This window comes from Streptomyces sp. NPDC004561, from assembly GCF_053602155.1.
In genome coordinates, this window is the sequence record NZ_JBSGDB010000017.1 from 1 (window position 1) to 43,863 (window position 43,863).

At 68.0% G+C, this 43,863-nt stretch carries 28 protein-coding genes and 2 pseudogenes; 18 read left to right on the top strand and 12 right to left on the bottom strand.

Going from position 1 to position 43,863, the window contains the following annotated elements; all coding sequences use genetic code 11:
• Nucleotides 1–385: helix-turn-helix domain-containing protein (locus ACWEN3_RS04065; protein ID WP_452965374.1), on the bottom strand; the 385-nt coding region annotated here is incomplete at its 3' end.
• Between the two features lie 932 nt (nucleotides 386–1,317).
• Nucleotides 1,318–1,419: pseudogene (locus ACWEN3_RS04070) on the bottom strand (Tn3 family transposase); the annotation flags it as partial.
• A gap of 440 nt (nucleotides 1,420–1,859) precedes the next feature.
• On the opposite strand from ACWEN3_RS04070, the pseudogene ACWEN3_RS04075 reads away from it, so the two are divergent.
• The 4 genes and pseudogenes from ACWEN3_RS04075 to ACWEN3_RS04090 all read left to right on the top strand — a co-directional run.
• A pseudogene (locus tag ACWEN3_RS04075) lies at nucleotides 1,860–2,291 on the top strand (YncE family protein); the annotation flags it as partial.
• Between the two features lie 3 nt (nucleotides 2,292–2,294).
• Nucleotides 2,295–3,692, top strand: a complete 1,398-nt coding sequence (locus ACWEN3_RS04080; protein ID WP_452965435.1) for a hypothetical protein — start codon at nucleotides 2,295–2,297, stop codon at nucleotides 3,690–3,692.
• A 90-nt stretch (nucleotides 3,693–3,782) separates the two neighbouring features.
• Nucleotides 3,783–4,088, top strand: a complete 306-nt coding sequence (locus tag ACWEN3_RS04085; protein ID WP_452965377.1) for a COG4315 family predicted lipoprotein — start codon at nucleotides 3,783–3,785, stop codon at nucleotides 4,086–4,088.
• Nucleotides 4,089–4,258: 170 nt separating this feature from the next.
• A complete protein-coding gene (locus tag ACWEN3_RS04090; RefSeq protein ID WP_452965379.1) occupies nucleotides 4,259–5,380 on the top strand; it encodes an IS630 family transposase in 1,122 nt (373 codons plus the stop codon).
• A 327-nt stretch (nucleotides 5,381–5,707) separates the two neighbouring features.
• Here ACWEN3_RS04090 and ACWEN3_RS04095 read toward each other — a convergent pair whose 3' ends face one another.
• Nucleotides 5,708–6,208 carry a replication-relaxation family protein gene (locus ACWEN3_RS04095; RefSeq protein ID WP_452965437.1) on the bottom strand — a complete coding sequence of 167 codons (501 nt, stop codon included), beginning with the start codon at nucleotides 6,206–6,208 and terminating at the stop codon, nucleotides 5,708–5,710.
• Between the two features lie 542 nt (nucleotides 6,209–6,750).
• On the opposite strand from ACWEN3_RS04095, the gene ACWEN3_RS04100 reads away from it, so the two are divergent.
• On the top strand, nucleotides 6,751–7,314 hold the full coding sequence (locus ACWEN3_RS04100; RefSeq protein WP_452965381.1) for a lamin tail domain-containing protein: 564 nt from the start codon (nucleotides 6,751–6,753) through the stop codon (nucleotides 7,312–7,314).
• 334 nt (nucleotides 7,315–7,648) lie between these two features.
• On the opposite strand, the gene ACWEN3_RS04105 is transcribed toward ACWEN3_RS04100, so the two are convergent.
• From ACWEN3_RS04105 to ACWEN3_RS04115, 3 genes are all read right to left on the bottom strand, one after another.
• A complete protein-coding gene (locus tag ACWEN3_RS04105; RefSeq protein WP_452965383.1) occupies nucleotides 7,649–8,227 on the bottom strand; it encodes a hypothetical protein in 579 nt (192 codons plus the stop codon).
• Nucleotides 8,209–8,514, bottom strand: coding sequence for an ATP-dependent DNA ligase (locus ACWEN3_RS04110; protein WP_452965386.1), 306 nt, complete (start codon nucleotides 8,512–8,514; stop codon nucleotides 8,209–8,211). The genes ACWEN3_RS04105 and ACWEN3_RS04110 overlap by 19 nt, the downstream gene beginning before the upstream one ends.
• A 92-nt stretch (nucleotides 8,515–8,606) precedes the next feature.
• Nucleotides 8,607–9,257 carry a helix-turn-helix domain-containing protein gene (locus tag ACWEN3_RS04115; RefSeq protein ID WP_452965388.1) on the bottom strand — a complete coding sequence of 217 codons (651 nt, stop codon included), beginning with the start codon at nucleotides 9,255–9,257 and terminating at the stop codon, nucleotides 8,607–8,609.
• A gap of 141 nt (nucleotides 9,258–9,398) precedes the next feature.
• Here ACWEN3_RS04115 and ACWEN3_RS04120 point away from each other — a divergent pair, with 141 nt between their 5' ends.
• The gene (locus ACWEN3_RS04120) at nucleotides 9,399–10,388 is read left to right on the top strand and encodes an alpha/beta fold hydrolase (protein WP_452965391.1); all 990 of its coding nucleotides are present in this window, start codon (nucleotides 9,399–9,401) and stop codon (nucleotides 10,386–10,388) included.
• 146 nt (nucleotides 10,389–10,534) lie between these two features.
• Here the strand turns inward: ACWEN3_RS04120 and ACWEN3_RS04125 are convergent, their stop codons facing one another.
• The 4 genes from ACWEN3_RS04125 to ACWEN3_RS04140 all read right to left on the bottom strand — a co-directional run bounded on the left by ACWEN3_RS04125 (nucleotide 10,535) and on the right by ACWEN3_RS04140 (nucleotide 16,767).
• A complete protein-coding gene (locus tag ACWEN3_RS04125; protein WP_452965393.1) occupies nucleotides 10,535–10,723 on the bottom strand; it encodes a hypothetical protein in 189 nt (62 codons plus the stop codon).
• An 877-nt stretch (nucleotides 10,724–11,600) separates the two neighbouring features.
• Nucleotides 11,601–14,273, bottom strand: a complete 2,673-nt coding sequence (locus tag ACWEN3_RS04130; protein WP_452965396.1) for a Helicase associated domain protein — start codon at nucleotides 14,271–14,273, stop codon at nucleotides 11,601–11,603.
• Between the two features lie 401 nt (nucleotides 14,274–14,674).
• Entirely contained in the window at nucleotides 14,675–15,337 is a 663-nt protein-coding gene (locus ACWEN3_RS04135; protein WP_452965399.1) for a hypothetical protein, read from the bottom strand.
• Nucleotides 15,338–15,402: 65 nt separating this feature from the next.
• On the bottom strand, nucleotides 15,403–16,767 hold the full coding sequence (locus ACWEN3_RS04140; protein WP_452965401.1) for an AAA family ATPase: 1,365 nt from the start codon (nucleotides 16,765–16,767) through the stop codon (nucleotides 15,403–15,405).
• 340 nt (nucleotides 16,768–17,107) lie between these two features.
• Between ACWEN3_RS04140 and ACWEN3_RS04145 the strand changes: the two genes are divergently transcribed.
• The 9 genes from ACWEN3_RS04145 to ACWEN3_RS04185 all read left to right on the top strand — a co-directional run bounded on the left by ACWEN3_RS04145 (nucleotide 17,108) and on the right by ACWEN3_RS04185 (nucleotide 25,670).
• Complete coding sequence (locus tag ACWEN3_RS04145) at nucleotides 17,108–17,809, top strand: restriction endonuclease (RefSeq protein ID WP_452965403.1); 702 nt, start codon at nucleotides 17,108–17,110, stop codon at nucleotides 17,807–17,809.
• A 53-nt stretch (nucleotides 17,810–17,862) separates the two neighbouring features.
• Complete coding sequence (locus tag ACWEN3_RS04150; protein ID WP_452965406.1) at nucleotides 17,863–18,066, top strand: hypothetical protein; 204 nt, start codon at nucleotides 17,863–17,865, stop codon at nucleotides 18,064–18,066.
• 45 nt (nucleotides 18,067–18,111) lie between these two features.
• Nucleotides 18,112–18,249, top strand: a complete 138-nt coding sequence (locus tag ACWEN3_RS04155; RefSeq protein ID WP_452965408.1) for a hypothetical protein — start codon at nucleotides 18,112–18,114, stop codon at nucleotides 18,247–18,249.
• Nucleotides 18,250–18,439: 190 nt separating this feature from the next.
• On the top strand, nucleotides 18,440–22,573 hold the full coding sequence (locus ACWEN3_RS04160) for a hypothetical protein (protein WP_452965410.1): 4,134 nt from the start codon (nucleotides 18,440–18,442) through the stop codon (nucleotides 22,571–22,573).
• Nucleotides 22,574–22,606: 33 nt separating this feature from the next.
• Complete coding sequence (locus tag ACWEN3_RS04165) at nucleotides 22,607–22,918, top strand: hypothetical protein (protein ID WP_452965413.1); 312 nt, start codon at nucleotides 22,607–22,609, stop codon at nucleotides 22,916–22,918.
• Nucleotides 22,919–22,936: 18 nt separating this feature from the next.
• Nucleotides 22,937–23,200 carry a hypothetical protein gene (locus ACWEN3_RS04170; protein ID WP_452965416.1) on the top strand — a complete coding sequence of 88 codons (264 nt, stop codon included), beginning with the start codon at nucleotides 22,937–22,939 and terminating at the stop codon, nucleotides 23,198–23,200.
• A gap of 191 nt (nucleotides 23,201–23,391) precedes the next feature.
• On the top strand, nucleotides 23,392–24,768 hold the full coding sequence (locus ACWEN3_RS04175) for a helix-turn-helix domain-containing protein (RefSeq protein ID WP_452965418.1): 1,377 nt from the start codon (nucleotides 23,392–23,394) through the stop codon (nucleotides 24,766–24,768).
• A 53-nt stretch (nucleotides 24,769–24,821) separates the two neighbouring features.
• Nucleotides 24,822–25,322: a hypothetical protein gene (locus ACWEN3_RS04180; protein WP_452965420.1), complete on the top strand. Its 501-nt coding sequence runs from the start codon at nucleotides 24,822–24,824 to the stop codon at nucleotides 25,320–25,322.
• A gap of 48 nt (nucleotides 25,323–25,370) precedes the next feature.
• A complete protein-coding gene (locus ACWEN3_RS04185) occupies nucleotides 25,371–25,670 on the top strand; it encodes a nucleotidyltransferase domain-containing protein (protein WP_452965422.1) in 300 nt (99 codons plus the stop codon).
• Between the two features lie 356 nt (nucleotides 25,671–26,026).
• Here ACWEN3_RS04185 and ACWEN3_RS04190 read toward each other — a convergent pair whose 3' ends face one another.
• Nucleotides 26,027–26,260, bottom strand: a complete 234-nt coding sequence (locus ACWEN3_RS04190; RefSeq protein ID WP_452965424.1) for a helix-turn-helix domain-containing protein — start codon at nucleotides 26,258–26,260, stop codon at nucleotides 26,027–26,029.
• A gap of 1,397 nt (nucleotides 26,261–27,657) precedes the next feature.
• Here ACWEN3_RS04190 and ACWEN3_RS04195 point away from each other — a divergent pair.
• The 3 genes from ACWEN3_RS04195 (at nucleotide 27,658) to ACWEN3_RS04205 (ending at nucleotide 42,009) form a co-directional block, all read left to right on the top strand.
• Nucleotides 27,658–33,654: a DEAD/DEAH box helicase gene (locus tag ACWEN3_RS04195; RefSeq protein ID WP_452965426.1), complete on the top strand. Its 5,997-nt coding sequence runs from the start codon at nucleotides 27,658–27,660 to the stop codon at nucleotides 33,652–33,654.
• The gene (locus ACWEN3_RS04200) at nucleotides 33,651–35,984 is read left to right on the top strand and encodes a hypothetical protein (RefSeq protein ID WP_452965428.1); all 2,334 of its coding nucleotides are present in this window, start codon (nucleotides 33,651–33,653) and stop codon (nucleotides 35,982–35,984) included. Before ACWEN3_RS04195 ends, ACWEN3_RS04200 begins: the two co-directional genes overlap by 4 nt.
• 79 nt (nucleotides 35,985–36,063) lie before the next feature.
• Nucleotides 36,064–42,009 (top strand): hypothetical protein, encoded by a 5,946-nt coding sequence (locus ACWEN3_RS04205; protein WP_452965430.1) that lies wholly within the window; start codon nucleotides 36,064–36,066, stop codon nucleotides 42,007–42,009.
• A 407-nt stretch (nucleotides 42,010–42,416) separates the two neighbouring features.
• Here ACWEN3_RS04205 and ACWEN3_RS04210 read toward each other — a convergent pair whose 3' ends face one another.
• Nucleotides 42,417–43,616 carry an endonuclease domain-containing protein gene (locus tag ACWEN3_RS04210; RefSeq protein ID WP_452965432.1) on the bottom strand — a complete coding sequence of 400 codons (1,200 nt, stop codon included), beginning with the start codon at nucleotides 43,614–43,616 and terminating at the stop codon, nucleotides 42,417–42,419.
• Between the last annotated feature and the right edge of the window lie 247 nt (nucleotides 43,617–43,863).

Genomic DNA, 43,863 nt, shown 5'->3' on the forward strand with positions numbered 1-43,863 from the left:
CCACCCCCTCGGCGACCAGGAAGTCGGCCAGCTTGGCCAGGCTCCAGGTCGAGAACGGCAGGCCGTGCTCGGCCGGCTTCGACTTGGCCATCTTCATGATCTCCCGGCGTTCCGGGAGGGTGAAGGTCTTCGGCCGGCCACCCTTGTACTTGGGATAAAGCGAGTCGAAGCCGTCCGTGTTGAAGTTGTGGAGCACGTCGCGGACCCGGCCCGGGCTGGTGAACGTCACCTCGGCGATCTTCGCCACCGGCATGCCCTGCGCGGATAACAGCACCATCTGAGCCCGCCGCCAGGTCACCACCGAACCAGTGCCTCTGCGGATGATCCGCAGCAACCGCCTGCCCTCGTCGTCATCAATTTCCCGGACCCGCACACGTTCAGCCACGTGATCATTCTGGCCGTCTGGCGCTTCCCGGCGCAGCAACTGGGCGACACATCACGACAGGGCGAACGTAGCTTGATGCGGCACTAGGACCCCGGCGTGGTGCGCGCGCAGCTGCTGCACGCCGCGCAGCGCCTCGCCAGTGACGAGCCGGGGCCACGCAGCTTATCGAGCGCCTGCCGAGGAGGAACCGTCCCAGCACCAGCTTGTACCTGGCGCCGCGTCAAGCGCGCGGGGCACGCGCCGGAGCGCGCTGCTCAGCGAAGAGCCTCGGCTTCACGGCCCGGAGCGGTTTAGGCATTCCAGGTGAGTGACGTCCTCCCGGAGTCATGGCACCCCCGCAGGAAGCCTTGGTGCACTCCTACCGAACGCGTCCGTCTGCCCTGCACGACAGGCAGACGGACGTGTCCAGGCACATCGGGAACCATCACACCGGGAGGACCGAATGAAGGCGCGGAGAAGCTGGACGGCGGCAGGCCGATGGGCGGCAGCCGCCGCAGCGGCGGCGATGCTGGCCGGAACGGCGTCGGCGACGGCGACAGCCGCTCCGGCAGCCCAGGGCTTGCCCACTTATGTGTGCGAGCGGCTTCAGCACATCTCGCTGGGCATGGAGGGATCTGACTGTAGGGCCTTCAACGGGGCGCCGGTTACAGACCAGGCCCGCATCTACGGCACGTTCCGCATCGAGGACACCCATGGCCGAGTCGAGCGCTGCGAGAACGCCCCCTGGTACGGGTACGCCGGCGCCGTGAGATACCTGTACCCCGGCGTCTTGAAAGTCCTCGGACTGAACTGTTCCCGCGAAAGGTAACCGGCTTCTACCGAGCAGCGAGCGGAGCACCACGGCGGCAGCCAAGGGCGTCGTCCGCTCGCCACTCGTCATGCAGACCAGTCAAGCGCCGCTTGACGAAAAGGCCCCCGCTTCACCACCAGGGGTAGAGCTGACCGGCGCGGCCGTGGAAGATCTTCCGGGCGGGCGTGTGGCGGCTTTCCTGCAGGTTGGCCTGGGCCTTGATCTGCCGCCGGTAGGACGGCTCGGCGCAGGATGAGCACAGTCCGGGAAACGACACGGCCGCGTCAGCACACGGCAGTCGGCGGCGGGCCGTGCGCATTTGCGGACAGCCGGGCTGCGCCCGCGTGACCCTGGCGGCGATGGCTGCGCATCACCCGCCGGGCAGCGATTGCGCACCACCCACCCGTCACCGGGTCCCGGCTGCGCAAGCGTCGACGTGATTGTGCAGAGGCTGCGCAACGCTGTGACCTGCTGTGGTCGGGTCTGTGGTCGGGTCTGTGGTCGGGGTGCCGAGGTGCACTCTGGCATCGCTCTTCCGGCACCTCTCTGCTGGCGCGTAAAGGGCCGAAGGGGCCTTTGCGTCTGGTACTAAAGGCGGCCTGGTGCTGGTGCGTTCGAGTGGCCCCGGGGTGGACACATACTGTGACGAATTGTCCCAGGCGGGCAATGTGTCAAGGTCGCGGCATGAGAAGCCTCATCGTCCCCGGTACGCCTATCCCCGTCGGTAAAGGTCTTTGCGGGGTGGCGGTCACCCCGGACGGCAGGACTGCCTACGTCGCCAACTGGGGCGACGATTCGGTGACGCCCGTCGACGTGGCCACTGACAGGCCCGGCGCTCCTATCTCCGTCGGTTCCAGGCCGCTGTGGGTGGCGGTCGCCCCGGATGGGAGGACTGCCTACGTCACCAACTGGGGTGATGACTCGGTGACGCCGATCGACCTGGCTACGAACAGGCCCGGTACTCCCATCCCTGTGAGTAAGGGCCCCTGCGGGGTGGCGGTCGCGCCGGACGGCAGGACCGCTTACGTCACCAACTGGGGTGATGACTCGGTGACGCCGATCGACCTGGCTACGAACAGGCCCGGTACTCCCATCCCTGTGAGTAAGGGCCCCTGCGGGGTGGCGGTCGCCCCGGATGGCAGGACCGCCTACGTCACCAACACCGACGGTGACTCGGTGACGCCCATCGACGTGGCCACCAATAAGCCCGGTTCCCCCATCTCCGTCGGCTTCAGCAGTCCTTTCGGGGTGGCGGTCGCCCCGGATGGCAGGACCGCCTACGTCACCAACACCGACGGTGACTCGGTGACGCCCATCGACCTGGCCACCAATCAGCCAGGTGCCCCCATCCCCGTCGGTTCCAGCCCGCTGGGGGTGGCGGTCACCCCGGACGGCAGGACCGCCTACGTCACCAGCAGTGTCATCGACGGCTCGGTGACGCCCATCGACCTGGCCACCAACCGGCCCGGTTCGCCCATCCGCGTCGGTAAAGGCCCCTTCGGGCTCGCGGTCACCCCGGACGGCAGGACCGCCTACGTCACCAGCAGCGCCATCGACAACTCGCTGACGCCCATCGACGTGGCCACCAACAGGCCCGGTACCCCCATCACCATCGGTGAAGGTCCGGTCGGGGCCGCGGGCACCCCGAATGACATCCCCATCGGCGACGCTGCCTACGCGGTCGCGGTCACCCCGGACGGCAGGACCGCCTACGCGACCAGCGGCCTCGGCCGCGGCTCGGTGACGCCCATCGACGTGGCCACCAACAGGCCCGGCACCCCCATCACCCTCGGCAACGGTGCCAGCGCCATCGCGGTCACCCCGGACGGCAGGACCGCCTACGTCACCAACACCGACGGCAACGCGGTGACGCCCATCGACCTGGCCACCAACAGACCCGGGACCCCCATCCCCGTCGGCCTCCATCCCATGGGGGTCGCGGTCACCCCGGACGGCAGAACCGCCTACGTCACCAACATCGACGGCCACTCGGTGACACCGATCGACGTCGCCACCAACAGGGCGGGTACCCCCATCACCGTCGACCGCTTTCCCAAGGCGGTCGCCATCACTCCGAACGGCAGGACCGCCTACGTCGTCCACAGCGCCCAGGAGGGCTCGGTGACGCCCATCGACGTGGCCACCAACAGGCCCGGCGCCTCCATCCGCGTCGGCTACAGGCCGCAGGCAGTAGCGGTCACCCCGGACGGCAGGACCGCCTACATCGCCGACGGCCTCGACGTGGTCACGCCCATCGACGTGGCCACCAACAGGCCCGGGACCCGCATTGCCGGCGGCAGCCTTCCCAGCGCAGTAGCGGTCACCCCGGACGGCAGGACCGCCTACGTCACCAACGGCGCCTCCGACTCGGTGACGCCCATCGACGTGGCCACCAACAGGCCCGGGACCCGCATTACCGTCGGCGGCTATCCCGTCGGGGTGGCGATCACCCCGGATGGCAGGACCGCCTACATCGCCAACTTCTTCGGCGCCTCGGTGACGCCAGTCAGGCTGTAGCCGGCACCGGGGCGAGGCATCACGTCCGCGGTCTCACGCCGAACAACGGCGGGCCCCCGGCGTCGGATTCGATGTGATGAGGAGATAGGGATGGATATCGCGAGTGTTTCCGACAAGGGTTTCCTGGTCGCTGACAACGGGATGACGCTGTACACGTTCGACAAGGACAGGCCCGGCACCAGCGCGTGTACCGGCCCGTGCGCGGACATCTGGCCGCCGTACAAGGCAAGCGCGACCGACACCCCGCAAGGCCCCTACTCGCTGGTGAAGCGCGACGACGGCACCTCGCAGTGGTGCTACAACGGCAAGCCGCTGTACTTCTTCTCCAAGGACGCCAGCCCGGGGGACAAGAACGGCGACAACTACAGCGGTCTCTGGCACGTGGTCACGCCGTAGGCGCCCGCAAGCCCCGGGGAGGCACACGTGCGTGCCGCCCCGGGGCTGCGCACTCTGGCCAGCGGCCGGGGGGGCTGGTTTTGCTAGTGCTCTGACCGCATAGGTTCGCCGGGTTGGCGGTCATGGCGGTTGGATGTGCGGTGACGTCTGATCCGACTGCTGGAGGTGCGGTGGCCGAGCCCGTCCGTGTTCGCAGACTGACCGACCAGGAGGGGCAGAGGCTGCAGCAGATCGTGCGCCGCGGTAGCACCAGCTCGGTGCGCTACCGGCGCGCGATGATGCTGCTGGCCTCGGCCGGCGGGAACCGGGTGCCGGTGATCGCCCAGCTGGTACAGGCCGACGAGGACACCGTGCGCGATGTGATCCATCGGTTCAACGAGATCGGCCTGGCCTGCCTGGACCCTCGGTGGGCGGGAGGCCGTCCCCGCCTGCTCAGTCGTGACGACGAGGACTTCGTCGTCCAGACGGCCACCACTCGCCCCACCAAGCTCGGCCAGCCCTTCACCCGCTGGTCGCTGCGCAAGCTCGTCGCCTACCTGCGGAAAGTCCACGGTCGGATCATCCACATCGGCCGCGAGGCGTTACGCGGCCTGCTCGCCCGCCGTGGCGTCACCTTCCAGCGCACCAAGACCTGGAAGGAATCCCCTGATCCCGACCGCGACGCCAAGCTCGACCGCATCGAGGAGGTCCTGGACCGCTTCGCGGACCGGGTCTTTGCGTTCGACGAGTTCGGCCCGCTCGGAATCCGGCCCACCGCCGGGTCGGGCTGGGCCGAACAGAAGCACCCCGACCGGCTGCCTGCCACCTACCACCGCACCCACGGCGTGCGGTACTTCCACGGCTGTTACTCGGTCGGCGAGGACACTCTGTGGGGCATCAACCGCCGCAGGAAGGGCGCCGGGAACACTCTGGCCGCGCTGAAGTCGATCCGCGCCGCCCGGCCCGACGGCGCACCGATCTACGTGATCCTGGACAACCTCTCCGCACACAAAGGCGCCGACATCCGCCGCTGGGCGAAGAAGCACAAGGTCGAGCTGTGCTTCACGCCGACCTACGCCTCGTGGGCCAACCCCATCGAGGCACACTTCGGACCGCTGAGGCAGTTCACCATCGCCAACTCCAACCACCCCAACCACACCGTGCAGACCCGGGCCCTGCACGCCTACCTGCGGTGGCGCAACGCCAACGCCCGCCATCGCGACGTCCTGGCCGCCGAACGCAAGGAACGCGCCCGCATCCGAAGCGAGAAGGGCATCCGCTGGGGCGGACGCCCCCTTGCCACCGCAGCCTGAACGACCCGGCGAACCTATGCGGTCAGAGCACTAGCCCCCCGTCAGCACACGGCAGTCGGCGTCGGGCCGTGCGCATTTGAGGACAGCCGGGCTGCGCCCGCGTGGCCGTGGCAGCGGTGGCTGCGCGTCACCCGCCGGGCAGCGATTGCGTACCGCCCACCGGCACCGGGTCCCGGCTGCGCAGTCGTCGACGTGATTGCGCAGGCGGCTGCGCAACGCTGTGACCTGCTGTGGTCGGGGTACCGGGGCTTGTGGTCGGGTTCGTGGTCGGGTGGTGCGCATGGCCGTACGGGCGGTGTGATGGTGCGCAGCGACTGCGCAGGGTGTCTACGGGTGCCGGGTCTGGCTCCAAGGGACGTGCTGGTCGGGGTCTTGGACGGGGCGCCATACGGGTGCGGAGGGGCCGTTGCGGAGCAGGTCGATCAGGGGCGCTGCCAGGACGGGGACGTGGCGCAGGAAGCCGGACAGTGCCGGCTCCGAGGCGGCTGCGCGTAGGGCGCGCATGCCTGTCTGGATGCCGGTGGGGCCGGTGCCGTCCAGGACGAACAGCAGCCGTGGGAACAGCGGGTAGCGGCGCCTCCAGTCCTCTTCCGGTAGTTGCTGCCCAGCGGCCGACCGTGGGCGTCCGGGCGCAGGCGCGGGTATGTAGTCGTGGAAGCGGGCGTAGGAGGTGAGTTTCGCGGCCAGGCGCTCGGGCCCCATGGTGGCCCGGTCGACTTCCACGAAGGCCCGCAGCATCGATCCGCCGTCCTCGCAGGTGCGGTAGTACAACAGGGCGTCCGGGATGACGGCCTCGCCGCTGCCGAGGGAGTGGTGGACCTCCAGAATCCAGTCGTCCCCGCCGACAACCCCGCTGACAACCGTCCGTACTCATCAGGAACTTGACGATGTATTCGCAGGTCATCACCCCTTTCAGGCGTGGTCGGGTAGCTCGACATCCCCCTCTGCACTCCCACAACGGTCCTACCCAAGAAGAATGAGGAAAAGGGGAGGGCGGGCGTGGGGTGGTGGAGCGGTCGGGGGATAGGGCGGCCTGCAGCGGGTGTTGCGCGTCGGCGGGCCCTCCGCGCTCAGCGCCGGGTCGGCCGCGCCAGGAGAACCTGGGAGCCAGCCAGGCAAAGCTCCGGGAGCAGACAGCAGTCGTCCTGGTCCTGGCCGTGCTCGGGCTTCGGTGACGGCGGGCTGCCAGTTGCGCTCGCTGCCGCAGGAGGGCTGGGCCGACCCCGGGGCACGTCGCCAGCTGGCATGACACGGTGAGTGCCCGCCCCAAGATGCTCAGCGCTCGATCGGCTCTGCTCCTGGTGCGTCCTCGGCAGCGGGGTGTTGCGCTGTACAGGTTTTGGGTGTGGACCAGCCCCGAGGGGGATCCTGTGTCCGTTTCTGTTTCTGTGACCGCCCGTCATGTCGCTGCGGCCGCCTTGGTGGGTGCGGTGGCGCTGCCGGCATCGGCCGTCGGCCATGACCACGACCGCGGTCGTGCACAGCGTCAGCATGTGGTGATCAGTGCTGTGCAGTACGACTCCCCGGGACGCGACAACCGCTCCAACCGCTCCCTGAACAAGGAGTGGGTGGACGTCACCAACACCTCCCGCCAGGACGTCAACCTCGAGGGGTGGACGCTGTCGGACGAGGACGGCCACACCTACACCTTCCACCACTACAGGCTGGAAGGCCGCTCCACCGTCCGCATCCACGCCTGCGAGGGCCGCGACAGCGCCCAGACGGTGCGCGGGTACTGCTCGAGGCCGGCACGAGGTTGCGGCAAGGGTTGCGCCTATGTGTTGCGCTGGGTGTTGCGCCAAGGGTTGCGGCTACTGTTGCGCGGCCCGCAGGACCGTTCCCGTGTACACGCAGGTCACCACGCAGATTTTCCGTGGTCGGACTGCTGGCAGCCCCGTTGCGGCTGCTCTGCCCATGTCCCTTGGCTGGTGTGAAGGAGGAAGGGACGGGCGGGATGGGCGGCGCGGCCGCAGCCGGGGATCGTGGCGCGTTCAGCCGGTTGCGCGTCGGCCAGGGCCACCGCGCCGAACCGCCGTCTAGCCCGGCGGCCGGACCGGGCGCCTTCCCACGGGTCCGCGCCGTGCCCGGGGCCGGAGCGGGGGCTCCCTCGTCGGTCGGGCGCGCGTAGCGCTGCCGTTGGGTTCCCGGGAACGACGCAACGCGGCGGTGTTCCGGTAGGACACGGGCTCGGGCGCGCGGCGGACACGGCCCCCGGCCCGAACCCGGGCCCGTATACGGCCTTTCCGGCCGGTCGGCCGCCGCCGTGGCTCAGGAGTAGGTCATCGGGCAGCCGTACCGCAGGGAGTACTGCGCGGCGCGCAGGTAGCGCGCCACGTAGAAGGCCGCGTCCCGGTCCTCGGCCCACGGTCCCGGCCGCACCCGGGCGGTCCGCTCCGCCCCGCCCTCCAGGAACCACAGGCTCAGTGCGAGGTTCTCGCCCGCCGGTATCGCGTCCACGGGCAGTTTGACGGCGCCGGCCAGCCGCTCGGCCAGGGCGAGCACCCGTGGGGCCCCGGCGACCGCTGTCTGTTCGCCGGAGTATGCGGTGCCGACGGGGAGCACGATCTCCTCCTCCAGCGCGAACGGCACCAGCACGCTCCAGTCGAGGAGGGCCGACAGCTCCGCGTCGGTCAGCCGCGTCCTGCACAGCGCCACGAAGCCGTCCATGGACGGGCTGACCTTCTCCTCGAACCATCCCGGCGCCTCCCGTGCGGCCTGCCGCAGCTCGTAAGGGGGCAGCCCGCGCCGCTCCAGCTCGGTGTTCAGCGCGGCGGCGACGTCCCTGTACCCGTCCTCCCCTGGCCGTGACCAGTCCTGCGCGGCGACACTCACCAGATAGACACCCATGATCGCAACGTACCGGCCGCCACCGACAACGTCCCGGCCCCTTGTGACAAACCCCGAACCGACGGCTGGTAGGGATCGTTGAGTCTTTTGAAGACCACTCCCTCCATCCCGACCGATCCTCTTGACAGCCACTCGCGCACGGTGGCCGGGTCGGTGGTCGACGGACACAACGTCCACGGCGCGCAGAGCCGACGGGCGGCGAACACGTAATCCAGAACCGCCCGGCGCCGCTGGTACGGCCACCCGGTCGCGTCCGTCCCGGACAACCTGAGCAGATCGAACGTCATAGCGCGCGAATTCCATGAATCTGGGCGGCCCTTGGACGCGAACCTGCGCGCAAGTCGCGGTTTCGCTGTCTTATCGGAACGGGTTCCGGATCCTACAGCTGCGCTTCGCGGCCGGCCTGGGCGCGATTCGGTTGGCGGTTCCCCCGGCCAACGGCCGCAGAGGTGCGCAGCCGTAGGCGCTCGCCCTGGGGCCCAAACATAATCAGGTACTCAACAGGCCCGCCGGAGCCGGCGTTCACCACCCCGTGCGGGGTGCGGGTGTCGAACTCGGCGACGTCCCCGGGGGTCAGGATGAGGTCTTGGTTGTCGAGCGCGAGCCACAGCCGCCCGTACAGGACGCACAACCACTCGTAGCCCTCGTGGGAGACCTGCCGCGGCCGCGCGGGCGGACCCTCGACAGCGGGCAGGACGTGCTTGTGGGCGTGCAGGCCGCCGACGTACCGGGTCAACGGCAGCACCGCCTTGTCATCCCCGAAGCTCAGCGGTGCCGTAGCGCGCGGCTCGGCCGCGGGGGCGGGCGCGGTGCCGGCCAGTTCGTCCAGGGAGACGCCGTACTCCATCGACAGCTGCAGCAGCACCTCCAGGGTGGGCTTGCGCCGGCCGGTCTCGATCCTGGACAGCGTGCTGGTCGAGATGCCGGTCGCGCAGCTGACACCGGCGAGCGTCGCGCTGTGGTGCTCGCGCGCGGCCCGCAACCGGGGCCCCATCGCGGCCAGCGTGCCGTCCACGTCGTCGACTGCCACTTTTCCCGCTCCTTCTTGCCGCGCCGCTCCACCGCTCTGTGCTGCGAGTTTGCCAGAAGGGCAAGGCTGATCGCGTCGGGCGGGTGCCGCGCCGCATGATCGATGGGTAGCCGCGTCCGCCCGCGAATCGAGGAGAAACCCATGCAGCCCGAGCCGACCGCCGAGCTCCGCCACCGCACCGTCGAAGCCCCGGCCGGGCGCCTGCACCTGGTCGAGCAGGGCACCGGCCCGCTGGTCCTGCTTGTCCACGGCTTCCCCGAGTCCTGGTACTCCTGGCGCCGCCAGCTCCCGGCCCTCGCCGCGGCCGGATACCGGGCGGTCGCGATCGACGTGCGCGGCTACGGCCGTTCCTCCAAGCCGGAGGCGACCGACGCCTACCGGATGCTCGACCTGGTGGAGGACAACGTTGCCGTCGTGCGTGCCCTCGGCGAGGAGAGCGCGGTGGTCGTCGGCCATGACTGGGGCGCCAACATCGCCTCCGCCTCGGCCCTGCTCCGCCCCGAGGTCTTCCGTGCCGTCGGCCTGCTGAGCGTCCCCTACGCGCCGCCCGGCGGCCCGCGCCCGACCGACATCTTCGGCCAGATCGGCGGCCCCGAACAGGAGTTCTACGTCTCCTACTTCCAGAAGCCCGGCCGCGCCGAGGCAGAGATCGAGCCCGACGTTCGAGGCTGGCTCGCCGGCTTCTACGCGGCCCTGTCCGCCGACACCATGCCCGCCCAAGGCGAGCCCGACCCCCACTTCGTTGCCCGCGCCGGCGGCCGGCTGCGCGACCGCTTCCCCACAGGGGTCCTCCCGGCCTGGCTGAGCAAGGACGACCTCGACGTCTACGCGGGGGAGTTCGAGCGCACCGGTTTGACCGGCGCCCTCAACCGATACCGCAACATGGACCGCGACTGGGAAGAACTCGCCCCGCACCGCGGAGCCCCGATCAAGCAGCCGTCCCTGTTCATCGGCGGCGTCCTGGACGCCTCCACCACCTGGATGTCCGACGCCATCGACGCCTACCCCACCACCCTCCCCGGCCTGTCGGCCTCCCACCTCTTGGACGCCTGCGGCCACTGGATCCAGCAGGAGCGCCCCGACGAGGTCAACCGCCTGCTGACCGACTGGCTCGCCACCCTCCAGAACTGAACCAGGCAGGCTACCTGGGCAGCTCGGCGGTTCGTTCGGGGCGGGCGGCGGTGACGTAGCGCATGGCGGTCTGCTCGGTGATGCCGAACAGCCGCATCAGCCTGAGCGGGTCGGCGCTTTCAGCTGCTTCGTTGAGGATGCCGGGGTCAGAACAGGGCGTCCTGGTCCGGCTCCTCACGGGGCAACGGCCCGACGTCCTCACCCCGCCACTTCGCCTCGAGGTGCTTGCGCCAGCCCGTCGGCGGAGGCCAGGGGACACCCCATTCCGCAAGCTGCTTCTTCGACCAGCCGCCGTTGGGGGTCTGCGCGGCGGCGACCTCGTCGGGTGAGGGCACGTGATTGACCATGCGGTGATGCTGCCCCAGCACACCGTCCAGGCGCCATAAGGCCTGTGGACGCCAGACGGGACCGAGCTGGTCCGATGTGCCCCGGCAGAGCCACAGGGTGATCTGTGCGTCGTTCCTCGACGTGCTGAGCGCCGCAGTGCCCGGTGCCGCTGAGCACCATCGCCATACTGGGCGATCGGGGCGCCCTGCGGCCCGACCTGGCGGCCGGCGCGGCCGCCGGCGACACCGACACCGACGCCGCCCAGGCATGAACCGCCTGCGCCCTCGGAACACGCACGCCTGTCTACTGGCGAGCAGCAGGGGGAGACGGCAGCGCCGCCGCGCGGGGATGCCGCTTGTCACCGCTTAGAGGAGCTGCTCATGAAGGAGTGCTGTGACCAGTGGTTGTGCGCTTTGATTGGTTGCTCTGATTCCGTCCGGCGGTGATCCTGAACCGCACGCGCACGGGCGACCGAGGCGGTGGAGGGCGGCTGGGGCGCGGTGCCAGCGTGCGGGGTGGAGCCACCTGCCAGCCAAGTCACGGACGACTCGACGCCCATGTTCCCCACCAGCCCGAGTCCAGCGTGACGTCACGGAGCGCCGCTGAGCTCGTCCTCCCGAGCCCTGCATCCCCATCGGCCGCGGCTTCCCCGAGACGGGAGGCCGGCCGCTCAGCAGCTCTCAGCGGGAGTCGTCTCGTTCAGAGGTTGTCCCAGTAGCTCTCCCGCTCGGAGGAAGGGCAAAACCGCTTGATGGACCAGCAGGTGCAGTTCCCGCCTCCGTACAGCTCCTTGTCACACTCGTCGTGGTGCTCCTGCTTCGGCCGACGCTCCGAGGCCGCGGGAAGGGCGGGCCGCGCCGACGTGGGCTCGATGGCGGGTGGCGGTCACGCCCAGTCGATGCCGAGTTCTCGGAGTGCGGCCTGCTGCTCCGCTGTGAGTTTGTCGCGTCGTTGTCGGGTGTTGGAGATCCACACACCGAGTCGGACCGGCACGGGCTCGGTCAGGCCGTCGACGGCGATCTGGACGATGGTGCTGCGGGGTACGGGCCGACGGCCTTCGCGTTCGACCCATTGCGTGAGGGCTGTCAGGCCCCGCTGGAAGGCTTGCTGCGCCTTGCTGGGGCCCTTCGCTGCACTCTGAGCGGCTGGTGCCGGGGACGGCGTCTCGAGCGGTGTCACGCCCAGCCGGGTGAGCCGTTGCTGTTGCTCGGTGGAGAGTTGCTTCCAGGTGGCTGGCTTGCGCTGCTGCTGAAGCCATCGTCCGAGGTCGTCGCCGTCCATGAGTACGCCGGGTGCGATGTCGGGCAGGTGGCCGTGGGGTTCGTCGGCGGCGAGATCTCGCAGTACGGCGTAATGGCGTTGCCAGTCCAGGGGCCATGGGCTGTTCCAGTCCTCATCGACCGCGGCCAGCTGCTTCGCGCGCTCCGCCGTCCGCTTCGGATCCTTGCCCAAACCGCCCTTACGCCGGAGGTTGGCCATGTGCTGCCCGACCGGCACGGGGCCGCCGCCGGCCGGGTCGTCCCAGACGGCGTCTTGGCGGGGTGCGAGGTGCCCCATGGCGTGCCGGTAGGACCGGAGGAGTGCGAGCTTGTTCTCCCACGCTTCTTCGCCGGGCTCCCACACCATCCCGGCGTCGGGGGCGTCCAGCAGCTCCATGCGGTGGGCGTCGAGTTCTCCGGCCCGCCGCGCCTTGCGCTGCTGGTGCACCCACCTGCCCAGCGGGAACGCCTTCGTCACCCCGACCTCGACCTCGACGTCGTACGGCACGGCGTACAGCCCGGTGATGGCGTTGTCCGCTCGCCAGCGCAGGAGGGCTTGGTAGCCCTCGAGCCAGACCAGTGACTGCGGCCGGTAGACGCGGGTGCGCAGGAACGCGGCGATGGTGGCGGGGTCGCGTGGGCTGGAGAACTGCAGCAGCTCCGACTCGGCCGCGCCGCTCTCGGCCTGCGGCCCTTCCGGGCCGCTGTTGGCGCCAGTAGCGGCGATGATGCGCCCGTCTGCGTCCCGCCGGACGTGTACCTTCCGCATCCCTCGGGTCAGGGCTCGGTTGGCGAGTTGCTCGGTGAGGTGTTCGGAGTGGGAGCGCAGGCCCTGGAGGACGGCGACGAGGGGGGCGTAGGAGGCGCTGGCGATCATGTCGGTGGGGTCTTCGCCGGGATGGAGGAAGACGGGCACGATGATCCGCGCGATCTTGGTGGTGCCGTCGAGGTTGGGGCGCAGTGCCCGGCCGATGTTCTGCACGATCTCGACCTGGGAGCCGCGGGTGTCGGCGAAGCAGACGGCCTCCACACCCCGCTCGCCCCGGATGTCGACTCCTTCTCCGAGGACGCGGCAGCTGGCGAGGAACGCCCGGTGCACCTGTCGGCCCGCGGCGTCGATGCCGTTCGCGAACTGGCGCAGGACCTCACGGCGTTCGGTGACGAGGTGGTCGCCGCACAGCCATGCCGACCACACCCGGTCCGCGGGAACGTGCCGGCCGGCGGCCTCGACGTCCCCGGGCTCGGCACCGAGAGGGGACCGCGGCCTGGCGGCGGCCTCGTCCAGGGCGTGGGCGCTGACCTCGTCCGCATACAGGTCCGCAGCCGTATGAGGCAGGTTGAGGGCGAAGGCCTCGGCTTCCTCGACCCGGCTGTGGAAGGTCATGACCGTCTTGATGTTGCGGGCGCCGGCGTGCTCCAGGAGCGCGGCCTGCAGCAGCGCGAGCCGCCGGCCACGCCGCGCCTCGTCGGACAGGCCGACGGAGTAGTCGGGGTCCTCGATCTCCAGGACGTCGATCTCGAACCCGGCGAGGACGCCCCGCTCGACCGCCTCGGCAAGCCCGAACTCGGCCAGCCACGGCCCGAAAGTGGCGGAGTCCTGGCCCATCGACGCAAGCTCCAACTCACGCCCGTCCTTCCCGCGCTGTGGCCGGGGGGAGGCGAGGATGCGCGGGGTGGCGGTGAGGTAGAGCCGGAAGTCGGCGGAGATCCGCTGGTTGTCGTGGATCGCGGCCCAGGGCCGTCCGAGATCACCGGCGGTTCCGTGGGCCTCGTCCACGATCGCGAGGTCGAAGCCTGCCATTTGCTGCCCGTACAGCCGCTCCCCGCCCGCCAGAGCTGCCTCCAGTGGCCCGCGCACTTTTCCCTGGCCCTCAGGTGCGTCGATGTCCTCGCGGTCCACCAGGGAGGCGTACGTGGCGAACACGACCACCGGCCCGGACCCCGCCCACAAGGCGAGCTGGATCGGGTTCGTGGTGGTGCGCACCCCCAGTTCGCCCAGCACGGGGTCGTTCTCCAGCGAGCACACGGCCACCATCGGGGCCCGGTGGCCCACCAGGCGCCACGCCTGGGCGGTCTGCACGAGCAGGTCCAAGGTCGGCACGGTGACGAGGATCCGCCCGCTGGGGAAGGACTCCAGCGCGCACACGGCCGCTGTGATCGTCTTGCCCGATCCGGTCGCGGACACGATCGTGCCCCGCATCCCCTCCAAGCGTGCAGAAGATCTTGCAGAGAATCCCACCCACTTCCGGAAGGCCAACTTTTGGTCGACCTGATGTTCCCTGAGCGAGATTTCCCGCATCTATGGCTCCCAAATCCGGGACGAGGGTTCATGTTGCGGCTCTCTGGAGGTGAGCAGTCCTTAGAGGGTGACCAGGGCGTTGCTCAGTTCTGAAGTGCGGAGTTCGGTATAAGTTACTAGCAGGTAGCACTGGTGCTGGGTTGGGTGTGTGCCTATACGACTTCATCTGGCCTGCGGTTTTGTGTGATGTCTTCGCGGCCTGCTCAACAGCAGCGTTGACTGCTCAGGGTCTACGAGCCGCCGGTAGTAGCGGTCGAGGAGCGCCAGTGTTGAAGGCTCGCAGTGCGCGCAGGGAAGAGCTCGCCACAAGGCCGTCGATACTGCAGATCAGGCCGGACCCCTTGCCCGGGGGCGGCAGCGGTCCACTTCACCGCCGCGCCCCGGTACGGCCGATCTCCTGATCAGAGCACGGCGGTGTGCCCCGCACCGTACACACTGCGCCAGCGCGCGAGGGCGGGAGCGGTGCGTGAGCCGACCACGGTGTCGGCGAGTGTCGGGCCGAGGCGGGTCATGGCAAGCACGACACCGACGAACGGCGAGTCGAGCAGGGCCTGCGCCACGCGGTCCGCGGCCGGATCGCCGTCCTGGTGCAGAGCGTGCCAGTCCCGCAGGTTCGAACAGGCCAGGCAGAAGGAGTCCCTGCGGCCCCTGACGAGATCGGGCCGGTTGAGGCCGAAGACACGGATGGTGTGTTCGCCCTTGTCGGTGTGATGATGGTACTCACCGCTGTGCAGCATCAGGAACAGGTGCTCGGCGGGGTCCTCGGCGGTCGGATCGACCAGCAGGCAGGCGCCGTTGGCGTCGAGCGGGTACTGGTCCCGTTTGACGTTGCTGTTGCAGAATGAGCAGGCGAGTAGATGGTTGTCCCACACGAAGGCACGCAGAGGCGCCACCTTGAGGGGCTGGAAGTGGTCTATATCGGTGCCGCGGCTGTCGTCGCAGTACATGCACCGCACCGCACCGTGCGCCATCAACTCCAGCAGGTCCTTCACGCGCCGCTTCGGCGCGACGGCCGCACTCCACTCGGCGCGCGCGGCCGCGGGGCTCGCACCTGCGTCCCGCACCCGGCTCGTCCATCGGGTCAGGAGCGTCTGTGTGCGGGCGGGGGCGGGCACGCGCTGGAGCGGGATCACTGCTCCGGCTCCAGCCGCGCGGCGACTTCCGCCACCCTGCTCTGCACGGAACTGGTCAGCAGACGGCTCAGCTCCCGGTACTCGGCCACCTCCGCCTCCGAAGCGGTCCCGGCGTACACCTTGCGTTCCAGTTCCACCAGCCGCCGGCGGTGTTCCTCGGCGCGGCTGGAGTACGGGGTGTCCAGGCCGAACAGTTCGGAGAGCACCGCGTCGTCCGCGCTGCCGAAGACAACCCGCCGGTAGAGATCCCTGTCCACCACGGCGGGCGGCTCGTTCTCGTCCCAGCCGGGCAGACGGATCAGCGTGTCCTCGTCGGCGGCCTGGCAGATGTAGGGGCTGTGGCTGGTGACGATGAACTGGACATTGGGGAAGTGCTCTCGCAGCCAGTCCCCGATCCGCCGCTGCCAGGTCACATGGAGATGGGTGTCGACCTCGTCGATCAACACGACACCCGGCTGCAGGACGGTGACGCGACCGCCCTCACCCTGATACACGTCCAGCCGGCCGTAGGCCTCGTGGATGTGCCGCGTGATGTCCAGGACCAGGGCAGCGACCGTCCGGTACCCGTCACTCATAGCGCGCAGTGGGAAGCCAGTGTCATCTTCGCTGGTCGACACCCACAGCCCGTCGGCTGACACCCCGTTGACCTGAAACTCGTTGGGCATGAGGCCGTCACTGAGCAAGCTCAGCATGATGTTCAGCAGACGCGCGGCGGTACCCGACTGCGTGTCGCCGCGCGTTCGTTCGTCCAGCGACCGGTGATGGAGGTCGATCAACCAGCCCACGCTCTCGCCCAGGGCGGCGTCCTCGTGGAAGAGCGTGGCCAAGTGGCTGGCCACCCGCTCCTCGCGGGCATATCCGCTGGCCAGGCCCCCTGACAGCCGCCGGAATGGCCCGTATCCGGCGCAGAACCATCCTGGGGCGGCAGGCGACCACGGGCCGTTCTCGACGGCCTCGGCATCGCTGAGCCCTGGCGTAAGGATGCTCGTCGGCCGGCGCCCCGACCCACGAGGCTTGGCCAATAGGGCCTTCCACATCAGGGCCAGCCGGAGCTCTTGCGGCGGAATACCGGCCGTCTCCAGGCCAGAAAACTCATCGACCTCCGTGTCGACCCGGACATCCACCACGACCTGTCCGCGTTCCGCATCGCGGGAGACCATGCCCGTCACACCCGCGTTCAGGGCCAGCGTGGTCTCCGGGCCGCACAACGCCAGAGCGATCGCCTGCAGCAGGGTCGACTTGCCGGAGCCGTTGCGGCCGGCCAGGACAATCCAGCTGCCGCGTGCCGGCAACCTCAGGTCCACGCAACGCCTGCCGCTGAAGCCTTTGATGTCCGTGAGTCGTACCCGTGTGACGTACACCCGTGCTCCGTCTTCTTCCCTGTCCCGTACAACGCGCCCGCCCGGCACACACGCACGAGCATGCAAAGGCATCCAGCCGCTCACCCTCTCACGAGGCCGAGGCCTCCAGGGCCGGCGCCGCCCGTCCGTTCGCAGGATGCCGCGCGCTGCAGCATCGTTGCCCGGCGACCTACAGGTATACCGATCTGTCCGAGGGACCAGCCCCTGCTTCAGACTGATCCACGAGGCGGCCGAGAAACTGGCCCCCGGCCTGCAGGCCATCGTCTGCGACCACGTGGCGGGGGGAAGGACCGGCCGCCGCTATGACCGGGAGCGGCGGCGGGGTTGAGAGGATGCCCAGGTGACGGAGCGCATCGAGCAGATCTACGACCAGGCGATCGCCGAAGAGAAACTGAAGGGCGGCACCAAGTACGAACGCCTGACCGCCATTGTCTTCAAAATCCTCGACGACAGCGGCCTCGTGGTCCACGACGTGAAGCTGAGCGGTGACGGCAAGGAGGCATCCCACCAGATCGACGTCAGTGCCGGTTACCACCAGGTGCAGCAGCGTGTGTTGGTGGAGTGCAAGGACTACGGCAGCGAAAGCGTCGGGATCGACATCATCCGGGACTTCAACGGTGCTCTGGTCCAGCTCCAGCCGGTCCAGGGCATCGTGGTGACGACCACACGGTTCACGTCCGGGGCATGCGCATACGCCCGTGACGAAGGCATCGCGCTCGTGCAGCTGAGGCCTTTCACCGACCACGACTGGAACGGACGGGTCAGAGCCGTCCACATCGCGGCTACCGGATACACCCTGGGTGAGCCACACACAACGTGGGAGGCCACCGGCCAGGTCAGACCGGCGCCTGACGGAGCAGACGACAGCACCGGCAGGGTTTCTGTGCACGACGTCGCCTACTATGACGCGTCGGGAGCAAGGCAAGGACCGCTGTATTCGCTCCTGGCCCCTGGCACGCCGAGCTGTCCCGTGCCACGCCATCGGACGGCTCCACGGACACGGTCACAGGACACCACCAACTCGAGCATCCGGTCTGGCTGAGGCAAGGGCATCACCTCGTCGAGGTCACCGGCTTCGTCTGGACCGCGCCCGTCGTGCCCATCGACCTCGATCTTCACGTCACCGCCGGCCGTATCGCCGATCTCATCGCCCATGCAGTCCAACTGCCCGCCGCGATGACCCTGACGGAATCCCTTGCCACTGCCCTCGGATCACCCGGCACCGTGATCTTTCATGACCAGCTTGCACGCTGGAACGTGGACGACGACGGCGTCATCACACCGCGGCCGCTGACCTGAACACACGCAAACCGGCCCCGGACCGCTCGTGCTCCGCGAGACGAGATGGCCCATGATCTGGGTGACCGGAGGGAACGGGCGATCGAGGCACTGGCGCGTGATGCCGGCGCGGCGCGGGACGCGATGGACGATTTCGCTGCGATCAGGCAGGTGTCCAGTGGCCGCATCGATTCGGTGACGTGAACTGCTCCGAAGACACACAGCCTCAAGCCCATGCACGGCAAGCACGAGCACCTGCGGCGGCCGCCGAGGGCGACGTAAGGCTCACGTTCCGCCACGAGTTCGAAGTTCGACCAAGCCACGGGGGGCGTGCCCGGGGCCTGGGGGCGCTGCAAGGCGCGGCGCCGGAATCAGAGCGGGGGAGAATAGGCCAATGCGATATGAGTGGCGACGGTCCCTGCGCCCCCTCGCCGTCCGCCTGGACAGCGAGCCTGATCCGCTCGACGCCCGTCTCGAAGCCGATCGTACGGTGGGTCTGGACGAACTTCGGGACGTGCCGGTCGTCGTGGTGCTGGGGGAGCGCGGCGCAGGCAAGTCCGTGGCCCTGGAACAGGAACACGCCCTGCTCCGCGAGGAGGGCGTACAAGCCGCACCCCTTCTGCACTTGGGCCAGGACGTCTTCGACCCGCCGTCCGCGCGCACCGCTTTCGACCAGCGCCTGCACCAGTCGAAAGGGCAGGTGCGGCATGTGCTGCTGGACGGGCTGGACGAGGGCATGAGCGACATCCCCGGTCTCGATAAAGTCCTCCTGCGCCAGCTGCGGGATATGGAGCCGTGGCAGCGTGAGGGTCTGCGGCTGCGGATGACCTGCCGTACCAGCCGCTGGTCCGAGATTCTGGAGGGCGGACTGCGGGAGCTGTGGCCCCAGCCCGGCCAGGTGGTGTTGATGACGCTCGCTCCGCTCAGCCGGCACGACATGCACCGTGCGGCCGAGCAACGGGGCCTGGACGCGTCCGCCTTCGTCGGGCAGATTACCGGCCGCGGCCTGCAGGCTCTGGCTCAGCAGCCGGTCACCCTGCACCCCCTGCTGGAGGCCCAGGCACGAGGGGAAAAGCTCCCCGAGACAGTGGCCGAAGCCTACGACCAGGCGTGCCGCACGCTGTGCACGGAGACCTGGTCCCAGGACTTTGCCCGGCGTCAGACACGGCTGGCGGTGGACCACCTGCTGGAGGTGGCCCGCTGGACTGCCGCCGCCCTCCAGTTCAGCCGCAGTCCGGCCCTGACGGACGGCGAGCCGACGGCGGGGGAGGAACTGCACCTCGACAGTCTGTCCGGTCCAGGCGTTCCCGGCCTTGTCCTCGAACCGGTGTGCCACCGCCACGAACTGCTGCACCTGACCGAGTCCGCTCTACTAGCGCCTGTGGGCAGACGCCGCTGGGTTTTCGCCCACCGCAGCTATCAGGAACACCTGGCGGCGCAGTACCTCCACGCCCGGATCGCTCCCGCCGTACGGGCCCAGTTGCTGTGGACGGGCAGCGGCTCCGCACGCCATGTACTGCCGGAGCACCAGGAGATCGCCGCGCGTCTCGCGGTCATCGACGAGGATCTCTTCGAAGACCTGCTTGCCCATGAGCCTGTGGTGCTGCTGCTCGCCGATCTTCCTGTCCTGCCGGATGCACAGCGTCAGCGGGTCGCCCAAGCCCTTCTCGACGAGGTCGTCCGCGACGGCTTCGAGCGCCTCGACTACGCGCTGCTGCAGAAACTGGATCATCCCGCTCTCGCCGAACAGCTCAGGCCCTTCCTCGCACCGGGGACACACCCCGAACAGATGTACCTGGCTTTGTGGATCGCCACGCAGTGCCACCCGGCGGGTTTGGCACCCGATCTGCTCTCGGTGGCGCAGGACACCGCATTGCCCGTGCGGCTCAGGTCCTTCGCCCTGCACGCGCTGGACGAGGAGTACCCGAAGGACGACGAGACGGTCGCACGGCTGCGCCTGCTGGCCGTCGACGCGAAACCAGACATCGTCGAGGCAGCGTTGGAGCAGCTATGGCCACAGCATCTGACGATCAACGAGTACGCCGACCTCTTGCCCGTCCGGCAGACGCTGACCTACAAGCTGCGGTTCACGCACATCGAGATGCTCACCGACAACAATCTCGAAGACGCCCTGACCTGGTCGGTCACGACCCTTAGCGAACGCCGCCCCAAAGCACTGATCGCTCTGATCCTGCTGGCCCAGGGCATTTACTTCCTCGGCCAGGCGCAGACACAAAGCCCGAGCCCGGATTCCCGCGAGGCGCTGGCGGGCCAGGCGCTGGCCGCCGTGGCGAAACAGCCCGAGCTGTCCCACCCTGTCGAAGCCCGCACCGCCTTCGAGTACCTGCACAACGCTTTGGACAGCGCCCCCGCTCTGCGCCGCCGACTCGCCGAGCACGTCCTGCACCACAGCAGCCCAGACCACGTCCTGCACCTCCTCTTCACCACCCCTGACGTGGGCTTGTTCCCGGACGAGGACCTGCAGTACTGGGCGGAGCGGTGGCTGGATCTCCCGCCAGAGGTACGGCGCACCGCCCAGCCGCTCTTCAGCCGCCGCCCCCGGCACGAGAACGAGCCGCTGAAAACAGCCGTCGAAACAGCCCGGCAGGCGGATCAAGAACTCCGCGATGCCACCGCATGGTGGGACGCCCCGCCTCCTGAGTGGCAATTGCGAAGGCAGAAAGAGGAAGAAGAACGGCAACGTAACAACACCTTCGACGAGGGCCGGTTCATCGCCGCCCTCGATGCGGTACAGGCGGCCGGCCCGGACACCGTGCGCGTGGCCTGGCTCGCCGTCCTCCTGGACCACCTCCAACGGACCAGCGACGGCCGGCCGGCTGAAGAGACTGCACCGCTGGGCATGGTCGCCGCAGCACCGACACGCCCGCTGGCGGACAGCACCCTAAGCAAGAAGCTGACCGCGGCCGCCCGGCACGTTCTGGCGACAGCACCCGCGTACACAGCGCGTCACGTCACTGCCTGGGGCACCGAGTGGGGCCATGTCCCGGAACTGTCCGCGGCCGCGTTCCTGCCGGCCGGCGAATGGGAGGCGGCCGCGGGCACGGACGCCGGCCGGTGGGCGGGCTGGGCACTGGCCCTGGCCACCATGCAGCCGCCTGAACAGGACCGGGCCCTGCACAGCAGGCTGTTCGAACAATCCGCCCGCCACGCGGGAGCCGCGTTCACGGCCGAGCTCATGGCGTGCCTGGAGCGCTTGGAGACCTACCGGCTCGCTGAACTGGTCCAGTTCCTGCACGCACACCAGGCGCGCGATGCCGTCGGCCTTGTGCGGGACTGGGCCACGGCGCCCGGCCGTGCAGACGCAGCCTGGGCCGCTGTGGTGGTCACGCTCGTCGGCCTCGGTGACGACACCGCCCAGAGCCTGCTCAAGAGCACGGTGGAGACCGGCCCGCCCCGCGACAAGCCGATGGCAGATCCCCAACGGTGGATCACCGCGGTTTACACCCTCCTGCCACGGACGGACCTGCACGAGCACTGGCCCCACATCCGCCGGGCATTCGACGATCTCCCGCTCTTCCACGCCCTGACCGACCGCATCGCCTCCCTCGGCACAGGCCACTGGCCCGCAGGCGTGGAAGGACTCGACGAAGCAGATCTTTGCGACCTGTACGAGCGCCTGTGCGCGAGAGAAGAACTCAGCCAGCCCCGACCCGAGTACGAGCCGGGTGTCGCCTACCGAATCACCAGGCGAGACACCCTTCACGACCTCGCCGACGCCCTGCCCCAGCTGATCGCCAGCAAAGGCACCGCCCGAGCCGCCGACCACCTCACCCGACTCGCCGCGTCAACCTCCCGCCACCCTGCCCGGCTAGGACGCCTGGCACGCCGCGCCGCCCGCCAGGCAGCCCAACGTCACAGCCGCCCGCTGTCTGTGCACGAGCTGAGGAAACTCGCAGCCGATCACAGCCTGCGCGTGGTCGCCGACGAGGTGCACCTCCTCGACGTCGTCATGGAGGCCCTGGACCGGGTCCAGCAGGCGCTGTCGGGCCCCAACGGAATGGCCATCCTGTTGTGGAACCGTGCTGCCGCGGCGGGCGATGCCGTGATGTGGCCGATGTGGGAGGAGGACTTCAGCGATCTCGTCATGGGCTTGCTGAAGATCCACCTCGGCGGGCAGCGTGTCATCCTCAACCGTGAAGTCCAAGTCGACCGCCCCGGCACCGGGGGAGGGCGCACCGACATCCACATCCAGGCAGCAGACCCCTCCCGCCACACCGAGCCCTTCACCGTGATCATCGAATCCAAGGGCTGCTGGAACCAGGAGCTGCCTACGGCACTCTCCGATCAGCTGGTAGCCCGCTACCTGCGCCGACCCCGTACCGCAGGGATCTTCCTGGTCGGCTTCTTCGACTGCGACCAGTGGAGCTCATCGGCACGGCGGCGCTGCTCACCCCGCCATACCCGGCAGCAGATCACGCACGAGCAAGAGCAACTGGCCGCCTGGCACGACGTCGCGGTCCTCGCCAAAGTCCTCGACTGCAGGCCCCCTGGCGTCCAGACAGACTGACAGGACAGGCTGCACAGCCAGTGGACCGGCCTTGTGGCTGTGATCGCGGCAGGGGTGATCGCTCTCTTGGTGGCGGTGGTCCACTGGCTGCTCGTGGCAGCTGCCGTCACCGTACCGGCCGGCGTCGTCTGGTGTCGCCGGAGGGCGGAGCACATGCGCTGGGAACAGGCCCGGGCGCACGCCCTTCGTTACGGCCTGGCCCAGCTGGGCGCCCTCTCCCGCCAGCAGTTCGAATTCGTCGTGCGTGACCTGATGCGCCGGACGGCTGCACGGACGCCGTCCAGGTCGGCGGGCAGGGGGGATCTGGGCGCGGACGTAAGTGACCCGCTGGGGCGTCGATGGTGATCCAGTGCAAGCACCGCAGTGGCGGCAAACGGGGTGCCGCCACCGTGGGGTACCCCGGAACTGCAGGTCCTCAACGGCACGGGCCGGACGGTCCACAGGGCTGACGTGGTGGTGATGCTGACCAACGGCAGGATCATCCAGCCCGGCCGCGACTTCGCCCGCCAGCAGCGCCTCCACCTCGTCGGCCGCCAACTGCTGGGAGCCTGGGCGTCACAGGGCCGGTCCCTGTGGGAACTGCTGTCCGCGCTTCCCGCGCCCCACAGGCCGTCCTCCCTCTCCTGAGCGGATCTACTGAAGGCGCCGCCACCGCATGCCGCAGGCCCTCCAGGGAGCAATCCCCTCCGTATGACACTAAGTTGGGCAGCCCAGCAGATTGCGGGCCGGATGTCCGAGCCCTGGTGCAGGATGGGGGCACTGCGCTCCGCCTCCGCGCGGGGAGCCAGGGTCGGCTGCTGCGTCATTGGGGGGCGTTCGTGTTCCAGCGTCATCTTCATCGTCACGATGACGTCAATCTGGTGATGTCCGCGCTGGGGGACGATCCCAAGTGCCTGCCGGTCCTGATCGCATTGGGTGCGACGCTACGCCAGGACGTGGCTTCGGCGTTGCGGGAGGTCATCGCGACCGGGGCGTGGCAGGGCGACTTCCGTGTCCGCAGCGCCGCGGCCCACTGGCGTGACGAACCCCGCTTCCACGTCTTCCTCGACCACGGCCTCGAAAAGCGGCGCAACCGCGGTCCCAAATATGAGCACCTGAACGCCGCTCTGCTGACGTTTCCTGAGACCCGTGCCGCCCTGTACCGGGTGAGCGCGGCGGAATGCCCGCAGCACTGCCGCACGGAGACCGGCACCTTTGCCGAGGACCGGCATGTGGATGACTACCGTCAGGCACTGTTCGGCTGGTACGCCGCCATCCAGCACGCGCACGCCTGCGTCGTGAGGGCGGCGCGCTGGTTCGCGAACGCACAACCGCCCGAGACCCGCCGGCCTGAGGCCTTCACCGACTGGATGAGCGGAACCCGGCGCCGACGCATCAGCGGTACCGTCCAGGAGACGGAGCCGGCCGCCCAGCGCGCCTTGCAGGAAATCATCCTGATGATGCACGCCTGGAGCCCGCACACCTTCGAAGCTATCGACGTGGCCTTTCAGAAGGCGGAAGGAGAAGACGCATCTCACGCTTGGGGCGGCAGCTTCGAGCCCGCTGGCCGGCCCGAAGCCCAGGCGGCCGCGGAGGCACTCGCGAGCGTGCTTTCCCCGCAGGAACGCCAGCATGTCCGGGATGTCATTGACGGCATCGAGACCGACGACGAGTTCCGCGACATGGACCTCGCGAAGGACGGCACGCTGCCCTGCACCAGCGACCGGCACCGCACCTACGGTGCTGGCCCCGGTGAGCGCGAGGACTGCGCCACGGCCCGAGGCCGCGTGTACGAAGAGGCCTCCCAGCCCTGGAGTGAGGGCGTCGACCGCGAGGCCGACGCTGCCCGGCTGGCCCGGTTCCTGCTCGGACCCCGTACCGACCGAATCCAGGCCGCCCTTGCCACGGCCCGGGCCGCCGTTGCCCGGGAGACCGCCGAGAGGGTGCCGCAGGTCTGGCACGACAACACCGAAACGCTCCGGGAAACCCGCGAAGCCGCAGGACTCGATCTCAACGACGCCGCCGGCCACCTGGGCATCAAGCCCGCCACACTCCAGCGCTTCGAACAGGCAACCGGCAAGCTCCCCGGACGGCCGGTCTCCCTCGGCTACCTCCAACTCATCACCCTGACCTGCACCCAGGCGGGCCGCACCGCTCCCGCCTGCATCCCGCAGGCCATCTCCCAGCCGGTGATCTCACTGCCGACCACCCTGTAAGACGCCACCGCCTCACACCCCTGCCGCCACTCCACCACTAGTGAGGAACCCCCGTGTTCGAAGAGGTACATCACCGGCCCTGCGGGCGCCCCACCAAGTCCGGCACTCCCTGCCGTGCGCAGTTCTCAGGTCCAGGCTTCGCCTGCAAACTGCACACCACCGACCACGAAAAGGCCCTCGTGGAGGCATACCGGCAGGGCCTTGAGACCGGCCGGGCGCAGCAAAGAGAGTGGAGACAACGCGCAGAGGCCGCACAGGTCGAACACCTTGAGCGCCAGATACGAACCCTGCGGGAAGAACTCGACGCCAAGAACCGCCGCTTCGAGGTCGATGGCGACCAGGCCGTCACCGTCGACGGCTACGGATACCGCTGGAGCGGCCCCGGCACGCTCGAAGTCGGTGACCGTGTGCTCCTGCCCGAGAACTACGTCAGCGCCCTGCGCCACGGCCCAGGCCCCTTCCCCGGGACCGTGACCGAACTGGGCACCACCTACACCGGGACCCTCAGCACGATCATCTCCCTAGCTCCCGCCATCCCACGGCAGACCGGCTGAAACCACCAGCCCAAGGCGCCAATCCGAATCGACCAGCGGAGGTCTTCCGTGAAACGCGAGCGCGCCACCACGCTCCTGAACGACATGCTCGACCGGCTGGAGGAGGGAGGCTGGCCGCTGGACCTCGTCGACGAGATCCTCGTCTTCGGCTCCTACGCACGCGGCGCACTGACCCCCTCGGACGTCGACCTGGTCGTGGAGCACCGCAGGGACGATCGTCTCGCCTCCGAGTTCCTTCACGCCCTGTCCTACGGCCGCAACCCCTCCGCCTCGATGAAGGGCATAGCCGCGGCCTGCAGATCCACTTCGGAGAACGCAAGACCCTCGAAGCGGAAGGATTCGGACTGACCCCGCTGTGGACCCGGGACGAACCCGTTGCCGCTGCCCGCGTCCGGCTCGCCGCCATCACCCCCGACCCCGCGGCAGGCCGGGCCCCACGCGACCACATGATCGAAGCCTTCGACGGCATCGACCGCTGGGTCCCGCGCCCCGTCCGCATCACCCTTACGGAACTCGTCGACCGCAAAGCCGCCACCATCCGCCAAGTCCAGCTCCCCGACGTCCAACCCGCCCGCTCCGCAGCCCACGAGGGGAGCGACACCAGCCCGCTGCGCTGCGCCGCCGCAGCCGTCCTCGCCCATTTCGAAGCCATGCGCAGGTCCGCAGTTGCCCAGTTAGCCCCAGGTCACAGGGTTGATGATCGATCACGGCTTGCCGGACAGCCTGCTGCTCAACCGTATGGAGAACCTCAGTTCACCCATCCGGCGCCCGCGCGGCTGGGCCACGAGTGCTTCATGCCCGTCTGCCAGCCATCTCGCCCACCAGTTGTCGACGGTCTTGAGCGAGACCTGGAACACCGCGGCAACATCCTCGCGAGCCCTGCCCGCCGCCAGCGCAGCCGCGTGCTGTCGAAGGGTTTCTTGCGTCGAAGGCGACAACTGCCGCGTGCCCCCACCCGTTCACTCGCAGAGGGATCGACGACTCAAAGAACACCCGCCGTCTCGGATCAATGTAGGTACTTTTGCCTACCGGGCAAGATCACAGTTGTGCCACGGGTGTCGATTGCGTGTAGTGAGCATGGATAATCTGTGCCAGTCGCCTCGGTTCCTGCCGTTCTGGGTGATGGGGGAGCCGCTTCGGGGACTCTCTCCGCATTCTGTGCCGCGCGTGTGCACGATCTAGCTGGGCTGAGGTGATCGGTGAGGAAGCTCAAGCGCGGGCATTGGCATCAATGTCAGTGCTCATGGGGTGTGCGGCGAGAGGCGCGTCGATGGAGTGGTCAATCGGTCGTTGATCAGCGCCTGTTGGGCGAAGCTGAAGAGTGTTTTCGCGATGGGTCCCCCGAGGTTCCGGTCTGCTGCGGTCGTGTCCGACCGACCACAGAAGAGGTGCCCCGTCCAATTTGTGATCTTCGTCGGCAGCTGCAGGGCTGAACCTCACTCTAGGTAAGAGGCTCCGGGCTGGCGCAATGTGAAGGTTTAGTGATTAAGTAGTGTCGACTTCGAGAACGTGTCTGAACACTTAGTGTTCGCAGGCTTGTTCCCCGGTCATGGCTGTGGCGGAGCCAGCAGGATGGCGGAAAGGCGTGGTGAACGTTGGCGATGGCAGCCCATACGCCGGCATCTCCAGCGAAGCCGGCGCCCAAGTCTGCCCCCCTCAAGGTCCAGCGGTGGCGTCAGATCCGCATTTCACCGTTGGAGCGGGACTCGCTTGGCCGAATCAAGCGGCTCATGCCTCCGATAGAGCGAGCCTGGGTAGCGTTCTCCTTTCCCGCTTCCTCCAGCCAGGTCAACGCGTGTGACCGGTCCAACGCGGTGACTCGTGGCCTGTATGTGGTCGAGGCGAGAGCGCACCCTGGTCGCCCGGTCAACAACGGGAGCACCTGGTCCTTCCGCGGAAGTGACAAGGTCCGCACACTTTCTAACCCGCTTCACCTGACGGATCTGAGGTTCAAGGAGCTCAAGGTGCCGGTGGAGTGGGCGGCCTGCAAGCTCTACGCACGGTTGCGGATCCCACGCATCGGGCCAGGTCTGGCCAGTGAGCTCGACGAGGTTCAGCGTATCCGCGTCTATGGGCGCGACGGTGGTGCCAGCAACCTGTCCGGCATCTGGTGGGGACTTTTGGGTGCCTCCTGGCGACATACGCGAATGATGCGGAGGAGGAGGCTCGTTGACGGGCGGTTTCTCACTTCCGTTGAATTGCGTGGTGTTTCGCGTCTTCTCGAAGAACCCCTAGATATAGGGGTTGTGCCTTGGTTGTCCAAGCGAGGCAGTTGAGGTCGCAGGGTGGTCCGGCCAAGTGCGGAGCCGCGCATACACGTAGGGGAGGGGGCGCCATGACCGACACGCAGCGGGTGTCTGTTGCAGCGCGGAAGATCGCGGACCTGGTCCGCGCCTTCCCGTCCGGAATATCCGGGCGGGATCTTGTAGTGGAGGCGGCCGGGCAGTTTACGAGGCTGCCGGAGCAGCGGCTGGTCAAGCTGGTCGCCGAGGCTGTTGAGGAAGGTCTGCTGGTCGAGTCAGGTGGACTTCTCATGGCTGCCGCTTCCTCGGGAGAAGCTACCTCGGAACAGGCGTTGTCGAGTGTATCGAAGCCGCTCGACAGCGCAGTGCTGCCCAGGACGCCCGTTCTGCGAGCCGTCGCGCTTGATGTCGAAAGTGTCGTACGTACGACGGCGACCACGCCCTATGTGGAGCGTCACGTCTACGACGTGGCAGCTGTCAGGTTTGGTGCCGATCCGCAATGGGTGGCAGCGGCGCCTCGCTGGCAGCGGTACCTCAGATTCCCGGACGATAGCCAAGAGTTGCACGACAGCGGTGTACGGGACGCTGTGCTGGACCAAGGAATCCCCCAGGAGCAGGCTTGGACGGAGCTGCGCGCCTTCCTCGCGAATACCGATGTCGTCGTCGCCTACAACGGGACAGGTCTGGACTTCTCTGTCATCAGCGAGGCGGCGAAGAGCACCGGTACAGGCGACCCACTCGCTGTCGTACGCCCCGTTGACGCTTTGTACCTGACGCATGCCCTGTGGCCGACAGCCCCGTCCTACCGGCTTCAGGACCTGGTGCAACAGCTCGGCGTGCCGCGTGCGGGCCTGAGTGCCCACACCGCGGAAGGTGACGCGGTCCTGCTCGTCCGTCTCTTGGAGCGGGCTGCCGCCGAATTCGCCAGTAGGACGGCCGACTTGCGTGATCTTGTCGCTGACGTCTGTCCCGACTCCGACGCTTGGCGACTCCTGCGGGAACTAGCCGGGGGCAAGAACGCCGCCGAGCGGGAGCCGCTCGTGTGGGAGCAGGCTCACGTGACCCGTTTGCTGGGTGCGGAGTTCGCGCAGCATCCACGGCGCCGGACCCCTGACGGTAGGTCACCTGGCCGTGGTGCCATCAACGTTCCAGACGAGCTGCGTGGTGCCGACGGACGGATTGATCCGACCGCTCTGGCCCGAGTCGTGCATGGCCCCCGTATCGAACCCCGGCTCGCCCAGCAGCGGATGACAGCGACACTGCACAACTGGACTGACCGCGGTATCAGCGGGCTGTTGGAAGCACCCACCGGGACCGGAAAGAGCTATGCGGTGCTGGCCGCCGCGCTCGACTGGCTCGCCGGCGGTGACGACCGTACGGCGGTCATCGCTACGTACACCAAGCAGTTGCAGAACCAGCTTGCGAAAGACATCGAGGGCCTGGAGCAGGCCCTGCCCGGCATTCTCGGGGTCGCCGACCTGGTCAAGGGCAAGTCCAACCGGCTCTCCCTCGCGGCCCTCACGAAGGTCCTCGCCGAAGCCACGCACCAGCGGCGCTCCAAAGGTGCGGCGCGCGCCCGCTTCTCCCAGCGGCTTCGCTTCCGTGAACTCGCCGTCTTCCTTGCGATGCGCCTGCTCGACTCCAAAGAGCCCCCGCAGTCCTGGGTAGCGAGATCCGTCGATCCGGTCGACGTGCCCGCGTTCTTCACCGACTACATGGGCCGCAGCCTGCCGCTCTGGCTGGAGTCGCTATCCCAGCGCGACGGCGATTACAGCCCTGGTGCGAGCAATCCCCTCACTGTGCACACCGACACCGTTCGGGAGGCCATCGGCAGCCATCGCCTCATCCTTGCCAACCACGCGCTCGTCCTCTCCCACCTGGACGATCTGCACCTCGTCGGACCCGATGTACTCCTCGTGATCGACGAGGCGCACGAGTTGGAGAATGCTGCCACGTCCGCGCTGACAGTGGCCGTCGACTATCAGGACCTGGAAGCCCTGCTGCCGGAGTACCAAGCCTGGATCGCAGACGCGCACCCGGGTATGGCACAGGACCAGGCCGCTTCCGCGATCGCCGAACTCGAACGGTTGCTCGACGACGAGCGACTTCCCCGGCTCGCGGCGCAGGCCTTCGACGCACAGGCCAAGGGAGTGGGCGTACGCATCGGCAGTCGGGCGACCACGCTCGCCAGCCCCTACACCGGCACCTCCGGAACCCGGAACACGCGGCAGCTCTCGCTGTCGCTGGAACGCATCGCCAAGGCACTTGCGACCTGCCGCATCACACTCGAACGGTACGGCGCCCAGCACGCCGCCCGGATCGACCCGCTGCTCCAAGAACGGCTGACCGCGCTCGCGGAGCACACCGGCTCCCTCACCACGGCCCTCGACCGCATCACGTCCGATATCCGTGCCTTCCTCGACCCTGCCGGCAGGCTGGACGACGCACTCCCCTCCCGTGTGATCCACTTGGAAGAACTGGCCGAGCCAAAAGCGGAGTTGCGTTTCTACCGCTTCCGCATAGCCACCAGCCCCATCGACCTGCCCGCCGATCTGGAGTGGCGGCGCTACCTGGAGTCCTTCGACCGCGTCCACTATGTCTCCGCCACCCTGCGCGTCGCAGGTGAGTGGGAGTTCGTACGGAGCCGGCTGGGCCTGCCGGCGGACCTGCCGGCGCTGGCTCTGCCCTCCCCGTTTGACCTGTGCAACCAGGCCGAGGTCGTGTGCTTTTCCGATTTCCCGTCCTGGGCCGAGCAGGAGGAGGGCGCACTGCGGACCGTCGCCCACCAGGTGGCCGGATTTGCTACCGAGTTGACCCGTGCCCGCGCCGACGGCAACGGGTTCGAGGGCGGTGGCATGATTCTCACCACCGCGCGCTCGACCGCCGCGGGCATCGGCTTCCACCTAGTGGAGGAACTGCGCTCCCGCGCCTTGGACACTCCGGTCGTCGAGGCTCTGACCCTCGGCAACGGCCGGGCTTACCAGGCCTTCACCGACCGGCGGGACGGCGGGGGTTTCCTCGTCGGCACCAAGGGACTGTGGCAGGGAGTCGACGTCTCCGACGCCGAGCGGCTGCGTCTCGTCTGGATCAACAAACTCCCCTTTGCGCCGTTCGCCGCTCCGATCGTGGAAGCCCGTCGCGCGGCCGTCGCAGAACGTGCCGAGCTCGCCGGACACCCAGATCCGGACGGCGCCGCCACCGAGCACTACTACCTGCCACTTGCCGCGCTCCAGCTCCGCCAGGCGGTCGGCCGGCTCATCCGGTCCGACCGGCACCGCGGCGTCATCGTCATCAGCGACCGCAAACTCGCGGGAGCGAGCAGTTTGCGCCGCTCCTACCGGCACGCCTTCCTCGGTAGTCTCGACGACGGGCTGGAACGCTCCGACCCGGACACCGGCGACCTCGGCGGCGGCAATGTCACCACCATGGCCGAAGGATGGCGTCGCATCTGGGAGTTCATGGCGGCCCAGGGAATCCTGGATCCTGCCCGGGCTGCTGAGCTGTGTACCGACGAAGCCCTCGAACGGCACACCCTGCTGCCGTATACCCGACGCATCCGCGAGCTGACGCTGACCGCCGAGGAGACCGGGAAGCTGCAGGAACAGGGCCTCCTAACCGAGGAGGTTAGGGAACGTTGCGCCCGGATCGGTGGCCTGTTGCGGCTTGACGACGAACCCGTGGCTCTCAAACCCGCCCAGCGGGCTGTCATCACGGCCGTGGCCGAGGGCCGCAATGTACTTGGACTGCTGCCTACCGGTTTTGGCAAGAGTTTCACCTTCCAGTTGCCTGCGCTGGTCCTGCCCGGCGTCACCGTGGTCGTCAGCCCGCTCGTCGCCCTCATGCACGACCAGGCTCTTGAACTCAACCGCTCCATCGGCGGGGCGGTTCGCGCCCTGATCTCTCCGTTGCGCGAGTCCAGCAGCAGAGCCGGTAAAACGGAAGTGACAGACCAGCTCCTCGGCCGTGCCGACCACGGTATCCGCTTGGTCTACGTCAGCCCGGAACGCCTGTGCCAGCGGCGCTTCCGCGAAACTGTACGGGCAGCCGCCGCGGCGGGCCGGGTGACCCGGATCGCCGTCGACGAGGCGCACACACTGGCACAGTGGGAGGACTTCCGGCCCAGCATGCGCCGGGTCAGCCGGTTCTTGGACGAGCTGCGCCGGGACCATGGGGTGGCGGTCACCGCGGTCACGGCCACCGCCAACCGGGTCGTGCACGAGGCACTGCGCGAGGGACTGTTCGGTCTGCCTGCCAACGTGCCGGAGCCCGGCTCGCCCGAGCTGAACACCGAAACGGAACGTCCCGGCGTCGTCGGCGGCCTCGTGACGGTGCGCGAGAACCCGATCCGACCCGAACTCGCCGTCTTCCGCCGCTCCCTCGACCGGCTAGGGGCGGGCGGAGTGGCGGGGCTGGTGGAGCGCGTCGTCGACGCGCTGAATGGTCACGCCATCCTGTACTGCCTCACCGTCAAGGAGGTCAACACCCTCTACACGCACCTGCGCGAGTACGTCGGTGACGCCGGCCTACGCGTGCTGCGGTTCCACGGCCGTTTGACGGAGGCGGAGAAGGCGGCCGTCATGACGGAGTTTCGGGAGGCGCCTCGCGAGGGCGACGACGGCTTCATGCCAGTCGTGGTCGTCGCCACCTCTGCGTTCGGGCTCGGCGTCAACCGACCCGACGTACGCACCGTGATGTGTGTGTCGCCGCCTACCGACCTGGCCGCGCTCTACCAGCAGCTCGGGCGGGCTGGACGCGACAGCGCCGGCCGGGGTACGGCCGGCGAGGGCCCCGTCAACAGCGGTCTCGCGCTCGCCACGAGCCGGGGCTTGCGCATGGTCCGCTTTATGACTGGCCAGGAATTGCCGGCCTCGCTGCTGCGCCGCATGGGCGCCCTCGTCGTCGCCCAGCGCGACGACACGCTCGACCCGGTTCGGCTGGCCGACGTCCTCATGGCCGAGGACGCCGCGACCGGCGCGCTAAGCGAGGACGAGCTGGAAGACCGGTACATCCAGGAGCGCTACCAGGGCGGGGTCATGCGGACCTTCAGCGCGCTCGCCGACCTCGGCGCCGTCGAGGACCTCGGTGACCACCCGCCGTACTGCGCCGTCAAGCCCGGCGACCTGCGGCTGGCACACCATGGCACAGGACAGACCGGCACCGCCGTAGAAGGAAACGGAGAGAAGCATGCAGGGGCAGAAGAGCGCGCCGAACTCGCGCGGATCGAGCAGACCGTCATCGGCATCGCTCTGTCCTGGGATACCCCGCGGCGCGTCGATGTCCGACTCCTCGACCGGGAACTCGTCGACCGGTGCCCCGACTACCGTTCGGTTGCCGACGGACCTGCGGCGACCTGGGAGTTGCTCGCCGACCTGCATGACCGCGGCCTCCTGGACGTCTCGGCGGCACCCAGCCGTCGTCTGGTCACCGGACTGACCGTCCGCACCGGCACCCTGCCCGACGGCTTCCTACCGCTGCTTGGCCGACGCGGCCGCCGAACCGCTGAGGAACTGGCCAGGCTGCGGGACTTCTTTGAAACGAGCATGGTCTGCGCCCAGCGCCTCTTCGCCGACTACTTCGGCGTCACTGACCTTCCCGAGGGCTGCTGCACCACGGCTCGCTGCCGCTGTTCCGCCTGCTGGGACACTGGCCGCTGGCCTGTGGAGGAACGGCGCCCCGCTGTTGCCGAGGCCTTCCACAGCCCACGTCCCCGCGACGGCGGCCGCACCGACACCGCGTTGCGTGACCAGCGAGTCGACCTTCAGGTTCACCGGCTGCTGCAGCTCCAGCCTCAGGGCGCGCACCCGCGCCGGATCTGGCACGCGCTGCGCGGCGACGAATCCTCTTACAACCCGAGGAGCCGAAAGATGATCCCCCTGCCGAAAGCGATCCGGGACAGCCGCTACTTCGGGGGCCGCGCCGACCTTCCCTATCCGGCAGTCGGTGCGAGCCTGGAGCGGCTGGCCACTGGCGGAGCCGCAGTCGAGGGACCGGATGGCCTCTGGCGCGCGATCCGCCCGGCATGGCACACGGGGCTTCGCCCGGCATGGCACACGGGGAGCGGACCGGAACAGAAGGACGGCGGGGCATGACCACAATGACCACAGCCGGAACGGACGTCTGGCAGCCGTACGACGGTGAGCCCGTGCTCATTCCCGCCATGACCGGAGGACACCGGGCCACCTCTTCCGAGGACCTGGACCGGCTGCGCCGCTACCTGGAGGCGGTCGTCGTCGACCGCGCCTGTCCGGTGCACTCGGCGGTCGCTTTCAATGCTGCCTATTTCGGCTATGAACTCGGTGGCGAAGGCTACGGGAATGGCCCCTTCAACCTCGATGCCTTCCCCTCCCTGACACTGGGTGACGAGGTACAGGCTCTTCCCGTCGGAGCACTCGTTCGGATCGAAACAGGCTCCGACCCGCTGTACGCCGAGATCGTCTACAAGGAAGGTCGTCACCTCCTTATCGAGGACGACGTGGACGTACCAGCCTGGGTGTCCGGGGCACCGGCCGGCGCACAAGGGCCGGTGAAGCACCAGGAGACGTCGCCCCCCGTGCGCCGTGAACTCCTGGTCCCCGACCTCACGGCCTTCGGCCCTGCGCTCCAGCTTGACGAGGCCAAGCTCAAGCGATTCCGGAATCGCCAGAAATGGCTCAATAAGGACGGACATGTTGTCGTTGACGCCCGCTACGGCTCCGCGCCGCAGGCCAGGCTCGACGACACGGCCGCCTTCGCGCACCACCTGCTCACCCACCAGCGAGAAGCACTCCTGAGTCCTCTCGTTCCCGTGTCTGTTGCCCACCTGATCGGTGACAGCCGGGAGGAGCGTCTTCAGGAGGCGCTCATTGGGCTCCTGGACACGGTCAGTCACGTATTGCGCACCAGTGACAGCCTGCGGAACTGGGGCCACTATGCGTTGACCCGAACGCGCATCGGCGCCGGCTTGTGCCACAAGGGCCCGCTGGGCGGAGCGGATTTGAGGTCCCTTGCCAGCTCCTTGGAACGTGGTGCCGCCCCGACCAGTCGTCGGCGCCACGTCCTGAACGACTCCCGAACCGTGTACACGGCGATCCGCCCCTGGCTGTGCGGCGTGGACGGCGCCGAACCGCTGCTGACCGGGGTGGAATATGCGGTGTCGGTATGCCGCGCCAACCTCGCGGTCGCCGACTTCATCCGTGGGGACACAGACAACGGCTGGTGCGCCGAAAGCGACGTACGCATCACCCTGGACGACAACTTCGAAAGCGGCGGCATCTGGCGGTCCCACCACCCAGGCTCAGAGGAGGCGGACGACAGCGACCCGCTGCACCCTGCGGGACGTGGTTGGCACGACACGCTGCATCCGCCAGCGCCCCGGACCGCTGAGATTATCCGCCAGAGCGTTCCCGAGGACGAGCCGCTGGAGGAGCAGCCGCAGGAGCCATACGTCGATGCCTCACCCGCGGACACCCCCCTCGTGGATGGCGAACAGATCGGCCTCCCTAACTACCTAAAGATCAACGACAGCGAAGTCTGCTGGCGACTCCCACTGCGCCTTGCCCACCTCATGGAGGACAGACTGCCGCTGAGCGGAATAGTCCGTGACGGACTGGCCCACCTCGCCATGGACCCCTCCTCCGTACGGCTAGAACTCAGCCATCCTGGCGGCGAGCTCGACGCGTCCGAGGAGGTGCAGGAGGTCGCTTTGGACCTCACCGAGGAAACTGGCACGCTCCGGAACATCCAGTGGCCCATCGACTTCTTCCCCGGGTTGTACATCCACGTCCAGTGGCCGCGAGGCGGCAGAGTCTTTCGGCTCAACACTGTCGAACTGGAGGACCCCGTCGACATCGACGGGATCCTCATCACCCACCGCTACGATCCCTCGGTACTCACCCGCGAAGGAGCCCCGGGAAGCAGCCGGGATGGTGACTCATCCGACGGACTGGACACCCGACGCCTCGTAATACGGGCGGTACGGCGTTTCGGCCGGCTCACCCCGGACGGGCACGCCCTGCTCGACCGGACCGCCATACCCCGCGGCATCTACAACACGACTCCCGCACCGCAACAGATCACCGCACTGGAACAGGCCGTGGACGAACTCCTCGCCGAACGACACCTCTATGCGGCCACCGGCAGCCGCGGTGCGGACGGCGAGCCCCACCATCCCGCCCGCGACGGCGAGCCTTTGATCGCCCTGATCGGCTACGCACCAAACCCCGTGGTGGTGTCACGGCCGGGCTCGGGCGGCGTCCCCACGCAGGACAAGGGCGTGGAGCACTTCGTCCATGGCTTCCTGCGACGGCTGCCCCCGGGATGGGAACCAACCGACACCCAACGCGCCGCCTACCGCAACCACTGCCGCCACGTCGGGAAGGCAGACGGCTGGGAACTTCCCCCCGGCTACACCTTCGTCACCGCACACTCGCGCCGCCGCTGACCACGCCCAGTGGCCAGCCCGCTGCGCTACAGCACCCGGCCCACCGCACCACAGCAAAGAACACAAGAATCGGGACCGAATGACCGACAGCTACCCCGTGGCCGCGACGCCACCGTTCTCCCCACCGGATATACCAGTCGACTTGCTCAAGAAACTGGCCGCAGCGCTCAACGAACTCGGCCGGGGCCTGAACCCGGCAGTCGACGAACTCACCGTAGAGGAGGCAGAACTCGCGCTTAACTCCCTCGGGCCCAAGGACCGCCAGGCCATCATGCAAGGCCTCGGCTTCCGCAAGGTCGAGCCACGGCGCTTCGGCCGTGTGCTGAGCGAGCAGGTACTCAAGCGGGTGCAGCGGGAGGCGCCGGCCCACCGCGGGCACGCCGTGTCCCACCTCACCGCCCGCATCATCCACGACATCGAACGCGAGGTCAGGGAGCACGGCTCCGCCCGAGCCGGCCTTCAGCTCGTGGACCGCTGGGGCACACGCCTGCTACACCTGGCACTGCTCTCCCACCTCCAGCCATCGCTGCGCGACGCCCACCTGCTCGTGTGGGCCGCGGAACACGACTGGTTCGACATCGAGACGGATGAGGCCGCCCGAGACGCGGTGCACAGGGCAGCGCAGGGGGTTATCGACGCGACTTCCGGTTTCGACCACCACATTGCGCAGCACGAGGGCACGACAGTCGAGGACACGAAACCGACGACGGCCTTCCCGGCTCCCAGGCAAGCCGACCACGAGCTTCAGCGGACGCTGGTCGAGCCCCTCACGGATGAGGAACGGCGGCACTCCGACGAACCGATCAGCTTCGACGACCTGACCTCGACCGAGGAGGAACTCAAGCGCGTCGTCGAGGTGGCCCAAGACGCTGCCGACCGTGTGCGTGCAGCCTTGCTGGACGGGCGCCCGCCCGCCGACACCAATCTGGAGCTGCTCGCCGCTGTTGCTCCTGCCTTCTCCCGCGCCCGGGCCATGCTCTGCGCGATCGGAGTCACCGGCGCTACCGAACGACTCACTGACATCTTGACCGCAATCGACGAGTTTCGCGCGAGCCAGGCAAGAAAGGAGGCGGACGAAGAGACCCGTCGTGTGCTGGTACCGGTGCTGAGCCTCAGCTGTGCTCCAGACAGCGCGGTCGCCGCGGCGATCGCAGACGCCAGGCAGCGTACCGAAGGACTGCTCGCCAAGCAGCAGTGGGACGAGCAGGATGACGCCTGTGCGCACTTCCTCACCCTGCTGGTGCGTCTCGTCAACATGCGGGACCGGAGCCACGCGCAGCAAGAGATTATCGACCTTCAACAGCAGCTATCCGTCGCGCATCCTCCGTACGCCGTGGCCGCCGTCCTGTACGAGCAAATAACGGTGTCCGCGGACGGCGCTGACACGGTCGACCCGCCTTCCTCGCTGACCGCGGAGCCTGCTGAGACTTACGAGAAAGCGAACAGCACCACCACCCCGCAGACGGTTACCGCACGGGAACCTGACACCAGTACAAACCCGGTACCCGCGCCAATTGTGAAGTCCGACCCGACCGATAATGGTTCTCCGCCCACTAAAACCGAGGAACCACGGCTCCAGCCGGCCCGATCGGTCACCGCCGAACCTGCGATGACCCCCGGTCACACCCGGCCGAAGGACACCGAACTGGTCCTTGCAAGGCTCATCGCTGAGAAGCGTTTCGGGCTTGCCGCCCATCTGTCGGAGGCCGCCGACCGCCCGGACATCGAGTCCGCCGTCCTGCGCCTGACCACAGCGGCGACATTGTTGCGTTCTAGGACCGGCCACACCGCTCAGATCATCGAAGAGTCGCTGCACGCATGGGACGTCCGTAAAGAAAGCGACACCGACGCACTGTCCCTGCTCCTGCTACCCAGCCTGGTCCGCGCAGCCCTGGTGACGGGTGCACCCGTAGTCGGCGCGCAGTTGCGAGCGCTCGCTCCCCAGCTGCCCGACGCCCTGCACGAGGTGGCGACCACGGTAGCGGAGCGCACCCTACAGGGTGCGCTGCTCATCGCACCGCCTCATGCCGTTGCTGCCGACGTCTCCTACACGGAGGGCGAGTTGCGCGCGGCCGTGGACGGCTGTCAAGCCCTGCTCACCGCTCCGCGGCTGCGCTTCCAGCGGGCTAGTGCCATGGTGCAGCACTGGCTGGCTCAGACGGGCCTGCTGGGTGGTGTTCTGACCGCGATCGTGGCTGATGCCCCAGACGCCGAGCGGAGAGCGGACGAACTGCTGGAGAGCCTCGCTCGGCGCACGCAGATCGAGGCGGCCATCGATGACATGGACAGCACTCTGCGCGGTCCGGGCGGACGCGGCATCCATGGGTCGGGCCGAAACAACGTCCGCCAGTACTTGGAGCGCGTGAGGGACGCCGTACGGCAGTGGCGAACCGTCAAGCGGGATTTGCAGGCTCGACGTTCGCAAGAGAATGCATGGGCGTTCCAGTCCGTCGCCTCACTGCGACTGTCCCTCCTCGGCCTGCGCGAACGGGTCGTCGACGACCTAGCGGCGGCAGAACGCAGTTCCGCCCTGGCGAAGGCCGCCGCCTCGGTAGCTCGGGACCTGTTCGCCGAGGTCTTCAACGAACTGGATGCGAACAGCCGACCAGTCGAAACGGGTTCCGAGCCTGACGTGCGGCGGATCCTGGACGCCGAACTGTACAAAACGGGCCCCACTCCGTTGAGTGAGAAACCCACCGTGGACGTCGTCCTACGCGCTGTTGACCGTACGTGGGATGAAGCGATCGAGCACCAACTCGGTCGTGACGAATTCTGTGCGGTCCGCACCATAACGGACCTCGCCGACCTCGGTCTGCTTCCTGCGGCCCAGACCCTGACCCTCTCCGAAGAGCGCCGCACCCAGTTTACGGCGCTGGAGCAGGAACGACGCACAGCGCTCGCCGAGAAGGAGCGGCAGCTGGCCGCCCAGCTCCGCCGGTCTCAGGCGGACGAGGCACTCACCGTCGAACAGGACGTCATCCTGCAGGAGCTGCTGGCAGATGCCAAAGCACAGCTGGATCACGACCGACCGGACGAACTCGCCGCGACCCGCCGCAACCTCGACCGGGTTGAGGAACTCCTGCCCCGCTATCGGAAGGAGGCTGCCGACCGACTGCGCGCCCGTCTGACCGCGCTGACGGATGTGAGTGCGGAGGACCGCGAGCGAGTCCTGCGCAATCTGGACACTGACAGCCTGGCCACTGCGGCCGAACTTGTTTATTTCCTCGAGCTGGGCGAGCCGGTACCGGAAATCCGGTCCGAGGACTCACATCTCGACGTGTTCTTCCCGGCCGTGCCCGACGCACTGCCCAGCGGCCTTGAAGCGGAATTGATCGAGGCCGTTCGATCCCGCAGCCGACATGGCGACGACCCTGTACTGAACTACGCTGGGCTCTCGGCGGAGGAAGCCGAACGGGCCGCTACGGCCCTGGAACTGTGGAGCAAACTCGCTGCGACCAAGGACCGCATCAAGATCAACCCTAGGGAGACCCTTACCCCGGCTCTATCCCTGCTCGGATACGAGGCACGGCGAGCACGGCCCCTAGACGATCTGCCGCGCGGTAAGGACTACCGGTTCTTCGAATTGGCGGACGTGCACGTCACCGGTCGTGCCTGGGCGCCGGCCTTCGGTTCGCAGATCAAGGACCGGGGAGGCAAACTGCGTGCCCTCTTGATCTGGGGCCGCCCCACGGCAAAGCTGCTCATCAGCCGTGCCCTGCAGGACCCGGACGAGAGCAGTCTGCTTGTCGTTCACTTCGGCACGCTGGACAGCAGGACCCGCATCGAACTGGCCGCTGCCTCCAAGGACACCAAACCCATCATGGTCGTCGACGATGCCGCGCTTGCCTACCTCACCGCACACGGCAACCGGCGGGTTGACGCCACGACCGAGACACTGTTGCCGTTCTCTGCCGTGAACCCGTACATCAAGGAAAAGCGGGGCCAGATTGGTCGTGAGATGTTCTACGGCCGGGACCGCGAGCGTAAGAGCATCCACGACCCGGCAGGGACCCAGATCCTCTATGGCGGTCGGGGCCTTGGCAAGTCGGCCCTGCTCGCCGACGCGGGTGACCGTTTCGAGGAGCAGCGTCCCGGTGCGTACCGCAAGCTCTACTTGAACCTGGACAAGATCGGCATTGGACGGGGCACCGCACTCGGTGCCGAGGCAATCTGGCCCACGCTGGACCAAGAGCTGATCAGACAAGGCGTTCTCGAAGAGCGCCGGCGCCGGGGCCCACAGCAGGAGTCATGGCAGCGGGTCACACACGGAATCGCCCACTGGCTCGAGCAGGACCCGGACCGACGGCTGCTCATCCTCCTCGACGAGTGCGATCGGTTCTTCGAAGCGGACGTGCCCGAGTGCACGGAGACGCGCCGGCTGCGGGGCCTGGGCGAGGACTCGCGCGGCCGGGCGAAGGTCGTCTTCGCGGGTCTACATTCCGTGCAGCGCTTCACCCGACTAGCCAGGAACGGTCCCTTCAGTCACCTCGCACAAACCCCCACGGTCGTCGGTCCCCTCGCTCCGCAGTTTGCGGCCGACCTGATCGTTCACCCGATGCGCGCGCTTGGCTTTGAGTTCACTGACGTCGACCTGGTGAACCGAGTGCTCGGCTTCTGCTCGTACCAGCCCTTCTTGTTGCAGATTTTCGGAAGCCGGATGGTGGAGGTAATGCAGGATAAGCGGGCGCGTGTTACGCTCGGCCCGCCGCCCTACACGATCGAGGAATCCGACGTGGACGCGGTAGAGCAGGACGCCTCGCTCCGCTCGGATATCACCGCAGCCTTCAAGGACACTCTCGCTCTCGATGACCGTTATCACGTCATCGCCAACGTCCTCGCCCAGCACGCCCGGGACAACGGCCTCGAGACCCGCCTCAGCGACCGGGAATTGCGGGACGAGTGTGCCGGGTGGTGGCCTCGGGGTTTCGAACATTTGGACAGCGAGGGCTTCCGTGCCTATCTGCAGGAGATGGTTGGCCTCGGTGTGCTGGCGCCGAACAATGACGGACAGGGCTGGCACCTAAGGGGCCCCAACGCGTTGCGCATGATCGGCACTGCTCAGGAGATCGAAGCGCGGCTCCTCGGCGCCGAAAAAGAGTCCCGGTTGGAGGAGACCGTCGTCTTGGAGAGCCGTCCGGACCTATCCGACGGCAGGTCCGCCCCGCTCACCATCAACCAGATCGACTACCTGTTGGGGGAGCACGTCAACCAGGTTCGCGTCGTCCTTGGTACGCAGGCGACCGGCATCGCCGAGGTAGAGCAGACCCTGCGAGAGGTGACCGGCCGGGTCGTGAGCTGGTTGGCGCCCGCGATCAGCAGTGCCAAGACATTCCGCAAAGAGCTCTCGGCAGGTTGCGCCGGTGAACGGCGATTGCTCATCAGCGATTTGTCGTGGGGGAGTGAGAAGTCCTGCCGGGAGTCTCTTGAGCTGGCCAGGGCAGTCCTCCCCGAGGCCGCCGAGGCCACGAGGTCCGTGGTCCTAGTGTCGGGTGTCGGTCAGCTCGGATTCTGGTCTGACGTGCTCACCGAACCCGACCACGACACTGCTGTGGTGCTGCGCCGCCACGACCTGCGTAGCTTGAAGGACTGGACACAGCGCCACAGTCTGTGCGAGACGGAGGAACGTCTGACTTGCTTGGCCGCAGCGAGCGGAGGCTGGCCATTTCTGCTGGACAAAGCTCTGCAGCTGCGTGAGAACCAGCCTGATCAAGACCAAGTGCTGCGGGACCTGACATCGTGGCTGGAACAGAGCAGCGGCGCCCGCCAGTTCGTTGACGCTGTGGGCCTATTCGAGAACGGTGCACTCAAGACCGCTTACTGCGGGATCATCGGTCAGCTCGGTACCGAATGGCATGACGATGCTTATCTCGTGACCGCAGCCGAGGTGGCTGGTCTCGCCTCTGAGGATGCGTGCTGGGCCGTCACGTGCCTAGAGGCTCTCCAAGTGTTCGATCGGGACGGCACGCGCCTGCGCGTCGAGCCAGTCCTCCACAAGGCGCTCCGTGCGCTCGACACTCAAGGTTGATGCATCAGTGGGACCGCATTGACCGGCGTCCAGACTGAGGAGGAGCGGGAACGGGGTCCGTGCACCGCGCGGACCCCGTTGCGGCATGGATCAATAGGATGGTCGCGGCTTCGGCCATGAACCTGGTCGACGGCATCCTGCCCGTCGCCGGACGGCCCGGTCGACCGCGACGGTGCCCCGAGTGTGACGCTGCCACGCCGGTGCGTTTTTCGGACGCGTTGCCAGGACCCGCGGGCAGGCCCGGCGCGAGGCCGGCGTCATTCGCTTCATGCGGAGAAGGGGACTGTACCGTCCGTGGTCGGTATGAAGAGGCACCGGCTCTGCTCGGAGATCCCCGGCGCGGGGGGCAGCCGCCCGGCCGGGGATGCGTAGGAAGACCAGAGGAGCAGAGCGACTATGGCAGGGCGTCAGGCGAAGTCCTGGTCAGGAGTATCGATCTCGCCTGCCAAAACCTTGTCCACGAACTCATGCACTAGGAGCCTGACTTGGGAAGCGGTCACGACCTGTTCCCACCGGTAGGGGGGCGTGTGGTGCCAGCAATGGAGACGGAAGCGGATCGACCCGTCTCCCTCCACCGCACCCCACGGATATCGAGGCGGCTGCGTACATGAGTCGTGAGGGTCGAGCACGAATGTGCGGAGTACGACGTCGGGTTGGTGCCGCGGCGGCACGGTACCTTCACGACGGCAGCCGTCGCACTGCAAGAGGTGCTGTACCGCGCCCGGGCGGTTGATGAACTGGTAGCCGCCGCCTTCGTACGTATTGCAGCTGGCGCACACCGGACCACGGACGAATCCGTGCTCGTGGCAGTGGTCCCAGTACATGGCCTGCCGCGGGCTGGGGCACAAGACGCACAGGAATGCGTCCGGTTGCGAGTTCTTCGGAAGCGACTTGTACCGCCTGCCCCGCAGATGGCCGTTGTACTCACGGGCGGCAGCGCTGGTGCATGAGGGGCACAGGGTGGTGTAGCCGGCAGTGCTGGAGGAACGCCATTCCCAGATGTCTCCTTGGGCCCCGCACCGGCTGCAGCGGGCGGCCTTTTCGGCGAAGTGGGTGGCGACTTGCTCCGCTCGGTTGAGAAGGGCGGCGTAGGCACGCGGGACCAACCAGATCGCGCCAGACCACGTCAATAGCGGCAGCGGGTGGGTGGAGGCGATACTCTGCTGGCCGTAGCGTGCTTCGACCTGTTCCCAGGTTGCCCCGCACCCCAGTCCGTGCTGGTTCGGCCGGGTGCGGTCGCATGGTTGTTGGCCTTCGCAGTGGCATCCGTTGGCGGTCTGGTCCTCGTAGGCGACTTGGTCGAACCAGCTCATGATCTGTAAACGCCACGTGTGTCCGCGGTCGGTGGGTAGGGGACGGGCGTCGACCAGATCGTCGAGATCGATCGCGAGCGAGGCCAGCCGTTCGCCGGCTTTGCGGATGTCCCGTTCGTCCAGCCGCCACTTGTTCTTGTGCTTGTAGCCGCGGACGGCGACATCTCCGATGAGCACGTGGTCACTGGTCTGGAAAGCGTAGCGGGCCATGTTTGCAGGGGCTGCAGGAACGGGGCAGCCTTGCGTCAGTTCCTTCAGTAACTGGCCCGCGTATTCGGGGCTGATCAGCGGCATAATGTATCTCTCCTTGCACGCGTTGAGGAAAGGGCGGGGGATCGCGGGGAAGAGCCGCCCGCGGCGGTCCACGGCCAGCGATGCTGCGCGGCATGCGCCGAACTGGTGGCGGATGAACCCGCCGTGATCCAGGGGACGTCACAGGTACGGTGTGAACCGCCCCGACTCGAATAGAGACTCGATTTCATGAAAGGATCGAGTCATGGCACGACCTTCCCGTTACCCGCTTGAGCTCCGCCGCCGTGCG

Coding starts and splice junctions, on each gene's coding strand:
- ACWEN3_RS04085 (WP_452965377.1), top strand. CDS start 3,783: ATGGATATCGCGAGTGTTTCCGACAAGGGTTTCCTGGTCGCTGACAAC.
- ACWEN3_RS04105 (WP_452965383.1), bottom strand. CDS start 8,227: ATGGGTGTCTATCTGGTGAGTGTCGCCGCGCAGGACTGGTCACGGCCA.
- ACWEN3_RS04110 (WP_452965386.1), bottom strand. CDS start 8,514: ATGACGTTCGATCTGCTCAGGTTGTCCGGGACGGACGCGACCGGGTGG.
- ACWEN3_RS04120 (WP_452965391.1), top strand. CDS start 9,399: ATGCAGCCCGAGCCGACCGCCGAGCTCCGCCACCGCACCGTCGAAGCC.
- ACWEN3_RS04130 (WP_452965396.1), bottom strand. CDS start 14,273: ATGCGGGAAATCTCGCTCAGGGAACATCAGGTCGACCAAAAGTTGGCC.
- ACWEN3_RS04155 (WP_452965408.1), top strand. CDS start 18,112: ATGGCCCATGATCTGGGTGACCGGAGGGAACGGGCGATCGAGGCACTG.
- ACWEN3_RS04160 (WP_452965410.1), top strand. CDS start 18,440: ATGCGATATGAGTGGCGACGGTCCCTGCGCCCCCTCGCCGTCCGCCTG.
- ACWEN3_RS04195 (WP_452965426.1), top strand. CDS start 27,658: ATGACCGACACGCAGCGGGTGTCTGTTGCAGCGCGGAAGATCGCGGAC.
- ACWEN3_RS04200 (WP_452965428.1), top strand. CDS start 33,651: ATGACCACAATGACCACAGCCGGAACGGACGTCTGGCAGCCGTACGAC.
- ACWEN3_RS04205 (WP_452965430.1), top strand. CDS start 36,064: ATGACCGACAGCTACCCCGTGGCCGCGACGCCACCGTTCTCCCCACCG.
- ACWEN3_RS04210 (WP_452965432.1), bottom strand. CDS start 43,616: ATGCCGCTGATCAGCCCCGAATACGCGGGCCAGTTACTGAAGGAACTG.